Origin of the sequence: Dyella humicola (genome assembly GCF_026283945.1) — a bacterium.
GTDB classification, from domain to species: Bacteria; Pseudomonadota; Gammaproteobacteria; order Xanthomonadales; family Rhodanobacteraceae; genus Dyella; species Dyella humicola.
This window is the reverse complement of the sequence record NZ_JAPDPC010000005.1, coordinates 1-57273: the sequence shown is the minus strand read 5'-3', so window position 1 is coordinate 57273 and position 57273 is coordinate 1. Positions and strand designations below refer to the sequence as shown.

Sequence of the window (57273 nt, the reverse complement as noted above, 5' to 3'; positions counted from 1 at the left end):
TCAAGAGCAACGCCGATGCCTTGGCGGCCAGGGTCACGTCACCGGAGTGATCGATTACATCGTGAAATTGGGTTTCGGACTTGGCGGAATCACCCTCGAACATGGTCTCCCATGCATCGAGATAGCGCAGATACCATTGTTCAGTCGCCGTCAGGCTGCCTGTTTCAGCGTGGATCTGCGCCAACATCTGGACGAACTGCGGGTGATCTTTCGTGCGCAGGCTCTCGGCCCGGTGGAGAAATTCGGTTCGATCCGTCAGGGGCGTCGTGGCATGGACGGTCGGCAAAAGCGTGCAGCAAGCCATGCCCAGGAGTACTGGGCATGACCAGAACCGGCTCGGTGGCCGAGGCATGTTGATGTCGTCTGTCGCTGGGGCGACGACTAGCCGAGATCGGGAACCGGGGGTTGATGCGGCTCATCGCCGTCATCTTCATCCGGCTCGTCGTCCTCGTGACCGGGCGACTGGGAAATCTGCGGCGCATGCATGGGCTTGTGCCCAAACTCCTCGAATAGCCGAGAAGGTTCACCGGACGCCACCGACGCCGCGAGTGCCTCCGACGCCTGCGCCTGTTCGAGCATGTGGGTCAGGTCCTCGGTCGAGGCGTAACGCAGCGAGGCGTCTCGGCCGATGGCCTCCAGCAATTCAATCGTGTCTGACATGTGTTCCCCCTGTTTCCCGCGATCGTCGTGCAACCGCTTGATGGTTCTAGCACGACGGCGCCGCGCGGTCATCACCTTCATAGAGCAGGATGTCGGCCGTCATCGGCACTTACTTGATGGCGCAGGGCGTGATCGGGGCCTGTTATTCCCAACACGGGCGATGCTGAAGGATCGCGCCGCCATCGGGTTCCCCTCAAGCCAGGGCGCCCGCTTGGTATAGCTTGTCCAATGCCTCCAATCGCTCTTGCATGACGAGGTTCCGCTTCAAGGCTTCGGCTGGCGGCAACACCACGGTTTCCTCGGCCGTCATCCGGGCATGGGGCAGATCGCGCAGGGCCAGGCGCTGGATGCGCGGCTTCTCGATCGGCAGCGTTGCCCCGCGGTAGATGATCACCTCATGGTCAAGCGGGTAATCGCGGCTCAGCAGGTCCACCAGCACCTGCCGGTACGCCGGCCCGGTCTGGAAGCGCGCCAGCGATCGATCGCCGACCAGCCCGACCTGCCATAGCACCAGATATCCCGTGGGGTCGATGCGCCGCTCATAGAAAAGCAGCTGGCTGGCCTCGAAGTGCTGGCAGCCGAAGTGGCCGGGGTCGATGCCCAGGTCGGCGTAGAGACAGTCCTCGGCGGAAATGCCTGGCTCCATATGCGCAGCGAATCCCTCGGCCCGGGCGACCTCAATGACCTTGTGCGGCGACCACGCGAAGATGCCGGGGTGGCCGTAGAACACGCCGCAAACGCGTTTGCCGGCACGCACCTCGGTCATCATCAGCTCGACCCATTGCCGGTAGGTCTTCATCCGCGACTTGCCCTCGCGGTAGTAGGACTGCAGGCTGCGCACATCGGGATGCATGCGTTGCAGCCACATCTCTACGAGGCTATCGGAGAGCCCCGCGAAGACCACGTCCGCCTGCTCGATATGGCTGCGTGCCAGCGGCGTCAGATGGGAGCCAAGGGTCATGCCGATGCCGACGCAGGCCAGGCTGCCGGCGCGCGCGTTGGTCGGAGGAAGCAGGGTGGGTGTGTTCATCCCTTGATCATAGGGCAACACCCGGGGCCGGCAACGGCGATGCCGGTACGCAAGCAAGCTTCGCCACGTCGCAGGAAAGACGGTGCCTCAGGACCCGGTTCCACTCCTTAGCGCTCGCTGCTGCTTACCCGCTCCAGGATCCGACGAAGATGGGCGAGGTCGGTCTTGGAAAGTTGCTGTACGGCTGGCGGCGCGTCGTCGCGCACGGTGCGGCGCGCCGATTCGATCAGTCGCCGCCCCGCTGGCGTAAGCGACACCAGTTTCGCGCGCCGATTGTCCGGGTGGGGATGGCGCTCAACCAGGCCACGATCCTCAAGATCGTTGACGGCGACGGTGGTGGCGGGCGCATCACTGCTGCTCACCGCCAGCTGCGTCAAGGTCTTCGGCTCATCGACCAGCCGCCACAGGATGCGCACACGACTGAACGGAAGGGCGGTGGCTTCGCTGACCTTTCGGCGCCATTCGCCACGGGTCTCCCACACCAGGTCGACCAGCATCTGCCAGATGCGATCGGCCTCGCTGCCGCTGTTGGCGCGGCCAGTCATGCCGTCGCTCCAGCAGCTGATTCCTCCAGCAAGTGCGCAGCATGGCGGGTGGTGTCACGCGCCCAGCCCGTGTTGGACAACCACGCCAGCAGCAATACGACAACGCCCCCGCCGGTGATCAACCACCAGAACGGATGCGTGGCCTCGGCGAAGCCGTCATGCACATGCGCGCCCAGGATGGTGCCCGCAAGCGCCACGCCGAGCGAGGCGCCGATCTGCCGGCTGGTGGAGGCGATCGCCGCGGCGACACCCGCCTGCGCCTTGGGCATGCCGGACACGGCCGTATTGGTAATGGGCGCGTTCACCATGCCGAAACCCACGCCAAAGATCACATACGTCAGCATCAACAACGGCAGCGGAGTCGTAGCCGTCAGCTGGGTCATCATCAGCGCGCTGACCACGGTGGCTGCGCCGGAAGCCAGCAGGGACGGGCGTGTGCCGTAGATGCCGACCAGACGCCCTGAAAGCGGCGAGCAAAGCATCGTGGCCAGCGCGAGCGGCAACGTGCACAAACCCGTATGGAAGGCTGACAGACCGCGCACTTCCTGCAAGTACAGCGCATTGAGGAACAGGAAGCCGGAGAACGCCGAGAAGCTGCATACGGCAATCAAGGTCGCGCTGCTGAAAGGTGCACTGCGAAAGAACCGCACATCGATCAGCGGTTCGTGACGCCGCGGTTCGTAGATAAGCAAGGCGATCAGCGCGAGCGCGGCAGCGGCGAACAGGCCGATGATCGTCGTCGAGCTCCAACCGGCATGGGGACCTTCGATCACCGCATAAGTCACCGCGGCCAGGATCACGAATACCAACAGTTGCCCGAGCGGATCGACGCGCCGCGGATGCCGTGCCTTGGACTCTGGAATGTAACGGGCGGCCAGCAGCATGGCCGCAGCACCCACCGGCAAATTCACCCAGAAGATCGAGCGCCAGCCGATGCTTTCGGTAAGCGCGCCGCCGATCACCGGGCCCAGCGCCATCGATACCCCAGCAACCGCACCCCAGATGCCGATGGCGCGTGCGCGCGCTTTTGGTTCGTGGAAGGTATTGGCAATGATCGACATGGCGACCGGATTGAGCATGGTCGCCCCCAGCGCCTGCAGAATGCGAAATGCCACCAGGCCCTGGATGCCCGGGGCCACGCTGCACAGCAGCGAGCCCAGCATGAACAGCGCCATGCCGGACTGGAACACGCGGCGACGCCCGAAGCGGTCGGCCATCGACCCGGCCAGCATCAGCAGGCTCGCCACCACCATGGTGTAGGCATCGATCACCCACTGCAGTCCTGAGATCGACGCGCCCAGATCGTGACGAATCGAGGGCAGCGCGACGTTGACGATGGTGGCGTCCATCGCAACCATCAGCAGGCTAAGGCAGCAAATACCGAGAATAAGGTTGGGATGGGTCTCAGCCCGTCTCTTATCGATAACAGTTGTATTCATACAACTATTGTCAATTGGTAACTATCCCGCGTCAATTGACGGCTGCCAATGCATGGGGCTCGGGATCGTTGCCTAGGGGCACATAGCCCTGGCCATGGCCGTCTTATTTTGCGCAGCGCGAGGAACGCATCAGAGCGCGTCGTCGATCCATATCGTGTTCACGGCCCCGGCCGTTTCCCAAACACTCGCCAGTCATCGCGGTGTTTGGCGCATTCACCCTGCAAGTGCAACGTCGTAGGGACTCGTGCAGGGCCATTCGGTAACGAGTGCAGCGATCGCCGCACACAACATTGCAGCGAGCCCCTACAAATCCCACCTTGCGCATTTGCTACTTTCGCCCCGTCACCCACGCCGTCCTTGCTGGGCTACGTCGGTGACCATTGCAGTGATGCAGTGAAGTAGCGCGGATCGCATGGGAGGCAACCCATACGACCCGCTGACCATCACCAACTACTGAGGAGTTGATCATGGCTGCAACAGATCATACGGCACTCGCTCGCCCGCCGAATCCCCCTGGCGGCATATCCACCCGAACGCTCGGTCGTCCGCGTCGTTCTGCGGACACGGCCGGGAAATCGCGGCAACAGGTTGCGCTGAAGTTGGCGTCCATCCAGGAGGCGATGAACGAAATCACCGCCTTGGTCGTCGAGAGCGAAGTGGCTCGCAAGGCTCATGCCCGTGGAAATTCCATGCGGCCTGGCCAGTGGCCGCTTGCGCAGGGTTGCGCGGAGAACCTGATTGCTGCGATCCGGCTTCTCGGCCAATACGCCGAGCTGCTCAGGCGTGAGCCATAGGTGGAACCCCAGAGTCCGATGATCGCTCCGCGGCGTACCGCGTTATGAGCACGGCGCGCCGCACTTGGGCGAAAGTCTTCTGGGGTTCCACACATACGAATGCATTGAATGACGTTGACACCGAGTCGCTGACCTTAGGCGAAGCAGTCAGCGAGGTTTCGGCACGCGGTGCACTCCTCACCCTAGACATCCGTTTTGAACGATTGAGACCAGTGCAACCGGAGCGCAGAATCACGAAGCTGGGAATGTCCGCTTCCGAGGGCGCAAGCATCGAAGCCCACACCGATTGGCCTCGTATGCCAGCCAAGTTTGCAGCGCGTGGCCCGTGCGGGGTCATTCCTCAGATATGCCAGAAGCCGATCAAACATAAGGTCGTCCTTTGGCCTTTTGATCAATCATCCGAAATGGCCAGCTACCCATTGCCCTTGCAGCTGCGCGGCATCCGCCGATCTGCACGAGCCGTCACTGCTTCAAATGCGAGAATGCCTCGCGCATCGGCGTCACCGACACTCGGACGATGCCGGTGAGCGGAGTATTCATCTCCAGAATCACGAAGATGGCGCCCGACGCAGACAACGCGCACAACAGGAAAAAGAACATCACCGTGCTGTTGCGGGGGGCGAGCAAGCCGAAGGTGCCGAAGATCACGCACAGCCACGAAACCAGCGCTATCAGCAGGCTCAGCGGAATGGTGCCGCTGTTTTGTATAAAGGCCAGCCAGCGCTCAGCGAATACTTCGTCGGAAATTTCCAGTGCGTGCTGCTGCAGCTGCCGCTGGTTCGCGCTGGTTGGCGTCAGTTCCGCCAGCCGGCGGTGAAAATCGCTGCCTACGTTGCGCACCTGTGGACTGTCCATCGCCTCAAGCGTGATCGGATTGCCGGAGGCAACCATGTCGATCCAGACGCCGTAGTTGAGCATGAGCTCCTGGCGCAGTGGCTGCACCTCGGGCCCGTATTGCGCCAACGTGCGATCCAGGCGAATGATGTCGACCGCGTTGCGCTTTACTTCGCCACTGACCGTGTCGAAGGAGCTCTTGGCGGAGGATATCAACAGGCTCAGCACCAGCGCGACGATCGTGGCGATAAGACCGGTGACAAGTTTGATCGCGGTGGCCGACTCTTCATCGAGGTGGCGATCGGGCAGGCGGGTGCGCACATGCATGCCAATCAGCGCACAGCTGCACACGCTGATGAAGATGAACAGGAAGATCAGCAGATGCTGTGCCATGCACACCCTCCCCAGCGGACCCAGCGCGGATCCCTCGGCAGCGCAAAGCCGGGGTGCGTCCCCGGCCTTGCGCAAACATTGCCACTACGGAGCGTCCGCGTCGAGTGGCTACTCCTGGGACGTCCCGCTACTTGATGGCCGGGCGTTTCCGGCACCGTGATAAGGTCTGCTTCCGACCCATAGCTGACCTTAGATGCAGTGCTCATTGGCATGAATCCCATCCGGCGATTGCGTGCGAGGTGGGCCTTCTGTGCGCTTCGCATGGCGCAGGCACGCAATGATGCCGGTGTTAGTGGGTAGTGACCGTGGCTTTGTGTGAGCAGTTCGTTGGTATCTGGCGGCTACTGCTGCTCTCGAAATAGAACCGTAACCGGTTGCCCTGCAAGGTCGACGACGGCGCTGAATTCCGCGGGCTTCGACTTGTCCCGTTTTGGGAGAGAAAACTTCACATCGCCCGCCAGCGATTGGCTGGGGTCAATGGTATTTGCCTTGAGCGCCCTGTCCTCAAGGCTCTTGTGCGCATAGTCGATGTTCGCCTGCTGCTGTTGAGCTATGGCCTGGTTCTGGGCGTTGGCATTTTCTTTTGCCATTTCTGCCGCAGTCGCGTTGTAATTGCTGCCGTAGTAGGTGCCAGTGGAGTTGGCAGTGGCGCGGACGGTACCTGCGGGCCCATAAGCCGATGCGGTTGCGGTCCCACTGTAGGTGCCATAGCTACTCTCGTGCCCCGCATTGTTGGCATTCATGTTGTTCGCAGCCATTGCAAAGGCGGCGCCGATGCCCGACCAGCGTTCTTGCTTTTTGAGCTCTGCTATTCGATCCCTGTATGACATGACGGGGAGGGGCGCCCCATTGGAGCTTGCCGTGATGGATGTTTCAGTAAAGTTGAAAGATGCCTGGCTCAGATTCGTCACGCCGACAAATAGGAGTGCCGATTTTGAGTCGTTGGGGACGTACGCAATCTGCAGCGCCGCGCTGCTCGTCTGGGTAGCAAGGTAGGCAGCGCCATTGGCATACCTCACCTGTTGCCCCTCTGTCGGGACGGGAACAAAGATCCGCTCGGTGGCGTGTGCCGAGATGGCCACGAGACAAGAAACCAGGATGCTGTACACGCGCATTTTCATGCCCTCCACGCCTCTCTTGCAGGCGGTTTTGTATGGACATGATGCGGTCACGTCTTCCCAAATTCTGTTCCCTACCTTACAAATGCGGGCTCTGCGTCGTCGAACGTAACTACAACCACGTTCTTGGCTGATCGGTTTTCGGCTACTCGCGCGATGGCGGGTTGTTTCCAAGTCGCAATTCGCAACAGAGTGAGCCGGGTCGTTGCGGTGTCGGTTACCGCACAGTGAGGTCCGCTTCCGACCCAAGCCGGACACTGCACCTTGCCGCCGCGGCTGCCTGTCAGCGTAGGTGTGCCCCCCCGTGTTCCATGGTCTGGGGCGCCCCTTCGAATGGCAGCAGACTTTGATTCCAGGACCGCCATGCGGCCTCGCAGGCAACGTGGGAACGGGTGCTTGCAGCAGGGCGTAGGGCTGCATGCAACGCCCTTATGCAGCGGGATTAATGCGACAGCCAAGCCCTCCGTCATGCAAGAAGTTGCGCCGATGACACGGGTCATCTCGCCCGCTAGCACCCGGCGAGAGCGCCAGGAACCCGCCTCGGATTGGCGGATAGACCCGGATGAACGTGGTTGCGATGGCCTGCTTCAGGCGGGCCCAACCTTCCTGCTTGGCCATACCCCCCATCAGGGTGGGGGCGGCGAGGTCTCTAGTTGAGAAGCATCGACCTCCCGGGAAGCCGCGCTTCGACGCAAAGAGTACTGAGATGGTTATATGGCACCGATTGCGCAATTGGCTGAACAACACACCGATTACCGATCCGATCGATCAGCACTACGCGTCATTCATGCAGCTTTTGTTCGCCACTATCGGCGTCATCGCGCCAGCGCTCAAAATGGCGGTTTACGTCGCGAGGTTACTCGGTGCTCCCATGCACCGGGAACCAAGTATCGATCTGATTCTCGATCTGGGCACGGATGCGTTTACAACCGCAGCCGCATGGACTGGCCTCTTCCTGACAAGGCGTGGACATCTTCGCCAAGCTGTCCTGCTATTGCTGAGCGCCCTCCTTTTCTCATTCGCGGCCGGCGAAATGTCCCCTGGGGTCGAGCAGCCTGCGGGCGATCCAACCCCCTGGCTCGTGCTCGCATTAGCTGGGCAAATCCTTGGCCGACGAGCGTTGTGGATGACCTATCTGGCGCTGCTGGTGTGTATGACCCTGGGTGCACTTTGGACTGCCTTCGCCATTCACGCGCCGAGCCTTGTGCCCCTCGCAACGGTGCGGGTGATGAGGGCCATGATTTTTCTGCTCATCGCCGTCATCGTGGACCAGACCATGGCACCCCTCCGCGCAGCCTTGACCGAATCCCAATCGCGAGGGCGAGAACTGGAAAAGCTCAATGCCAACCTGGCGCAAGAGATCGTCATGCGCGAGAAGGCGCAGGATCATCTCATTCATGCCCAGAAGCTCGAGGCCGTGGGCCGCATCGCCACGGGCGTGGCGCACGACTTCGATAACGTACTGAACGTGGTGCTTGGCTATGCCGCGCATCGTGATCGCCTTGCCGATCGCGGCATGCCTGCATTGATCGGGGCGATGGAGGACATCGAGCTCCAGGCGCGGCGCGCGCTCTCCATCAGTCGCAAATTGCTCAACTTCGCGCGCAAGGACGTCGTCCGATCCGAAACCTTTGATGCCGCGATGGCGGTGCATGAATTGCAGCCGATGCTGCGCCAGTTCTTCGCCGCAAACACGAGCCTTCGGCTGGAAGCTCCGAGAGCCGGCCTTCATATCAGGATGGATCGAGGCCAGTTTGAATTGATGCTGCTTAACCTGGCTGCAAACGCCGCGGATGCCATGCCACAGGGAGGTGAATTCCGGATCAGGCTGGCTGAGGATGCAGGTGAGAAGATGCTGACGCTTGCAGTGCAGGATACCGGCGGCGGCATGAGCGAAGAGGTCCGCCAGCGCGCTTTCGAGCCCTTCTACACGACCAAGCCATGGGGTTATGGCACAGGTCTTGGACTTGCCGCGGTATTCGACATCGTCACCGATGCCCGTGGCAGCGTGAAGATCGACAGCAACCTCGGCGAGGGCACCATGTTCCAGCTGCGACTGCCTTTGCAGGAGTTAATCCGCACCGTTCAGGGTGCACGCGCATGAGACGTCCTACCAACGCTTCGTCGCCGCCTCATAGCCCCTCAGAGCGGGCTGCGTGGGTAAAACCTCCTATTGTCAGCCCGACGTCGGATGTCATAGGTTGCCCGACTTGGTTGGCGACCACCGTATCCGAAGAAATGAAGATGTCCGGTCCGAAGCAACATGACAAGCCTGCGGCGCCAGCCGCCCTCCGCGTTGCGATCGTGGAGGACGAAGAGCGCTTTCGCGAAGCGGTACTCGTCCCGGCGCTCTGCGATTTCGGCTTCGACGCCATGGGCGTCGGTTCCGCTGGCGCGCTCTACAAGAGCATGCTTTCGCACCAGTTCGACATCATCGTTTTGGACATCGGCCTGCCCGACGATAGCGGACTCAATATCGTCCGGCACCTTCGCCAACTCAATGCGAAGATCGGCTTGATCATGCTCACGGCCAGTGTCGCGCGCCAGGATCAGATTCAGGCGCTTTCGGAAGGCGCGGACATGTATTTGCCCAAGCCAATTGATGTCGACGTGCTTGCACTGACCCTACGCAGCCTCGCCCGTCGCCTCTCCGCCGCGAACGAGGCGGCTCCTCCTGCGTCGAGCGACTGGCGTCTGGACCCCACCGGCTGGTGTCTCCTGGCTCCGAACGGGACGATTTTTGCACTGACGTCATCAGAGCGTTCCATCGTGAACGCGTTGATTGATGCCGATGGATCACCGGTGACGCGGGAGGCGCTCATCGAGGCGTTGGGCGAAGATCCTCTCGTATTCGATCATCATCGACTCGACATGCTCGTCTATCGCCTGCGCCGCAAACTCAGTGATAGCGACTGCGGGCAAAACCCGCTGCTTACGTCACGTGGAGCGGGATACCTGTTCGTCAAGCGACCGTAGTGGTCGGGCGAGCGGCACTCGCCTCACTCTATCTGTTGCGATGGCTCCAGAACGGGTCGGGCGAAACTCTGGACAACCTGTCGGAAAGTCGAACGGCCCGCACCTCCCGTTTTGTGAAGTCGCGATGGCCATGGGCCAGCCCCATAGCTGCAGGCAGCGATCTCGACCAGCCGCTATCGGCCAGATAGCAGGCAGCGGCGAGGCTGACTGCGTGGCGCCGAGCGAGTTGCGTAGCCCACCCAAGACAACTTCCCGTGGTGACGCCGGGCGACACCCCATGCCCCGAGCCAGGGCTGTCGGCTGACACCCCATCCAGGCTATCCCTCGTCCCGCTGTCGTGCGTGAGAGACCCTGTTTCGAACGCTGATTCGGGAAGAAACGACGATCCAAGTCGCTGTGCGCGTACCTCACCATTGTTGGTTAGGTAACGCGAAGTTGTGTGGATGACAACCATCGCCCTTGAGCAGATTGTTGCATCGGGGAGGGTCGCCGCACACCGGCGGTTCACAAACGAAGTCAACAACGGCGAGCGGTTTTCGGCCGGCACTCACGAGGGCGTGGGTAAGGGGGCGCACCGGGGGGTGTCGCGTCAGCCACGATCTCGTCAGCCATCAGCGCGTCCTGTCGCTTCGCCAGATGTCGCCCTTCGCGCTTTGTGTACGCGCCTGCAGGCGCATGTCAGAAACGAGGTTTCCGCCCGTCACGCGGCGCGGAGGCCTGCCATATCTTTTCCGGGGAGTCGAAGATGTTTAGCCGTATTCAAGAGCTGAAATTCTGTAACAAGGCACTGCTGCCCATGGCCCTGGCCTTGGCGCTGAGCCCGATGAGTGGCCACGCCGCCGCAGCGTGGGCGCCTACCACGACGCATGCCGCCTTGCTGAAAGACCAGTCGACTTCGGTCACCGGCATGAGTGCCGGCGCTCCGGCCACCACCTACCGGATCAACGCGCACGGCAAACCCGCCGTGAAGGCGCAGGTCTCGGCGCTGGACAGCACCAAGGTGCTGCATGTGGCCGTGAGCCTCAACCTGCATAACGTCGACCAGCTGCAGGCCTTCAACAAGAGCGTGAACACGCCGGGCAGCGCCAACTACCATCATTTCCTCACCCCGGGCCAGTTCAAGGCGGCCTACTCGCCGACCGACGCAGAAGTGCAGTCTGTCGTGAGGCACCTGCAACAGTCGGGCTTCACCAACATCGAGGTGTCGCCGAACAACACGCTGGTATTCGCGGACGGCAATGCCGCTACCGTAAGCACGGCGTTCAATGCGTCGATGAAGTCGTACACCGAGAACGGCAAGCTGCGCTTCGCCAATGACAGCGACGCGATGGTGCCGCAGGCGTTGAGCGGCATTGTCGGTTCGGTGACCGGCCTGCAGAACGTCAGCGTGAGGCATCCGATGAACCACCTCGGCGCGCAGGTTTCTCCGGCGGCCGACACGGGCAAGCAGACGGGCTCGCAGACCAGCCCGACCAATGTGATGCACTCGCCCACGCAGTTTCCGCTGATCTATGACGGCCAGAACACGCCGACCGCATACAACACCACGGTGGGCATCATCACCTGGGGCGACCTGACGCAGACGCAGGCTGACCTGAATACGATGACGACGGTGAATGGCATGAATCCCGTCAACGTGAAGGTCGTGCCGGTGACCCTCTCGGGCGAGACGGACTTCTCCGATGACCCCGGCGGTGACGTCGAGTGGTGTCTGGATTCGCAGACCATCGTCGGCACGTCCGGCGGCGTCAAGCAGCTGGTGTTCTACACGGCGGCCAACGGCAAGTACGGGGCTCAGGACGAGGAGCTGACCGACGCCGGCATCAGCGCCGCTTTCAACAAGGCGGTCACCGATAACATCGCCAAGATCATCAACGTCTCGCTGGGCGGAGACGAGACGGCACAAAACCAAACGGGCACCCAGGCCGCGGATGACAAGATCTTTGCCCAGGCCGTGGCGCAGGGGCAGACTTTCTCGGTCTCGTCCGGTGACCAGGGCGTGTACACCGCGACCGGTGGCGATTTCGAAAGCAACGCAGGCGTGGTACTGCCGGCACCGTTTAGCCTCAGCACCTATTCGTCGAGCGAGCCGGCGACGTCGCCCAACGTGATCGCCGTGGGTGGCACGGAGCTGACCACCAATGGCGTCGCCTGGGCGGGCGAAGTTACCTGGAATGACGGCATTGCCGATGCCGGCGACGGCAACAATCGCATCTGGGCCACGGGTGGTGGCTACAGCGCGTTCGAAGCAGCACCTGCATGGCAGGTCACGACGCTGAATGCGACCGCCCGCCAGCTACCGGACATCGCATTTGACGCATCGTCGTTTACCGGCGCCATCATCTATGTCGGCGGCCAGAAGAATGGCGTTGGCGGCACCAGCCTCGCTTCGCCGATCTTCGTCGGCGTGTTTGCGCGCGCGCAGACCTACGCCAACAACTCGATCGGCTTCCCGGCCAGCAATATGTACCGGGATTTCCCGAACAACCCGCAGGTGCTGCATGACGTGACCTCGGGTAACAACGGCGTGACTCTTGCCGGCACCACCTACGGCTACAACGCCGCACCGGGCTGGGACTTGACCACGGGCTTTGGCTCGCTCGACATCAACGCCTTCAACCAGCTGGCCTATACCTGGGGCGACGGCACCCCGCCGACAGGCACTCCGCCGCCGCCGGTGGTCACAACGCTGGCCAACAACGTCGCGGTCACCACGCAGGGCAACCCCGGTCTGGCTCAGCAGTTCACGCTGAACGTGCCGGCCGGCAAAGCCACCCTGACCTTCCGCACGTCGGGAGGCACCGGTGACGTCACGCTGAATGTGACCGGCCCCACCGGCTCGTGGGTGTCCGCGCATCCGAACACCAATACCGAAGCGGTGACGATTCGCATGCCGGCAGCAGGCACTTACAACGTGACGGTCTCGGGCGGAAACCAGATCTTCAGCGGCGTCAGCGTGCTGGGCAGCTACCAGTAAGCGGTCGGGCACCTGCCTGAACTGCCAGGAGTCCGGCCACGTCCGGGCTTCTGGCAGGTGGATCTCCCTTGCGACTTGGGTGGCTTCTGGAAGCCGCCTCGGGACGTCTTGTCCCCAAGTCAGGGAGGTCGCTGACTTCTCATCTCATTTCTTTTGGACGTCAAGACGTCCGATAACCGTTGCATGACGCGTTCCGCCTCCGATTGACGGCGACCAAGGCCATGCACACGGAACCAACATTCCGGGGAATTCCATGAACAAGATTCACAGCAAGATCTGGAGCAAGTCGCTGGGCTCCACCGTGGTTGCCAGCGAGTTGGCCAAGGCCAACGGCAAGGGCGGCCGCGCGAAGTGCGTGCGATCCGGCGTGGCGGCGCTGTCGCTGGCCATCGGCATGGCGCTTTCGGGCACGTCCGCGATGGCCGCCGATACTTCGCAACAAGTGCAGCCGCTAACCTCCTCGCCTGATCCCACCACGCCCGGGGCCATTTATTTCTCGGCCGACGGCGCCGCTGACGGCAGCGACAACGCACTGTCACTCGGCACCAACAGTGTCGCCGGTGGTGCGCTGAGCACCGCGATGGGCACCGAAAGCACAGCCCTGGGCTACAACAGCTTCGCCGTGGACGACTACAGCACCGCGGTGGGCGGCAACTCGATGGCGGCGGGCGTTGGCTCAGCGGCCTTCGGCCATAGCGCCTACACCGGCGCCGACTACGCGACCGCGATCGGCTACGGTGCGGGCGCTACGAACTGGAACGCCATCGCTCTCGGCGCCAACGCACAGGCTACGGGCCGAAGCGCCGTGGCGCTGGGTGGGGTCGCGGTGGACGCGAACAATAACCCGGACGTTTACGACGCATCCGGCAACCCGCAGGCGGCGGCCGCCTCGGGTGATCTCGCCACGGCCATCGGTCCGAGTGCGGTGGCTTCGGGCCATGGCTCTATCGCCCTTGGCGTTTCCACCCAGGCGAGTGGTACGAATGCCGTGGCCATCGGCAATTCCTCCACGGCCACCGGCGATTACGGCATGGCCTTGGGGGTTGCCTCGTTGGCGCAGGGCGTCGCCAGCGTCGCCAACGGCTACGGGGCCGTTGCTACGGGCGATGTGTCCGTGGCTATCGGCTATGCCGCGTCCTCCGCCGGTACGAGTTCGGTTGCCATCGGCTATACCTCGTCCGCCGCCGGTGGGAGTTCGGTTGCTATCGGTGACACCGCGTCTGTCAGCGGTGGGCAATCGATTAGTATCGGCTACTCATCGTCTGCCGTGGGCAACCAGGCAACGGCGATCGGTACCTATGCCTTCACTCCCAATGCGGGCGCCACCGCGGTCGGTTACAACGCCGTAGCCGCTGCAAACATGGCGGTCGCCGTTGGTTTCCAGGCAGTGAGCACTGGTAGATATGGTCTCGCGGTAGGCACGGCGTCCAGCGTATCCGGCAATTACTCCATGGCCGTCGGTTACGACGCACTAGCCACTGGCCAACAAGTAGTCGCTGTAGGTGGCTGGTCGCAGAACGGCGTGTACGTGGATTCAGCGGGGAACGACCACGGCTACAACTACGGTACGGCGATTGGTTACGGTGCTGCTGTAACGAATAACGCTACGGCGCTGGGCTACAGCGCTGTAGCAGGCAACAATGACGTGGCGCTTGGCTATAACGCCAGCGTCTACAATTACGGTGCCTATGGCAGCAATCCAACCTCCCCGGCCAGCTTAATGCCGAGCAATTCTGTGGCGATTGGCTACTCGGCGAGCGTGGCGACTCCGAGCTCGTCGACCACCCAGGTCACCTCCGCGGTTGCCGTGGGCAACTCCTCGAAAACCTCGGCCAATTATTCGGTCGCGTTGGGCGGCACCGCGCAAGCGCAGACCTTGTCAGGAGCGACATCGCCGAACAGCTACGAGACCGCCTTGGGCTACGGCGCGATCGACTCGGCCAACAATTCGGTCGCGTTGGGTGCCACCGCCAAAGTGACGACGCCGACCGGGGCGACAACGCCCAACACCAACGAGACCGCCTTGGGCTATGGCGCGATCGCCTCGGCCAGCAACGCGGTCGCGCTGGGCGCCAATGCGCGCGCGTCTACCAGCAACACCGTGTCGGTGGGTAATGACGGCACCACGGGTGGCACTGCGTTCACGAGTCGCATCACCAACGTGACCGCCGGCCAGCTCACCGCGACCAGCACCGATGCGGTGAACGGTTCGCAGCTGTATGCGACCAACCAGACCCTCGGCAACGCGGTCATGTACACCGACGGCACGCATACCGGCGTGACCCTGGGCAACGGCACGACGCCCGTGAAGTTGTCCAACGTCGCAGCCGGCACCCAGGCCACTGACGCGGTGAATCTCAGCCAGCTCACCTCGGTGGTCTCCACGGGTATGGCGCAGGTCAGCGCCATGGCAGTGAACTACGACACGGCAGGCATGGACAGCGTCACGATGGGAGGAGCCAACGGCACGATGATCCACAACGTTGCCGCCGGCGTCGCCAACACCGACGCGGTGAACATGAGCCAGCTCAGTGCGTTGAGCACGCTGGAGAATCAGGACGCGCAGGCGATCACCACGCTCAACGGCGAGATGAGCACCGTGCAGGGCACCATCACGAATCTGCAGCAGACCGTTGCCGGCACAGCGATGCCGACGACCATCGCTGTCGACGGCAATGGCGACGCGTCGGTGCAGGCCAACTCGGGTGATGTGGCGATCGGCAACAGTGCCAAGACCGGCGGTGCGATGGGCACCGCTATCGGTGGCAGCAGCTATGCCGCCGGTCCCAATGACACCGCGTTAGGCGGCAACGCCAAGGTGAATGCGGATGGCAGCACGGCCGTCGGTGCCAACACGGTCATCGCCGCGACGGCGACCAATGCCGTGGCCGTCGGTGAAAGCGCATCCGTCACCGCACCCTCGGGTACGGCCATCGGTCAGGGCTCGTCGGTGACGGCCGCCAATGCCGTGGCCCTGGGCCAGGGCTCGGTCGCCAACGTCGCCAACACGGTGTCCGTCGGCTCGGCCACCAACCAGCGCCAGATCACCAATGTCGCCGCTGGCGTGAACGCGACCGATGCGGCCAACGTGGGCCAGGTCAGCAGCCAGGTCAACGCGGCACTGACCACGGCCAAGAACTACACCGACACCAACGCCCAGCAGACGCTGTCGACGGCCAAGGCCTATACCGATAGCGCGCTGGTCAACGCGCAAAGCCAGTTGAACGACAAGTTCCAGCAGGTCGACAAGCGCATCAATGAGGACGGTGCCATGAGTGCCGCGTCGACGCAGATGGCGATCAATGCGGCGGGCGCCACCGGCAACGGCCGCCTTGCGGCCGGTGTGGGCGAACAATCGGGGCGCTCGGCCATCTCGGTGGGCTATGCCGCACCGCTGGGTAGCCGCATGCACGTCAGCGTCGGTGCCACGGCCAGTGGCTCGCAGACGTCCGTGGGTGCCGGCTTCGGCGTGGATCTGTAACTACCTGAATGAGGCGTGTGGCCGGCATGGCGTCTGCTGTGTCGGCCCATTCCGCAAGCAACTCGAAAGAAGGCCGCCAAGCGGCGGGCTTCTTTCTTGCTTCGATAGGTATCGCCCTGGCCAAGCATCTAGTCCGCTGCTTCCTTTTCCTTTGCTCGAAGGCGAAAGCTCAACAGCCGACGAGGTATGACTGGACCGACAGCCTCTGTTGGCAATTCCGCCAATTCCTTGCATCCACCGGCTGAATCCGCAACCCGAAGCGGACGCTTCAAATATTCGACGTTGTTCTTGATGTAATGGGGAAACCCCTGAGGTGTACCAATGATTGCTGCGTATCTTCTTTTGGGGGGATTGGTCTCGACCTTTGCCTGTGTGTTCACGTTCTTGATCGTCTTTGTTGTGCGTGGCGCAAAGTACAGAGAGCAGTCCGAGCCCGATTACGCGCGCCTTACCTTAGGCAATCCCTTGAATGCGCTCTTTATCGAGCGCCTCCTGACCCATGAAGGGCTCAGGTTCCGGAGCTTCTTTTGCTGGTCGCTCGTGGCCATATGGGCCTTTGTCCTTTCCGCCGGCATCGTGACCAGCTTCCCGGGCTAACACCCGCTTTCGACCCAGAGCCGACTCTGCAAAGAGCTGAGGCACGTAGCTGCCAGCGCGAAACGGGTTATGCCGTCGGAACCACAAGGGCCGATCAACGAGCTTTGATGCACATTCAACGTTGCACCATGACGGCGCATTGTCCATGATGGTGCAATGAATGGTGCGACATCGCGTGGTTGGGCCGAGCCGCTGGCGACGGGGGTCGCGCTGGCGGATGCGCAACTGCGCCTGTTGTGGGTGAATCCGGCGCTGGCCGAGTTGCTGGCGATTGGCCCGCGCAGCGCGGTGGGACAGTCCCTGGCGGTGCTGCTGCATCGGCCGGAATGGATGGCGCTGGCGGAGCGCGCCTTGCTTGAACCATCGCCGCTGCAATTGCGTGGCATCGAGGTGCCTTCCGTTCGAGGTGACGCGGGGCGCATGGACGTCTCGATGCAGCCGCTGTCGAGCGGCGAACTGTTGCTCGAAGTGCATGCGCTGGCGCCACCGGCATCATCGGATACGCCGCTGTCGGCCACCCTGCGCGGCTTTGCGCACGAGGTGAAGAACCCCTTGGCGGGCTTGCGCGGCGCCGCGCAACTGTTGCATCGGCGGGTGGATGACGAAGATCTGCGTTCGCTCGCGGGGCTGGTCATCGCCGAGGCCGATCGGCTGGCCGCGTTGGCCAACCGGTTGTTGCGGCACGGTGGTGCCGTGCAATTGGGGCCCGTGAATATCCACGAGCGACTGGAGCGACTGGGCGATCTGTTGCTGGCCGAGCCGTCCGCACCCGCGCTGCGGCACGATTACGATCCTAGCCTGCCGGACGTTTATGGCGACGCCGATCGTCTGCTGCAGCTGCTGCTCAATCTCGCGCGCAACGCTATCGAGGCGGGCGCACAGACGATCGTCTTCCGCACGCGCGCGGAACCCGCCGTGCGCCTGGGTGAGCGCATGGCGCGCATGTCACTGCGAGTGGACGTGATCGACGATGGTCCGGGCGTGCCCACGAGCTTGCGCGACACCTTGTTCGAACCCCTGGTATCCGGCCGCGCAGACGGCAGCGGCCTGGGTCTGGCGCTGGCGCGCGAGATTGCGCGTGAGCACGGTGGCGAACTGCGTCATGTCAGCCGTCCCGGTGAGACGGTGTTTTCCCTGTATTTGCCGATGGGCCATGCACATGAATGAGTCCCGCCCTGACATCTGGATTGCCGATGACGATCGCGGCGTGCGTTTTGTGCTGGCGGAGGCGCTGCGCGATGCGGGCCTGGTCGTGCGCGAATTCAGCACGGGCGAAGAGGTGCGGGCCGCCTTGCGCGAAGCGCGTCCGGCCCTGCTGTTGACCGACGTGCGCATGCCCGGTGAAGGTGGACTTGCCTTGCTCTCCGCACTGAAGGCGCAGGGCGTGGGGCCGGTGATCGTGATGAGTGCTTACACCGACGTCGCCACCACGGCTGCTGCGTATCGTGCCGGCGCGGTGGACTATCTGGCTAAACCTTTCGATCTCGATCAGGCGGTCGCCGCCGTGCAGCGCGCACTGGCGGATGTCCCGGTGACCGCATCGGCGCCGGTGGTCGAAGCGGTTCCAGCGCATGCGCTACTCGGTGAGAGTGCGGCGATGCGCGAGGTGTTTCGCCTGATCGGTCGGGTCGCGGCCAGTGATCTCAACGTGCTGATCACCGGCGAGACAGGCACCGGCAAGGAGCTGGTGGCGCGCGCGCTGCACGAAGAAAGTGCGCGCCGCGGCAAGCCATTCGTGGCGCTCAACACTGCCGCCATCCCCAGCGAATTGTTGGAAAGCGAGTTGTTTGGCCACGAAGCGGGCGCCTTCACCGGTGCCACACGTCGCCACGCGGGCCGTTTTGAGCAGGCCGAGGGCGGCACGCTGTTTCTCGATGAAATCGGCGACATGCCGCTGGCCTTGCAGACGCGGCTGCTGCGCGTGCTGGCGGGCGGGGAGTTCTATCGCGTCGGTGGGCGCGAATTGATGCGTGGCAATGTGCGCATCATTGCCGCGACACACCAGGACCTGGATGTACGCGTCGCCGCCGGCCAGTTTCGTCCCGACCTCAAGCATCGTCTCGACGTGGTACGCATCGAACTGCCTCCGTTGCGTGAACGTCGCACCGATATTTCCCTGCTTGCGCAGCATTTCCTCGCCGCGGCGGCGCAGGAACTGAGGCTGCCGCCCAAGCGCTTTTCCAAGGCTGCGCTCAAGGCGATTGCCCAACGGGACTTCCCCGGCAATGTGCGTGAGCTGGAAAACTTGTGCCGCCGCCTGGCGGTGATCGCCGCGGGGGCGGAAATTCTGCCAGCCGATCTCGGCTCATCCGTCGCCGTGCCGGCGGCCGGTGGGTGGACCGATGCACTGCGCGAATGGGCGGCCCAGGCGATCGCGGACGGCGAACTGGACATCCACACGCGTGCCCGCGAGGCGCTCGACCAGACCCTGCTGCAGGCCGCGCTGGCGGCGCACGATGGACATCGTCAACACGCGGCTGCTGCGCTCGGCGTAGGCCGCAATACCCTGACCCGCAAACTGGGAGCCTCGCGCAAGCGACGCTCCACCCCATCTTGAGTGATCCGCATGACCGTCACGATTCGGCCCGCCGAACGATCCGACATTCCCCATCTGGTGCAGTGGAACGCCGCCATGGCGTGGGAAACCGAGCAAAAGGCACTTGATCTCGTGGTACTCGAACGCGGCGTGACAGCCGTGTTCGATGAACCGAGGCGAGGTTTCTATCTGCTCGCGGAACACAACGGTACTCCCGCAGGCTGCCTGCTCGTCACGTACGAATGGAGCGATTGGCGCGCGGGCGATTTCTGGTGGATACAGAGCGTGTACGTGGTGGCGGAAGCCCGTCGCGCGGGCGTGTTCCGCAGTCTCTACGCGAACACCGAGCAACGGGCGCGCGAGGCCCGTGCCGTGGGCTTGCGCCTTTACGTGGAAACCGAAAACGAACGCGCGCAGCATACGTACGCAGGCTTAGGCATGGATCGTTGCCATTACTTCATGTACGAAACGGAATTCGCTGCGTCATCGTGACGACGTCAGGCGGGCAGCAGATCCCGTCCGAAATCCTCGGCTGCTTGCGCCGATCCGAACAGAAAACCCTGTAGCAGCGAGCAGCCGGCACGGCGAAGGTGATCGGCTTGCTCGCGGGTCTCAACGCCTTCGGCTACCACGGTCATACCCAGTCCACGTGCCATGGCGATGATCGCGTCGGTGATGGCGGCGTTGTCGGCGTCCGTCGCGATATCGCGCACAAAAGTGCGATCGATCTTCAGTGCGTCGATGGGGAAGTACTTCAAGTACGACAGACTGCAATAGCCGGTGCCGAAGTCATCAAGCGCGAGGCTCACGCCGAGCTCCTTGATCCGTTGCATCAGCGCGCGACTCTGGTCGCCCGCCGACATCACCATGCGTTCGGTCAGCTCCAGCTCGATCAGCGAAGGCGGCAGCTTGGCTTCCGTCAGCGACGCCTGCAGCGCGGCGTGAAAGCCCGGATGCTGGAATTGCGGAGCGGACACGTTCATCGCCACGACGATGGGTCGACCTTGGCTGTGCCATTCGCCGGCCTGGCGGCAGGCCTCGCGCATCACCCATTCGCCGAGGGGTACGATCAAGCCGGTTTCCTCGGCCACCGGAATGAACTCGTCGGGCGCGTAGACGTCGTGCCCATCGACCTGCCAGCGAAGCAAGGCCTCTGCGCCGACGATGGCGCCGCTGTGCGCATCCACTTTCGGTTGGTAGTGCAAGCGAAAATCGCCGTGGCGCAGCGCCTTGCGCAGTTCCTGTTCGATGCGCAGGCGAGCCGCGGAGCGTTCGCTCATGGACGGCGTGAAGAAGCGGTAGCCGTTACTGCCCTGCATCTTTACTTCGTACATGGCCACGTCGGCGTTGCGCAGCATGGACTCGGCATCTGGCGCATCATCCGGAAAAACACTGATGCCGACGCTGAAATTGATCGTCAGCTCGGCCAGCTTGCCAGCGTTGGATGCCTGCCACTCGCGCATCAGCTTCTCGCACAGCCGGCTCGCGCCGATGCGCCCGTCCACGTGCGACAGCAGCACGACGAATTCATCGCCGCCCACCCGGCTGACGGTGTCCTCGTTACGCAGGCTGTTACGCAGGTGGGCGGCGAACGCACGTAGCAAGGTATCGCCCGCGGTATGGCCAAGCGTGTCGTTGACCTGCTTGAAGTGGTCGATGTCGATATGCAGCAACGCGGCCTGGTCGTTGCGGCGCTTCGCGGCCGCCAGCACCTGTTCCAACCGCGATTGCAACAAGCTGCGGTTGGGCAACCCGGTGAGCGTGTCGTGCTGGGCAAGGTGCGCCATCTTCAACGCCAGCGCGCGCGTTTCGCTCACGTCGTGGAAGACCAGGACGCCGCCAATCACGCTGCCGGCATGGTCATGGATCGAAGCGGCCGAGTCTTCGATGGGAGTCTCGAAGCCATTGCGATGCAGCAGCACCGCGCCGTCCTTCAGCTCGACGATGGCATCGCGCGCAATGGCATCCAGCAACGGGTTATGCAGCGGTTCGCGCGTGCGGCTGTCGATCAGCTTGAACACCTCGCTCATGGGTCGCCCGATGGCTTCGGCATGGGTCCAACCGGTCATCGCCTCGGCGATCGGATTGAGCGATGTCACCCGATGTTGCAGATCGGTGGTGATGACGGCGTCGCCGATCGAGCGCAGGGTGACTTCGGCCAGCTCGCGTTCGCGGAACAGCGCTTCTTCGTAAGCCTTGCGCTGGCTGATGTCCTGGATCTGCGCCACGACGTGATACGGCGAGCCATCCCAAGTGCGCACGAGCGAGACACTCAGCTGCACGTGCACGGTGTGGCCGTCGCGATGGAAATAGCGCTTTTCGAGCTGGTAGTTCTCGCGCTTGCCCTCCAACAGTTCGCTGGCCAGCAGGCGACTCGCCGCCAGGTCGTCGGTGTGGGTGATATCGATGATCGTCTTTGAAAGCAGCTCTTCTTCGCTGTAACCGAGCATCTGGCACAGCGCGTCGTTCACGCGCAGCAGGTGACCACCGGGTGCGACCAGCGCCATGCCGATCGAGGCGTGTTGAAAGGCACCATAGAAGCGCTGCTCGCTCTCGCGCAGCTGGGTTTCCAGCGCGTGGCGCTCGGTGATGTCGATGAACACCGTGAACACGCCTCGCACCTGACCGTCGTCGTCCAGGTCGGGCTGGAAATTGCCGTGCACATAGCAGCGCGCAGAACCGCTGAACAACTCACCTTCGTAAACCGCCGCCTCACCCGCGAGGGCCTGGGTCAGGCACGAACCGGCGCGCTGCATGCTCCAGGGATCGAGCACCTCGTCCACCGTGCGCCCGATCATCTGCGCGGGATCGACGTTCAGCCATTGCCGGTGCGTGGCATTCACGAAACGGAAGCGCCGCTGGCTATCGATATAGGTAATGAGCGCTGGCGCACCTTGCACCACGTGCGCGGCCCATTGGGCTGCGCCACCGGCTGGTACGAATTCGCGATCAGTCTGCCGCATGCCTGTGGTCGCCGCGGGCGCTACCCCTGCGCCTTCAGGGGGCATCATGCGACAACTGTGGCCGCCTGTGCAGATGTCACGTGAGACAAGCCCGACGTGTTTGTGACCGGGCTCGCGTTCGCCTGCAGAGCAAGCTCAATGCAAGCTTTCCGCCGGTGCGCCCAGCTGGCCTTCCGTATCAAGCAGGATGCGACCAAGAGCATGCAGATCGGAGGCGATGCCGTAGCGGTCCGACAGGTCCGCCACCATCGGACCGAGGGCGCGAGGATGCAACGGATAACCATGGGCCAGCACGCGCGCGCGGCCACCATCGCCACGTTGCGCCAGGGTCACCGCGACCACGCCCAGTCCCGGCGCTTCGTGCGCGTAGAGTGCTGGCGCATCGTAAACGGCGTCGGCCGCGGCAAAGGTTTCAAGCAAATAACCCGCGGTCGGCTCGACCGCGTCGGTGCCTGGCAGCACCAGCGGCAGGCGATGGGCGTCCAGCAGGGCGGCGTATTGGCGCAGCTCGAACACGATGCCGGCTAGGTCATGCCCGCGCTGGCTGATGTCGGAGTCCTGCCTGCGCAACCAGTCCGCCGGGGACTGCACTTCTACGCGGCCTTCGACGTAGCGCATCCTCAGGCCACGGGCGCTCAGGGTGGACTCTTCTCGATACGGCGTCAGTAGACCGGCCTCCAGCAAAGTCCACAGCGGCGCGAGATTGACGTGCTCGTATTGCACGCAAGTCAGCGCCAGCAGGTCATTGCGGCTCAGATAGCGGGCGTGCTCCAGCTGCACGCCGAGCGTACGCATGAGCCAGTCGGCCGTTCGCTGCCCGGCCTCGCCACGGCCTACCAGCTCGACTTCAAGCTTCTCGGACAAGTCTTCGGCCAGCGACTCAGGGGCCAACAGGGTGATCGGCAGCAGCCGCATGGGGCCATCGGCGAAGGCCGCCTCAGGTTCCAGTGGCTGTGCCGGCATGTGGCCTTCATGCGTGCCGAAGGCCACCACATTTTCCAGATGTCCGCGCGGTACGCGGCGGGCCAGCTCGTCCAGCGTGGCCCAGACCGGGAAACCCGGCCGCAGCAGCTCCACGGCGTCGAACAGCGCCCCAGCCACCGCGAGACGAGCCTCGCCGACCCGGGGCACCAGCGCATGCAGGTCTTCGGCCATCAGCGCGGCCAGTTCGGCCGCTTCATCGCGGCTCAAGGTCCGGGGGGGCGGCGTATCGCCGGGGGGCAGCTCCAGCGCCAGCACGATGGGCAGGGCGACGAGTGTTTGTGCTTCCACGACTGGCGAACCCGAACGGCAAAGAACCAAATTCTAGCATTCACCGGTTTTTGGGCTTCCGTGCGGTGGCGGCGCGGGTTAGCCTTGATGACTCGGCTTTTTCGGACAAGTTCTGGTCATGGAAAACACGCTCAAGCGCGTCGGTGTGATCGGCGGCGTACGCATTCCGTTCTGCCGCAACAACACCGCCTACGCCGATGTCGGCAATTTCGGCATGTCGGTCAAGGTGCTTGGGTCGCTGGTGGAACGCTATGGCCTGCACGGCGTAGAGCTGGGCGAAGTGGCCATGGGCGCGGTGATCAAGCACTCGTCCGAGTGGAATCTGGCCCGCGAAGCGGTGCTTTCCTCCGGGCTGGCCCCGACCACGCCGGGCATCACCACGGCGCGCGCCTGCGGCACCTCGCTGGACAACGCCATCATCATCGCCAATAAGATCGCCACCGGGCAGATCGAGGCGGGTATTGCCGGTGGTTCGGACACGACCAGCGATGTGCCGATCGTGCTCGGTGAACGCCTGCGCAAGCGTCTGCTCGCGGTCAACCGGGGCAAGTCGTGGCAGGACAAGCTGCGCGCCGCCACCCAGGGTTTCTCGTTCAGGGAATTCAAGCCGGCATTCCCCGGCGTGGCCGAGCCGCGCACCGGCATGTCGATGGGTGATCACTGCGAGAAGATGGCCAAGGAATGGCATATCGCCCGCCAGCCGCAGGACCAGCTGGCCTTGGAAAGCCACCAGAAACTGGCGGCAGCCTACGAGGCCGGTTTCTTCGACGACCTGGTGGTGCCGTTCCGCGGGCTCAAGCGCGACGGCTTCCTGCGTCCGGATTCCACCCTGGAAAAACTGGGCTCGCTGAAACCGGCGTTCGACAAGACCTCTGGCCACGGCACGCTCACGGCGGGCAACTCCACGGGCCTGTCCGATGGTGCGGCGGTGGTGTTGCTGGCCAGCGACGACTGGGCGGCCCAGCGCGGCCTCAGGATCCAGGCTTATTTCCGCGACGCCGAAGTGGCAGCGGTGGATTTTGTCCACGGCGAGGGCCTGTTGATGGCGCCCACCGTGGCCGTGCCGCGCATGCTCGCCCGTCATGGATTGAGCCTGCAGGACTTCGATTACTACGAGATCCACGAAGCGTTCGCGGCCCAGGTGTTGTGCACGCTGCGCGCGTGGGAAAGCGCCGATTACTGCAAGCAGCGCCTCGGTCTCGAGCAGCCGCTGGGTTCGATCGATCCGGCGAAGCTCAATGTGCATGGTTCCAGCCTCGCCGCGGGCCATCCCTTTGCCGCCACCGGCGCGCGCGTGGTCGCCACGTTGGCCAAGCTGCTGGAACAGAAGGGTTCGGGCCGTGGCCTGATCTCCATCTGTACCGCCGGCGGCATGGGCGTTACCGCCATCCTGGAACGCTGAGCGGCCCGGTCCGGCCGCCTGTCCGTGTTGAAACTGCGCACTACCGCCAGCCTGAGTCTCCTGGTGCTGGTCGTGGGCGTGGTCGGCACGGCATGGCTGAGCAGCCTGACCGACCGCTGGCCCGGCCCCAACGTCCGGCGGCCCTCGCATGTCGCCCGCGCGCGGCTGCCGGTGCCGCGGCATATGCGCCCCGCGCATGAGGCCCGGCATGCCGTAGCGGCGGCCAAGCCGCATAAGGCGGCACCGAAACCAGTGCATCCCACGCCGTTGCCTGCGTTGACGCCCATCGATATGCCGGCGGGTCCGGGGGCATGGTTGAGCACCTCGGAGCCGGCCAGTGGCCGCGTCGTGTTGCATCTCGCAGTCGACGGCACAGGTCGCGTCAAACACGCGTCGATCGCCGAATCCAGCGGTCATGCCGTACTGGATGAGCGCGCCATGCGTACGGTGCTGGGGTGGCGCTTCGCGGTGCCGGTGGGCCATCCCGATGGGCTCAACGGTTCCCTGGTCATGCACTTCGCCGATGAAGCCCGCCCTGTTGCACGGCTCCCCTGAGCCGCGCCAGCAGCAACCACCTGGCTACAACACGCCCATCGCGCTCGATCCAAACGCGGTGATCAAGCGCGTATAGATGAGCTTGGGCGAGGTCGCCACATCGGGGAAGTCGCCTACGGGCGTGTAGCAGCTGAAGAAGGCGGGGTCGCTCGGGCGCATCGGCGTGCAGCCGGCCTTGAGCTCGTAGCTGGTGGCGTAGCGGTAGGGCCACAGATCGAAGATGGGCAGGCTGGCGGATATATCGCCGATCGCCAGGCTGAGGCTGCTTTGCTGGCGTCGTGCGACGACCCACGCGTTTTCGGGCTGGGTGTCGCGCAGGATGCTGTCGCGCAACTCGTTGGCAAAGCGTGCGTCATAGACGATCACGCCGGCCTCGGTGTTGTAGTGGTCCGAGCGCGGGTCGAAGTTATGCGAGCCGACCATGGCGAAGTCGTCGTCCACGACGATGGATTTGGCATGCAGGCCGAAGCGTCGCCCTTCGCCGGTCAATGGCGCCGGTCGATTTCGCCGGGCCTGGCTATGACTGCCAAGCAGGCCGCGTTCCGTACCAATGCGACGTCGGGCCGCCTTACCCTGCGCGCCTTGTTCGGTCGATGGCGGAGCATCGTCCTCACTGGCCTCGGCATTGTCTTCGGTCGGACCGGCCGCGCGCGGTTTCATTTCGTAGATCTCGAAACCGTAGTCCTTGAGATAGCGTTTTCGGTGCTTATAGGAAATGGCATACACGGCGAACGCATCCGTCGAGGCCAGCGAATTGGTCGACACGACGATGCGCGGCGGGATCTCGCGCTGGTGTAGTTTCGCGAAAATGTCCTGCGCGCGTTGGCTCAGCACCAGATAGGGCGTCTGCATCACCACTTCATGCTGGGCGCCGCCGACCAGCCGCATCACATGCGCCGTGAACTCGCGTGCATCGTGTTGCTGCGGCTGTTCGGTCTTGGCGGGAAGGTCGCTGAAGTAATCGACGCGGCCGGTGCGCAGGGTCTCGCTGACCAGGGCGTCGTCCAGCCATTCGCCGTCTTCGGCCTCTTCCAGCACGCGGGCCACGCGCTGCGGATGCGCATAATGCGGTGCTGGCCAGGGCTGCGGTCCGTCGCCATCGAGAATGCGCCGGTTGACGTCGCGCAAGTGGGTCAGTGGCGTCGAGCGCTTGTGGTTCCAGAACGTTTCGAAGCTCGCTGCCATCGCATGTGCGGCCGGACCACCGACCATCACGTCGCGATCAACGTAATCGAAATCGGCATCCCAGTCGAAATAGCGATCCTGGTAGTTGCGTCCGCCGGTGATACCGATGGCGTTGTCGACCAGCAGCAGTTTGTTGTGCATGCGCTGGTTGAACTTCCTGAAACAACAGACGATGCCGGCGGTGAACTCCGCCACGGAGGTCTGTGCCTCATGGAAGGTCGGGTTGTACAGGCGGACCTCGAGGTTTTCATGCGCGCTGGCGAGGCGATCGAGCAGGGCCGGGTCGCCGAACGAAAACAGCTGGTCGGCAAGGATCCGAACCTTTACGCCACGCCGTGCGGCCTTCAGCAATTCATAGAGCACCAGCTGGCCTGCATCGTCCTGATCCCAGATGTAGGTCTGTACATCGATCGACTGCTTCGCCGCACGGATCAGGTTGAGCCGCGCCACCATCGCCGCCTCGCTGTCATTGAGCAGGGTGACCGCATGGACAGGTTCCGCTTCGGTGGAACTGGCCAGCGCATCGTGCGCGGCGTCGAGCAGCGGGGAATCGATGGCGCAGTGATCGGCGCGGTCGCAGTCCCGTTGGTGCTGCATGTCGGCGGCGACGATGGCATCGGCGCGGTGGATGCGTGTGGGCGACACGCTGCATCCCGAGAGGACCAGGATCGCGATGAGCAAAATGGAAAGGGCGATCCCGCGCTGAATCATGCAGCGATGATACGGGCTGCTCTTATCTCTTGGCGTAATCCAGGCTGATCAGCATGCCCAGGTCCACACGGTCCGACACCGCCGTGCGATGTCCATTCATGCCGAAGTCGCTGCGCTGGATCGTCCCACGCACGGAGATGACGCATTCTTGCGGTGCACTCAGCGGGCAGGTCGATGGCAGCAGTTCGAAATGCGCCGGACGAGTGACGCCGCGCAACGTCAAGGTACCACCCAGCTCGCCGCCTTTTTCCAGTTTGGCCAGCGAGATGGGATCGGAGACGAAGTGGATCGCAGGATAGTGCGTCACATCGAAGAATTCCGGCGCCAACACCCAGCGACGGAATCGATCCGAGCTCATATGGATGCTGTCGACGGAGATTTCCGCATCGACCACGGCGGTGTCATGCAAGCTACTCAAGGTCACATCGCCGTTGATCTGCTCGAAACGGCCGGTGACCTGGGTCAGCCAAAGCAGCCGCACGCCGAAGGCGGCGTGCGAACGGGCAGGATCAATACGGTAATCAGCGGCATGTACTGGCAGGGCGGCCAGCAGAAGTACGGCAAGCAAGACTGGAAAGCGCGAAATCACGGCGACCAGAAGGCATCCAGTCGTGCGTTACCTGGTTCCAGCGCGCCGCTGAGGTGCAGCACGGCGAGGCCGGCGGGTGGCATGCCACGGAATTCATCCGACCGACCCTCGACCAGCAGCGCGACCAAGCGTTCGATACCGGGGTTGTGGCCGATCAGCATCAAGGTGCTGGCATCGCCGTGTTGATCGAGCAGGGCGAGCAACTCGCCGGGCGTGGCGTCGTAGATGTCGTCCGTGAATTGGGGTTCCGGCGCATGCTTCATCGCGGCCAGGGCCAGCGAGGCGGTGTCGCGGGTGCGCTCGGTCGGTGAGCAAAGTACGCGGTCCGGCTTCATGCCATGGGAGGCCAGCCACTTGCCGGCGGCCCGTGCTTCCTGCTCGCCGCGCCCGCTGAGGCGCCGGCTTTGATCGTCCCCGCCGTTCTGGGCGGGCTGGGCTTCGGCGTGGCGTAACAGGATGAGTTCGTGCATGGCTTTGACTCCAAGATCGTGCCGCATTCGCGCGGCACTGCTGTCAGTGCTGGCGCTTGATCCAGCGCAGGAGGTGCTTCCAATCCTCCTGATGACTCCGAACGTTTTCCGAAGCGTAATCAAAGATGCCCTTACCGAGCGCCGTGAGCAACACATACGCCTGGCTGTCGCGCAGCTGCGCCACGATCGGGAACGGCGAACGCTCGGCCAGTTGCTCCATGGCGTCCTGGCTGGCGTGCGTCCACGGCTTAAGGCGATTGCCGACCAGGCCGACCGGTAGCTTGCCACGCTTGATGCGATTGATCTCCCGCAAATGCTCCAGGAAATCGAACGTGGCATTGAGGTCAAACGTTGACGGCAGCACCGGCACCAGCAGCACGTCGGCTTTCTCGAGATAGGGCTCGAGGTCCCGTTCCTGTGATCCGGCAGGCGTGTCGATGAGCACGCGCTGGGTATCGGTGGGGAGTTTCTCGAGGGATCTGCGGCCGCCTTCCAGTGCCAGCACCCCGGGAACGTTATCCGGGCGCTGCGCGGCCCAGCGGTAGCCGGACTTCTGTCTGTCGGCGTCGACGATGGCCGTGTGCTTGCCATCCTGCGCCCAATGGGAAGCAAGCTGGGTCACCAGCGTGCTCTTGCCGCAACCGCCTTTGCTGCTTGCTACCAGTACCGTCAGCATGATGCTGCCTCTGTGTCCAAGCTGGGGTCCAGCCTACACGAAGGGTGGGGCGGCGAGGCAAGCCTGTTTCTCAGAGTCTGTTCAAAGGCTCCGCTCCGCCACGAGCCCCCTCCCGACCTCCCTGGGGTCGCAGGGAGGTCGGGAGGGGGCTCGTCGCCAAAGAGAGACCTTGAACCGGCCCTCAGCTCGACTTGTTCGGTTCCCAGTCGGCAGGTGCATCCACGTTGATATTGAAGTCGTGCAACGCGGTCAGCAGCAGGCTCATCTCGGTGCCGCCGGAGCGCGCCAGCGCCAGCAAATGTTGGGCCAGCCCCAAATCGCCCTGGGCGCGCGCGGAGAGTTGGCCGAAATTCTGCACCTGCCAGACCAGGTTGCGGCGGGCGCGGCGGGCGTCTTCCTGCTGCGCCGGATCGTCCGACAGGACCTCGCGCAAATGCAGGCCGAGCGAACGGGCCAACGGACTGGAACTCCATTCCAGCGTCTTGGCCAGCTTGAGGCAGTCGTCCTTGATCGACTTGTCGTCCCCGGCGGCCTCGCACAGCCGTGCGGTGGCCTGCAGGCCGGGCTGCGGCTGCGTGCTGGCCAGGCCGAACACCATCATGACCTGCACGCCGGAGGCGCCGGTGGCGGATAGCGGGTTGATCACGGCGGGCGGCGGCGGCAGCAGCGTGACCGTGGTAGCCAACGCCTTGAGGCTGGCTCCGGTGTAGTCGTCGTACAGCTTGGCCGCGGCAGCCTTGGCCAGGTCCTCGCGAGCGGCCGCGCCCTTGTCGTCGTGGCTATCGAGCCCAAGCTTCAGCAGCCACACTGCGGCGTTGTCCGGCGCCTGGGCGACGAGCTTGGCCAGGGCGTCGGGATTCGGGCAGGCATCGGCCTTGGTGTCGCAATCGGTCAGCCGGGTCCAGTTGATCTCGGGGCCGGCATTGGGCGCCTGAGCAGCGCGCTCGATCAGGCTGTGGAAGCTGTTGAAGTCGGGCTGGTCGCTCAAAGGCCGCGCCAGCAGGGCGCCACCGAGCAGCGGTAGGGGCTCGGCCTGGGGCGCGATGACGCTGACCAGGTCACGCTGGAAGGCGATCAGTGCCTTGCGGCGTGCGGCCTGCTGGGCGTCGGTGGAAGCGGCCGAATGGCCCGTGGCGGCTGATTGCGCCGCAAAAACCGGGTTCGCAACGGCGGCAAAAGCCAGGCCGAGCGTTAAAAGGCGCTGTCCGAGCATCGGGTAATCCTTCGCAAAACGAAGCCGTCAGCATACTGTTCCCGCATTAAGCTCGCCTGATTCAGGGGTACGGCCGGGGCGCGAGAATGCCTCTGGGCTTGCTAGCATGGCCGCTTCGCAGCGTTCGGGGTGTCTCTATCATCCTGCGCAAAACAGGAGACAGGTAGTGAATGATCTTTCCATATTGGCCGATGGGCGTGCGGCGCCCTGGTTTGTCGGCTGGGGCACGCTGGCGCTGATCAATGCGGGTCTTGCCCAGGGCAAGAATCGCAGTGGCCTGCTGTGGTTTCTGCTGTCGCTGGTGATCGGGCCGCTCGCAACGCTGCTCCTGGTGGTGCTGCCCAAGGTTCGCTCGACGCTATTTTGATCTTGTGTAGGAGCGCACCCAGTGCGCGACACGGCGCCATGGCCTTGTCGCTTTGTCGGCGTTTCGCCCAGTGGGTGGGCTCCTACATAAAGGGGCTTACTCGCCCAGCGCTTCGCGCATGAATTCTGGCTGGGCCAGCGCGCCCTTATGGATCTCGGCGTTGTAGTAGCGGGTGGGGAAGTTCTTGCTGAGGGCGCCGCGCTCGCGGAATCCAGCCAGGTCGCCGCCCTTGCGCACCATGGTGCAGCTCCACCAGCCGGTGGGGTAGCAGGGCTGCGGGAACGGCAACGTCTTCACGGCGCTGAAGCCGGCCGTACGCATGGCGGAGCGCATCGACTTGATCAGCTCCAGGTGGACCAGCGGCGATTCGCTCTGCTGCACCAGGATGCCGCCGTGGCGCAGGGCCTTGTAACAGCTGGCATAGAACGCGGCATTGAACAGACCCTCGGCCGGACCCACCGGATCGGTCGAGTCGACGATGATCAGGTCCAGCGACTCCGGCTCGGCCTCAGCCATGTACTTGATGCCGTCGATGAACAGCAGCTCGGCGCGCGGGTCATGGTTGGACTCGCACAGTTCCGGAAAATACTGCTCGGCCAGGCGAGTGACGCGCTCGTCGATCTCGACCTGCACGGCCGACTCCACTTCCTCGTGCTTGAGCACTTCGCGCAGCGTGCCGCAGTCGCCGCCGCCAATGATCACCACGCGCTTGGCGCGCGCATGGGTGAACAGCGCCGGGTGGGTCATCATCTCGTGATAGAGGAAGTTGTCGCGGCTGGTCAGCATCACGCAGCCGTCGATGACCATCAGGTTGCCCCAGTCGGTGGTCTGGTAGATCTCGATGGTCTGGAACGGGGTCTTCTCGGCATGAAGCAGCTTCTCCACGCGATATCCGATGGAAGAGCCGGAGGCCTGGTGGGCTTCGGTGAACCAGGTGAGCTGCTGCGACATGGCGAATCCTGAGAAATCTTGAGGGTTTAAAGGCCGCAGATTGTAGCCGCAATGGCATCCACTGGGCGCCAACGCGGGAAACCGCCGCAGGCACATTGTCACAGCAGGCCGTTACAATACCCGTCCGGCCCGTCACGCGATTCCGCCAGCGGCCCGCCAAGTCAATCCGGCCCCGCGGCGTGCGAGGCTTCCGGCCGGCTGACTTCGTGCTCTCACCGAGCAAGAGCGTCAAGGCTCGCCGCTGCGACGACATGTTTAGGGTGTCACACGCCCGTTGTACAAGGAGCCCTCCATGTCGAAGCACTGGAACATTGATGCTGCCCGCCACACCTACGCCGTCCCGCATTGGGGCGACGGCTATGTGGACGTGGATGCAGCAGGTCATATCGTCATGCGCCCCCACGGCGCCCACGGCCCGGCGCTGTCGCTGCCGGCCATCGTCGACCGCGCCCGCGCTGAAGGCTTGCGCCTGCCGTTGCTTGTGCGCTTCCCCGACATCCTGGCTGATCGTCTGAAGCGCCTGCAGGACGCGTTCGCCAAGGCCATCGGCGAATGGAGCTATGCGGGCGGCTACACGGCCGTCTATCCGATCAAGGTGAACCAGCAGCGTGGCGTGGCCGGCGAGCTGGTGGCGGCGGGCGAACATGGCTTTGGCCTCGAAGCCGGCTCCAAGCCCGAGCTGATGGCCGTGCTGGCCATGGCTCGTCCCGGCAGCATCGTCATCTGCAATGGTTACAAGGACCGCGAGTACGTGCGCCTGGCGCTGATTGGCCTCAAGCTCGGCCTGCGCGTGCACATCGTGATCGAGAAACTGTCCGAGCTGGACCATGTGTTCAGCGAAGCGAAGGCGCTCAACGTCGAGCCGCTGCTCGGTGTACGAGTGCGGCTCGCCTCGATCGGCGCCGGCAAATGGCAGAACACCGGCGGCGACAAGGGCAAGTTCGGCCTCTCGCCCAGCCAGGTGCTGACCCTGGTGGAGCGCCTGGACCAGGCCGGCCTCAAGCACACGCTGAAGCTGCAGCACTTCCACATGGGCTCGCAGATTTCCAACGTGCGCGACATCGCCTCGGGCATGCGTGAGGCGACACGTTACTTCGTGGAGCTCAAGCGCATGGGCGTGCCGCTGGAGATCGTCGACGTCGGCGGTGGCCTGGGCGTGGACTACGAAGGCTCGCGCTCGCGCAGCCACAACTCCATCAATTATTCGATCGAACAATACGCGGCGACCATCGTGCAGTCGCTGGCCGAGGCGGTGGTCGAAGAAAACCTGCCGGCGCCGCACATCATCACCGAGGCCGGCCGCGCGATGACCGCGCATCACGCCGTGATGGTGGTGAACGTGACCGAGGTGGAGCCGGTGCCCGCCGGCAACATTCCTGCGGCACACGAGGCTGAACCCGCCGTGTTGCGTCGCCTGCGCGAGACCTGGGCAGAACTCGATGCGCGTCCCGCGCTTGAGCTGTTCCACGAAGCGCAGCATCACCTCGTCGAAGGCCAGACCTTGTACGCGCTAGGCCAGCTCACCTTGGACGACCGCGCGCGGCTGGACGACATGTACTACGCCATCGCCAATGCGGTGCGCCTGCGCCTGCTGCCGGCCGAGCGTTCGCATCGCCAGGCGCTGGACGAGCTGGATGAGAAACTGGTCGACAAATACTTCGTCAATTTCTCGGTGTTCGAATCGGTGCCGGATATCTGGGCGATCGAGCAGATCTTCCCGATCGCACCAATTGCACGACTGGACGAAGAGCCCACCCGCCGCGGCGTCATCGTCGATCTTACCTGCGATTCGGATGGTCGTATCGATCATTACGTCGACGCCGAAGGCGTGGACGTAAGTCTGCCGCTGCATGCGCTGAAGGACAACGAAAGCTATCGCCTCGGCATCTTCATGGTGGGTGCCTACCAGGAGACGCTGGGCGACATCCACAACCTGTTCGGGGACACCGATGCGGTGAACGTGCGCGTGGAAGGCGACTCGTATGTCTTTGCGCACAAGCGTCGCGGCGACACCACCGATCTGATGCTCGATTACGTCGGCTACGACCTCGAAGTCCTGCGTCGCAGCTATCGTGAGCGCATCGCCGCGGCGGGCGTGCAGGGCGACGCGGCCGACCAGCTCTTCGTCACGCTCAACGAAGGTTTGACCGGCTATACCTACCTGTCCGAGGGCGTGCGCTAAACCTTCAAGCCGCCGCCCTGTGACGCGTGCCAGCCTGAGTCGCTCGACAAGGGCTGGTCGCACAACGGCAACTGTTCAAGCTTCCCCGTTCCCCATCAGCACAGGAGTGGTTATGGCAAGTCTCGACGGCAAGGTGGCACTCATCACTGGCGCGGCCAGTGGCCTCGGCAAGGCGATCGCCGAGTTGTATGCGAAGAACGGTGCGGCGGTCGCCATCGCCGACATCAACCAGCAGGCGGCAGACGCCACGGCGAACGAGATCAAGGCAGCCGGCGGCAAGGCGATCGGCATTGCCATGGACGTAACCGATGAGGCCGCCGTCAATGCAGGCACCGACAAGGTCGTCGCCGCGTTTGGCCATCTGGATATTCTTATTTCCAACGCTGGCGTGCAGATCATCAATCCGATCGAGCAGTTCGCCTTCGCCGACTGGAAGAAAATGCTGGCCATCCATCTCGATGGCGGCTTCCTCACCACCAAGGCCGCGCTGCAGCATATGTACAAGGACGACCGCGGCGGCATCGTGATCTATATGGGTTCGGTGCATTCGCACGAAGCGTCCAAACTGAAATCGGCCTACGTCACCGCCAAGCACGGCTTGCTCGGCCTCGCGCGCACGCTGGCGAAAGAAGGCGCGGCGCACAACGTTCGCTCGCATGTGATCTGCCCCGGCTTCGTGCGCACGCCGCTGGTGGAGAAGCAGATTCCGGAACAGGCCAAGGAGCTGGGTATCAGCGAGGCCGACGTGATCAAGAACGTGATGCTCAAGGACACCGTGGATGGCGTGTTCACCACCGTCGAGGACATTGCGCAGACCGCGCTGTATCTCGCTACCTTCCCCTCGGCCGCGCTGACCGGGCAATCCATCGTGGTCAGCCACGGCTGGTATATGCAGTAGCGGATGGCGCGTCGCATGCGGCCCGCATGGAGAGGCCGAAGATGCGTAGCGAGGGCGCCCGGCAGCGCGTGCCGGCGAACCTGTCGGCACGGCTGCTGCGACCGCTCCTTCGTTGCGCGTCCCTCGCCCGCGGACCGATAAGGCATGCATGCGGCTCGGCCTCCCCGACCCTCGCTTCCCCCACAAGGATCGCCAGTGAAGATTGCCGACGTTTTAGCGAACGCTTTTGCCATGCCACTGACCAGCCCGGCCTTTCCGCCGGGACCGTATCGATTCGTCAACCGCGAGTTCCTCGTCGTCACCTATCGCACCGATCTGGATGCGTTGCGCGCGGTGGTACCCGAACCACTGGAGATCGAGCAGCCGCTGGTGAAGTACGAATTCATCCGCATGCCCGATTCCACCGGCTTCGGCGACTACACCGAGTCGGGCCAGGTGATTCCCGTGAGCTTCCGCGGCGAGCGGGGAAGCTATGTGCATTCGATGTACCTCAACGACCACCCGCCGATCGCGGGTGGTCGCGAGTTGTGGGGCTTCCCGAAGAAGCTCGCCAGCCCGGTGCTGGATACCGAGATCGACACCATCGTCGGCACGCTCGACTACGGCAAGGTGCGCGTGGCCAAGGCCACCATGGGTTTCAAGCACCGCGAGGCCGATCGCGACGCGATCCTGGCCGGATTGGCGGCGCCCAACTACCTGTTGAAGATAATCCCGCACGTGGACGGTACGCCGCGCATTTGCGAGCTGGTTCGCTACTACACCACCAACGTCACGCTCAAGGGTGCCTGGACCGGCCCGGCCTCGCTCGAACTGCATCCTCATGCACTGGCGCCCGTGGCCGACCTGCCAGTGCTGAACGTGGAGTCGGCCCTACACTTCATCACCGACCTGACGCTCGACCTGGGCACGGTCGTGTACGACTATCTGGCCGATTGAACAGGGTTAATCCGTATGGACGTCCGTAAGAACCCATCAGCACTGAAAATGACCGACCAGGAGCTTGCGCGAGAGCACCATAGGCAATATCAGGTCACCGCCCTGGTATTGCAGGGCGGAGGCGCGCTGGGCGCGTATCAGGCGGGGGTATACCAGTCGTTGGACGAGGCTGGCATCCATCCCAACTGGGTCGCCGGCATCTCCATCGGCGCGCTCAACGCGGCGATCATCGCCGGCAACGCGCCGGAGCGCCGGGTCGAACGTTTGCGCGAGTTCTGGCAGGCCATATGTCGTCCACCGCTGTTGCCGGTGTGGCCCACGCCGCCGCTGGAGCCGGGAGCGTGGCAGCTGACCTGGCAAAACGTCCAGAGTGGCTGGGCGGCGTTTCGCGCGCTTACCGAGGGGCAGCCTGGCTTCTTTTATCCGCGGCCCTTCCCGTTGATGCCATGGAACGCCTCTCCGGCCACGGCGAGCTGGTACGACACGGCGCCCTTGAAGCTCACGCTGGAGCGACTGGTCGATTTCGACCGCATCAACCACAAGACCTCGATGCGCGTGTCGGTGGGCGCCGTCAATGTGCGCACGGGCAACTTCGCCTACTTCGACAACACCGAAGGCCCGCTGCGCGTCGAGCATTTCATGGCATCGGGCGCCTTGCCGCCCGGCTTTCCCGCGATCGAGATCAATGGCGAGTTTTACTGGGACGGCGGTATGGTCTCCAATACGCCGCTCTACAAGGTATTGTCGGATGCAGCGCGGTGCGATTCGCTGATATTCCAGGTGGATCTGTGGAGTTCGCGTGGCGAGTTGCCGAGCGATCTGGCGGAAGTGACTTCGCGCACCAAGGACATCCAGTACTCCAGCCGCACACGCCTGATCACCGAATACATGAGCTTGCGCCAGCGACAAGAGCGCGTGCTGCACGATGTGATGGCCCTGGTGCCGGAAGACCAGCGCAACCATCCTGCCTATCGTCACGCCGAGATCTACGCCAGCAGCGCCCTGGTCAACCTGTTCCATCTCATCTATCGCAACAAGCCCTACGAAGGACATTACAAAGACTACGAGTTCAGCCTCGACAGCATGCGCCAGCACTGGAATGCCGGTATGGACGACATGCAATGCACCCTGGCCGAGCCGACCTGGTTCGAACGGCCGAGTGCCGAACATCCTTTTATTACCCACGACGTCCACTGCGAAGATTGATCAATCAGGAAACACCATGAGTCTCAAGGCAGCATTTATCGGGCTCGGCGCCATGGGCACGCCGATGGCAGGGCATCTGAAGGCACACGGCTTGCTTCATGCCGTGTCGAGTCGCACGAAGGCCAATGCCGATGCCGTGGCGAAGGAACTCGGCGTAGCCGCGCCGCCGCTGGCCGAGCTGGCGGCGCAATGCGACGTGATCGCCCTGTGCGTCACCGCGGATGCCGACGTGCTGGGCACGGTCGACGCACTCGCGCCGCACCTCAGGAAGGGCGCGATCGTGGTGGACCACTCCACGGTCGCACCGGATACCGCCAAGCAGGCGGCCGCGCGCCTGTCCGCGGTCAGTGCGTACTTCCTCGATGCACCGGTATCCGGTGGTGTCGAAGGCGCGAAGAGCGGCAAGCTATCGGTGATGGTAGGCGGCGATGCCGACGTGCTCGAACGTGCACGCCCCGTACTGGAAGCGTATGCGCTGCGCATTACACATCTAGGTGCCGTCGGTGCCGGCCAGGCCACCAAGGCTGTGAACCAGGTGCTGGTGGCGGGTATTGCGCAAGGCGTGTGCGAAGGTCTCGCACTCGGTGAAGCGCTGGGCCTCGATCCCGAGCGCTTGCTGCCCACGCTGGGTGCTGGCGCGGCCGGCAACTGGTTCCTCGAAAAGCGTGGCGCCACCATGCTGCGCGACGAATTCAGCGTGGGCTTCAAATTGGGCCTGCTGCACAAGGATCTGGGCATCGTGCGCCAGATTGCCGAAAGTGCCGGCACCAGCCGCAACGTGATCGAGCGCTCACTCGCCGACTATGCCGAGCTGATGAGCCAGGGCTACGGTGACGAAGACATCTCGGCGTTGATTCGGCTCAAGCGCAAGCGCTGATTCCTGCCCAGCGAGAAGTAAAAAAAGGCCGTGTCTCGCGACACGGCCTTTTCGGCTTCACTGAGCGCGGAAAGCGTCTTACCTGCCTTCCTTCAACGCAATCGCATTAATGCCGGCCGACGCGAGACGCTGTTTGGCGGTCTCCAGTTCGGTGGCCGAATGGAACGGGCCCAGGCGCACGCGGTTGTAGGTCTGGCCGTTGACGCTGACGGAAGCGACATTGGCGACGAAACCTTGCATGGCGAGCTTGGCCTTGAGCGTCTCGGCGTCAGCCGGGCTCGGGAAGGCGCCGACCTGCAGCAGGTAACCTCCCGCACCCGGTGCCGGGGGCGGCGCTTTCACGGCAGCCTCGGGGGCGGCGGTAACGGCCTCGGCGACCGCGACCGGTGCATTCGCCGGTTTCTGCACGGTGGCCTGCTGCTGGGCAGCGCTCTGGGCCGCCTGCTGGGCCTGTTGCTTCTGCTGCTGCTCGGCCTTGGCCTGGGCGCTGATCACGGCGTCGGGAATACGAACTTCCTTTTCCGACAGCACGGAGTAGAAGTCGTACTGAGGCTTCTTCGGCGCCGGGGAGTTGTCGGTGGCCGAGGTGGATTCCGAGGCCGCGGCACCGGCGTCGCTACCGCGCTGGGCGGTGGCCTGGGGATTGGGTTGCGGGCCATCGTTGGGGCGCGGCGCCATCGGCAGATGGCCACTCGCCACGAACATCAGCACGGCACCGATCAGGATGCCGATGACGGCCCAACCCCAGCCCGGCATGCCACCGCTGTTATTGCGGACGGCCTGGCGACCTTTGCCCTTGCGTGCTGCCATTTACATCTTCTCCGGGGCGCTGAGGCCCAGCAAATCAAGACCGTTTCGTATGACCTGGCGCGTGGTGACGGCGAGCGTGATACGCGCGTTGCGCAGTTCCGCATCATCCACGATCCATTTGTGCTCGTGATAATAACTATGCAGGGCGCCAGCGAGCTCGCGCAGATATTGCGCGATCAGGTGAGGTTCCAGATTGCCGGCGGCGGCGTCGACCACTTCCGGGTAGCGTGACAGCTCGGTCAACAGCGCCTGCTCGTGCTCGCTGTCCAGTCGTGCGAGCTGCTTGATGCCGGCAAGCGTGTCGACCGCCGGCAGGCCGCGCTCGGCCAGTTCCTCCAGCACGCGGCATACGCGGGCATGGGCGTACTGGATGTAGTAGACCGGATTGTCGTTGCTTTGCGAGCGCGCCAGGTCGATGTCGAATACCAGCTGCGAGTCGGCCTTGCGCGAGATGAGGAAGTAGCGCGTCGCATCGCGGCCGGCTTCTTCGATCAGGTCGCGCAGGGTGAGGTAGCTGCCGGCGCGCTTGGACAGCTTCACTTCCTCGCCGCCACGCATCACCGTCACCATCTGGTACAGCACGTAATGCGGCCAGCCCTTCGGGATCCCGACATCCAGCGCCTGCAGGCCCGCCTTTACGCGGGCCAGCGAGCCATGGTGATCCGAGCCCAGCACGGTGACGGCGTTCTCGTAGCCACGCTGCCACTTGGACAGGTGATAGGCCACGTCCGGCACGAAGTAGGTATAGGTGCCGTCGGACTTGCGCATGACGCGGTCTTTGTCGTCATTGAAGTCGGTCGAGCGCAGCCACAGCGCACCGCCTTCCTCGTAGGTGTGACCGTGGGCGACCAGCTCGCGCACGGTCTCTTCCACCTTGCCGTCGGTGTAGAGCGAGGATTCCAGGAAGTACACGTCGAAGCCGACGCCGAAGGCCTTGAGGTCGAGGTCCTGCTCATGGCGCAGCGCGGCCACGGCGAACTGGCGGATCGCTTCGAGATTCTCAGGATCCTTGGCGCCAGTCACGGCATGGCCATCAGCCACCACCGATTCGCCGGCGAGATAAGCCTTGGCCACGTCAGCGATGTAGTCGCCGCGGTAACCGTCCTCGGGCCAGCCCGCATCGTCCGGCGCGAGGCCGCGCGCGCGCGCCTGCGTCGAGACGGCCAGGTTCTGGATCTGCACGCCGGCGTCGTTGTAATAGAACTCGCGCTTCACCTTCCAGCCGGTGGCTTCGAGCAGGCGGCTCAGGCAGTCGCCCAGCACCGCGTTGCGGCCGTGGCCGACATGCAGCGGGCCGGTGGGGTTGGCCGAGACGAACTCGACGCCCACCGTCTTGCCGTCGCCGCTGGTGCTGCGGCCGTAGGCGTCGCCCTCGGCCATGATGCGGCGAACTTCCTCGTGATAGGCGGCAGGCGCCAGGAAGAAGTTGATGAAGCCCGGGCCGGCGATCTCTACCTTTTCCACCAGCGTATTGGCGGGCAGGGCGGCTACCAGCTTCTCGGCCAGCTCGCGCGGTTTGGCGCGCGCCGGCTTGGCCAGCAACATGGCGGCATTGGCAGCGAAATCGCCGTGCTCGCGGCTGCGGGCGCGTTCGATCACGAAGTTGGGCACGTCGAGATCCGCGGGCAGGGTGGCATCGTTCTGCAGGGTATGGATAGCCTGCAGCAGCAGTTCGCGCAGCTGTTCTTTCACGGCATTAGTCGGGCGACGGTGGAACCGTCAATCCTATCAGACCCGCGCCCCCGGGACCGGTCTGCAAGGGCTTTCCGCCATGCTGCGCTGCGAGCGGGCAACCTGTGGATAAGTCTGTGAGGAAGATTCCAGCACGCTTCGGCGATGCCGCCTATTTTCCGGCTGAAATTGCAGTGTAATGAAAAATAGTCAACGATTTCCGTAAATTGCGAGATACATTTGAGGGGTGTGGCATGAGTGGACCGGAAAGGGCCGTCCGCGGCCAAATGTGCATAAGTTGCGGAGCGCACCCTGTAGGCAGGTAGCCAGCACCGCGTCATGGGCCTGTCATGCGGCACTGCCACACTGATCCTGTTCCCGCTGACACCTCCCCGTTGGTGTGAACAGGGAGATCGCCGTTCCTCTCCTTTCTCCCCACAAGACGGTTACACGGCGCGGCCTCCCCCGCGCCGTTGTTCTTTTTGGCGCCGTCAAAGCAGGCCGAGTGCCGCCATGGATGCCGGTTCACCGCTGCCAATCACCAGATGATCAAGTACGCGCACATCGACCAATTGCAGCGCATCGCGCAGCTCGCGGGTGATCGCGCGATCGGCGGCGCTGGGTTCGGCCACGCCCGAGGGATGGTTGTGCGCGAAGATCACGGCGGACGCGTTATGGCGCAGGCAGGCGCGGACGACCTCGCGCGGATGCACGCTGGCACCATCAATCGTGCCGCGAAACAGTTCCTCGAACGCCAGCACGCGGTGCCGGTTGTCGAGATAGAGGCAGCCAAACACTTCATAGGGCAGGTGGCGTAGGCGGGCACGCAGGTAGTTGCCGCTGTCGCGAGGGTTGCCCAGGCTGGGACGCTCGGCCAGTTGTTCGGCCAGCGAACGGCGCGCCAGTTCGAGCGCGGCGATAAGGCGCGCCCGCTTGGCCGGGCCGATGCCGCGCAGTTTCATCGCGCCGCCGGGGTCGCCGAGCAGCGCGCTGAGGCCCCCACTGTTACCCAGCAGCTCTCGCCCCAGTGCAATGGCGTCCTTGCCGGGGATGCCGTTGCCCAGCAGCACGGCGATCAATTCGGCATCGGACAACGCATCGCAGCCGCGCGCCAACAGCTTCTCGCGGGGACGTTCCTGTGCCGGCCATTCACGAATGCTCATACACGCAGCCTGACGGCAGGGTTCATCAGAGCCCATCGGGGTCGCGCCGCGCCGCGTGTCGGAAGCACCGCCGGGGTCGAGTGGGCACTGGCTGGCGGTGAACAGGCTCTTAAACGTTGGCGATCGGCGGCAGGCGTGCCACAAACTCGGCTGCGAGCCAGTCGACGAACACCCGCACCCGTGGCGATAGCTGGCGATTCTGGGGATAGAGCACATAGACCGGCGACGATGAGGGCGGAAAGTCCGGCAGTACATCAATGAGGGTGCCGCTGGCGAAATCCTCCTGGAGGCGGTAGCGCGGCACCTGGATCAGGCCCAGGCCCAGCCGCGCCATGGCGACATAGGTCTCCGCACCCACGACGCTGGTCGTGACCGGCAGGGTGAGCTGTCGTAGCGCCCCGTTTACCAGGAACTCCAGCGGCATCACGCTGCCGGTAGCGGATGAGACGAAGCCGATCATGCGGTGGCCCGCGAGATCGTCGGGCGACTGCGGTAGGCCGTGGCGTTCGAGATACCCAGGACTGGCGCAGGTGGCCTCTTCCAGCAAGGCGACTTGGCGGCCGACCATGCTGCTGTCGGAAGGCTTGCCGACACGCAAGACGCAGTCGACGCCTTCGCGCACGAGATCGACATAGCGGTCGCCTTCGCCGATGCGCAGCTGGATCTCGGGGTAGCGATCCAGGAAGCCGGGCAGGCCGGGGAGCATGAAGTGGCGGGCCAGCGTGCCCTGTACGTGTACGCGCAGCAGACCGCTCGGCTTCGCGCCGGTGAAGGCGGCTTCGGCTTCTTCGATCTCGGCAAGAATGGCCAGACAACGCTGGTAATAAGCCTCACCATCCAGCGTGGGGCGAACCTGGCGCGTGGTGCGTTCCAGCAGCCGCGCCCCCAGGCGCGCCTCCAGCCGCTTTACGACCTCGGTCACGGTGGAGCGCGGCAGCTCCAGATCGTGCGCCGCCAGCGTAAAGCTGCGACGTTCCACGATCCGCGCAAACAAACGCATGGCATCGACTTTGTCCATAGTTTGTTCCCGTTATCCGAATGATGAAGGCGGATTTCGGCAGATTATCCGTCAAACAGAAAAGTCCATCCTCTCACCACCGGCAAATCGTCGGTCCCTTCAGAGGATGCTTCCCATGTCTGCCAACACTCCCAAAGTCGCCCTGGTCACCGGTGGTTCCCGCGGTATCGGTGCCGCTATCGCTGAACGCCTGGCTCGCGATGGCTTCATCGTGGTGATCAACTACGCCGGCGACGTAGCCGCCGCCGAGACGCTGGCCCGCAAGATCGAGGCCACTGGTGGCCGTGCGCTCACTGCGCAGGCGGATATCGCTGACCCAGCGGCCGTAGGTCGTTTGTTCGACGCGGCTGAGGCAGCTTTTGGCCAGGTCGACGTGCTGGTCAACAACGCCGGCATGATGCAGCTGGCTGCCGTGGCCGACACCGACGACGACGTGTTCGATCGCACCATCGCGGTCAACCTGAAGGGCACCTTCAACACTCTGCGCGAAGCCGGCAAACGCCTTGCCCAGGACGGCCGCATCATCAATTTCTCCACCAGCATCGTAGGCACCTACCTGCCCACTTATGGCGTCTACGCGGCGACCAAGGCGGCGGTGGAAGCGCTGACCCATGTGATGTCGAAGGAGCTGCGTGGCCGCAACATCACCGTAAATGCGGTGGCGCCGGGCCCCACCGCCACCGATCTGTTCCTCAAGGGCAAGTCGCCCGAACTGGTCGCGCAGATGGCGAAGGCGGCTCCCCTCGAACGCCTGGGCCAACCCGACGACATCGCCAACGTGGTGGCCTTCCTCGCGGGTCCCGATGGCAGCTGGGTGAACGGCCAGGTGCTGCGTGCCAATGGCGGCCTCATCTGAATCTTCCTTTCTGGCATCGCCCAAGGGGCGAGTCACTTTCCAAGGACACATCATCATGAAAAACATCATCGTCATCACGGGCGCGTCGAGTGGCTTCGGCCTGATGAGCGCACGCGCGCTGGCGCATGCAGGCCACACGGTCTATGCGGGCATGCGCGAAACCCGGGGACGCAACGCGGCGCGCGTGGCCGAGATGCAGCAATACACCCATGAACACGGCATCGATCTGCGCGCCATCGAGATGGATGTGGCTGCGCAGGCATCGGTCGATGCCGCCATTGGCCAGATCGTTGCCGAGCACGGCCGCCTCGACGTGGTCGTGCACAACGCCGGCCACATGTCGTACGGGCCGGCCGAGGCGTTCACGCCGGAGCAGTTTGCCGAACTGTATGACGTCAACGTGCTGAGCACGCAGCGAGTCAATCGCGCGGCCTTGCCGCAGCTGCGCAAGCAAGGCCGGGGCCTGGTTGTATGGGTGTCGTCCAGCAGCGTTCGCGGCGGTACGCCGCCCTATCTGGCGCCGTACTTCGCCGCCAAGGCGGGTATGGATTCGCTGGCGGTGAGCTATGCGGGCGAGCTGGCGCGCTGGGGCGTCGAAACGTCCATCGTCGTGCCCGGCGCCTTCACCCAGGGCACCAATCACTTCGCCCATGCCGGCTCACCGGCCGATACCGAGGTGGCGCAGGCCTATGCCAGCGGACCGACGGCTGATTTCGGCGAGGTGGCCTTCAAGGGGTTGGCGGCGCTGGAGCCGGCCGATGCGGACCCACAGGCGGTAGCGGACGCGATTGTCGCCGTGGTTGATGCACCGTTCGGCAAGCGGCCTTTCCGTGTGCACATCGATCCGTCACAGGACGGGGCAGAGATCGTCAACGGCGTGGCTGATCGGGTAAGGGCGGAACTGCTTCGCCGCATCGGGCTGGAGGACATCCTCAGGCCACGCGAGTTGGGGTGATTCGAGGTCGGTGATCATCCAGCGTTCAGCGATTCTTTCAAGCTGCTTTGGCTGATCGATGACTGGGTGTGACATCGCCAAGGAAAGCTGACGATTCCGGTAAGCTACCCACCTAACCGGTTGTCAGGCGCTAACACCATGAGTCTTGCCCAACGCCGCGTCCTGCTGGGCGTATCCGGCGGAATCGCTGCTTACAAGTCCTGCGAGCTGGTCCGCCGTATGCGCGACCTCGGCGCCGAGGTTCGCGTGGTGATGACCGAGGGTGCTACGCATTTTGTCAGCGCCACGACGTTCCAGGCGCTGTCTGGCCAACCGGTACGGATGAGCCTGTGGGACGCCGAGGCCGAAGCGGCCATGGGCCATATCGAGCTGGCGCGCTGGGCCGAGCGCATCCTGATCGCCCCAGCCAGCGCCGACCTGATCGCCCGGCTTGCGCACGGGATGGCCGACGATCTACTCACCACGGTGTGCCTGGCCAGCGCAGCGCCCGTCTACGTGGCGCCGGCGATGAACCAGCAGATGTGGGCGCACCCGGCGGTGCAGGCCAATATCGATACCTTGCGCCAGCGCGGCGTGCGCATGCTGGGTCCCGCCTCGGGCGACCAGGCCTGTGGCGATATCGGTTCGGGTCGCATGCTGGAACCGCTGGGATTGCGCGCCGCGATCGTGGCGTCGTTTGGCCACGCCGCGCTGCGCGGATTGAATGTCGTGGTGAGCGCCGGCCCGACCTACGAAGACATCGATCCGGTCCGTTTCATTGGTAACCGCAGTTCCGGTCAGATGGGTTTTGCGATCGCCGAGTCTGCCGTACAGGCGGGTGCCAACGTGACCCTTGTGGCTGGCCCGGTGAGTTTGCCCACACCGCAAGGCGTGGCACGCCGCGTCGACGTACGAAGCGCCGCGCAGATGCGCGATGCGGTGGTGGCTGCGTCCGCGCAAGCGGACATCTATATCGGAGCCGCCGCGGTGGGCGATTACCGCCCTGCGAGCGTGGCCAGCCAAAAGATCAAGAAGCATGACGGTGCGGCGCTGGTACTCCATCTCGCCGAGAATCCGGACATTCTCGCCACCCTCGCCGCACAAACCGTGCGCCCCTTCTTGGTTGGATTCGCCGCTGAGACGCATGATGTGGAGCAATACGCGCGCGACAAACTGCAGCGCAAAGGACTGGACATGATTGCCGCCAACCAGGTCGGTGGCGGCCTCGGCTTCGAGGCTGCCGACAATGCATTGACCCTTTACTGGCCCGAAGGTGTCGCCGAACTGGGGCGAACCTCCAAGACGGAGCTAGCGCATCAGCTGGTGGCCAAGGTGGCCGAACGCTACCGGGCGGTGCGCGCATGAGGGGCGGGCAGGGGATTGAAGTCGAGCTGAAAATTCTCGATGCGCGCCTTGGCGATGTCATTCCGTTACCGGAGCCGGCGACCGCCGGAAGCGCGGGGATGGATTTACGTGCCGCCATCGAGGCGCCACTGACCCTGCAGCCGGGCGAGAGCGCCCTGTTACCGAGTGGCATGGCAATTCATATCGGCGATCCGGGCTGGTGCGCCTTGATCGTGCCGCGGTCGGGTCTGGGCCATAAACATGGGCTGGTGATGGGCAACCTGGTCGGCGTGATCGATGCCGACTACCAGGGCCCGCTAATGATTTCGTGCTGGAACCGCGGCACCCAGCCGTACACCATCGCCGTGGGTGATCGCATTGCGCAGTTGTTGCTGGTGCCGGTGGGGCAGGCAAGGTTGAACGTGGTGCAGGAGTTTGCGCCGTCGCAGCGGGGCGAGGGCGGTTTCGGTTCGACCGGAGTTAACTAGGCCCGCCATCCGGGTGCCGAGGGCGCCCGTGATGTCGAGTGGCCAGACAACCTGCTTGGGGACAGGGCATGGCAACAATCAGCACGCGCGGGCGATCATTCGCCGGAACCATCGAGTGGCGGCGCTTGCTGCCGCTGGGGCTGGGCACCTTACTGCTGCTGATCGGACTGTTCTGCCTCTGGCAGACCTGGCTGATCGCTGGCGAAAGCAGCGCCATCGAGCGGGTTCACGCTGCCCAGAAGCAGGTAGCTCAATCGCTGGCCGCAGAGATCGCCAGCGAGCGCGGTCGTGTCCAGGCGGTGATCGACGCCGCCGACACAGCTGGCCTGATTGCCGACCCTGCCGAAGCGGGCGCCACCCTACGTCAGCAAATCCCGCAGGCGCTCGCGCTGAATGTCTATAGCGGCGGTCTCGACGAAGTCATTCACGCCAACTACCGCGTCTTCGGCTATGGCAAAGCCGCCCAGCTGATGGCAGCGCAAACCGCTGACGGTGCCACGCTGGCGCAAACCGTTGCCGGTGGCCCGAACGAACGCCGCCTGACCTTGGTGCTGCCGGTCGGCCAAGCTCGGCACCCGCGGGCCTGGGTATGGGTGGAACTGCCGTTCGGGTCCCTGCAACAGCGTTTCGATTCCATTCCGCCAGCAGGCGGCAGACTGGAACTCCGGCAGGGTGACGATCGCGGCGACATGCGGTTGTTGGCGTCCGGCGACCCTTCGGCGGAGCGCGAGCCCAACCGCAGTGAACCGGTGGCCGGCAGCACCTTGAGCGTGGTCGCTGCGTTGCCGGGCGCGTACATCGTGATGCCGAAAGTGTGGCCGCTGACGGCGTTACTGGGCCTGCTCGCTCTCGGCGGCGGGCTATATCTGTTCTGGCTGCGCAGTCACCCGCGTCGCCAGCGTGCCATGCAAGTTGAGGAACCTGTTTTGTCCGACATGATTGAAAGCACCCCGGAGCCGGCGAAGCTCGATGCTCCCCGCGCCACCAAGTCCGAGCCTGCAGCGCCAGTCACGGTGACGGTCGATCCCACCATCTTCCGCGCGTATGACGTGCGCGGTGTCGTGGGTACCTCGTTGACCAAGGACGTGGCTCGCCTGCTCGGTCAGGCAATCGGCACGGTCATGCGCGAAAAGGGGCTGCCGGAGATCGTGGTGGGTCGTGACGGTCGCCTTTCCGGCCCGGAACTGGCCGGCGCCTTGTCGGACGGACTGCGCATGGCCGGCATCGATGTGATCGATATCGGAGCCGTGCCGACGCCGGTGGTCTATTACGCCGCGTACCGTTTCAACACGGGCTCCGGCGTGGCGGTTACCGGCAGCCACAACCCGCCCGATTACAACGGCTTCAAGATCGTCGTGGGGGGAGAGACGTTATCCGAAGGCGCCATCCAGGATCTTTACCGCCGGATCGCCGCGAACGCGCTCGAACGCGACGGCAAGGGCAATCTGCGACATGTCGATGTGCTGCCTGACTACATCGAGCGGATTACGTCCGATGTGCAGGCCGAGCGTCGCCTGAAGATCGTGGTCGATAGCGGCAATGGCATCGCGGGCGCCGTCGCACCCCAGGTGCTCGAAGGCATCGGTTGCGATGTGATTCCGCTTTACTGCGATGTCGATGGCACCTTCCCGAACCATCATCCCGATCCGTCCGATCCACACAATCTGGAAGACCTGATCTTCGCGGTGAAGGAGACAGGTGCCGACCTGGGCGTGGCCTTCGACGGCGATGGCGATCGCTTGGGCGTGGTCACCAAGGAAGGCGAAATCATCTTCCCCGATCGCACGCTGATGCTGTTTGCGCGTGATGTGTTGTCGCGCCAACCCGGCGCTACCGTCATCTACGACGTCAAGTGCACCGGCCACCTGAAGGGCGAAATCCTCGACGCCGGCGGCAGCCCGCTGATGTGGCGCACCGGCCACTCGCTGATCAAGGCCAAGATGCGCGAGACCGGCGCTGAACTGGCCGGCGAAATGAGTGGCCACTTCTTCTTCAAGGAGCGCTGGTACGGCTTCGACGACGGCATCTACGCGGGCGCGCGTCTGCTGGAAATTATTTCGGGTGATCCGGAAGAGCGCACGCCCGAAGAAATCTTCGCCACCTGTCCGAAGGGAGTCTCCACCCCGGAACTCAAGGTAGAAATGATCGAGGGCGAGCACTACCGCTTTATCGAGAAGTTTCGCCAGCGTGCGACGTTTGGCGATGCCACCCTCACCACCATCGACGGTGTGCGAGCCGACTGGCAGGATGGCTGGGGCCTGGTTCGTGCGTCCAACACCACGCCGATCCTGGTGCTGCGTTTCGACGCGGATAACGCGGCTGCGCTGGCGCGCATCCAGAACGTGTTCCGTCAGCAGTTGCTGGCCACAGACCCATCGCTGAAGCTGCCGTTCTAACGCGCAGATTGGGGGCGGGTAACGGACACGCCCCCAAGCCATTCCGGCTTCTACCCCTGCGACTTGTCGTGCGCCGCCTTCACATCACGGTAGTGCTGAAGGTCCTGCGCATTCTTCTGCTCCGCAGCGTCACGGGCATTCTGCTGGCGCTCGAGGGTATTGCGCTGGCCAGCCACGATATTGCGCTGCTTGCTGATGCCATCGTTGAGGGACTTCGGCACCGGCTGCTTGGCGCGTTCCAGATCGCCGGCGCGCGTCAGCAGATCCGCAAGCGCCTTCTCCTGGCTACGCAGATTGACGCGCGTGGTGTTGATCTGCTGGTCGATGTTGCCCAGGCTCTGCTGTTGCGAATCCTTGTACGCAGCTTCGGTCGGATAGGCTGCGAGCATCTGCGAGTCCCCGCGGGTGCGCTCCTCCGCCGCGTGCTGCTGGGCTGCCTGCTGCTCGGCCTGCTTCTGGGCCGCGGCGCGCTCTTCCGGACTGAGCTGGCGATCAACGTGCTGGATGACCAAGCCGCGATCATTCACCAGCTCGTAGCCGTATTTCAGCGCATCGGATGAAAGGCTGTCACTGTAATGCGGCAAGCCGCTGGCATCACGCCAGCGATAGCGGATGCCGCCATGACTGCTGTTTTGTGCCTGCGCGTGCAGGCCGGCTGCCAGCGCGAGCATCGCGATGGCAAAAACTGTTTTACGCATGAAGTTCCCCCTTGTCGGCGGAAGTATAGCCGGCGTACGGCGTCGGCCATGACCTTGCCACGCCACCTCGATCGCTGGTGTGACTAACGTCGCCAACGTGTTGCACCATGGTCAGCCGTTGACGCCGTAGCGCTCGCGATACGACACCAGCCGCGCGTGCTCCGTGGCCAGTTCAGGGCGCTCGCCCGCATAAGCCAACACATCGCCGAGGCTGGTGATGGCGATGACCGGGATGCCGAATTCGGCGGTGACTTCCTGGGCTGCAGACAGCTCACCCTGGCCGCGCTCCTGGCGATCCAGTGCGATCAGCACGCCGGCCGGCGTGGCGCCGTGGGCGCGGATCAGCGCCAGCGATTCGCGCACGGCCGTACCGGCTGTCATCACGTCGTCAACGATCAGCACGCGGCCCTTGAGCGGTGCACCGACCAGCACACCGCCCTCGCCGTGGTCCTTGGCTTCCTTGCGGTTATACGCCCAGGGCAGATCGCGGCGGTGTTGGTCAGCCAGGGCGATGGCCGTAGCAGCGGCCAGCGCGATGCCCTTGTAGGCCGGGCCAAACAGCATGTCGACTTCGATGCCTGAGTTCACGATTGCCGCCGCATACGCGCGACCGAGCTGCGCCAGCGCGGCACCGGAATCGATCCGGCCCATATTGAAGAAGTAAGGACTCTGGCGCCCGGATTTGAGCGTGAATTCGCCGAAGCGCAGCACGTCGCGCTGCAGGGTGAGGTCGATGAAGTCGCGCTGGTAATCGTGCACGGCAAGGCTCTCTCAATGGTTTGTCAGACGGGCAGGGCGCGCACCAGCAGGTGTTGCGGCCCGGAACGCCCGCCATGGTACAGCTCGCCAGTGTCCACGAAGCCGGCGCGCCGATAAAGCGCCAGGCCGACGGCATTGCGGCTATTCACGGTCAGCGCCAGGTCCCGCGCCGTGGGATGCCGTACGGCGAGGTCGCCGAATATCGCCGCAAGCGCAAGCGCGCCGAATCCGCGACCCTGCCACCGGTGGTCGATGAAGAACGCGCGCAAGCCCAGCGTGGGGCGAACGAAATCACGTCCGACCAGACAGCGCGCCTGGGTCTCGATGCGGTAGTAGCCGATTGGCGTGTCGCCGCACAGGATAGCCATGGGCTCGCTGCCGTCGCAGCTTTCAGCGTCGGCCAGCAGGTCCGCGATAGGCCCCACGAAATCTCGCTGGGCTTCATGAATTCGCAGGCCAAGTACCGCCTGGCGAAGCGCCGCCTCGACTGGCGCGACGCGGATATCGGGCTCGTTATGCATGGTTGGTATGATGGCGCATCACCCAGGAGCCCGCATGCGCATCATCAGCCTCAACGCCAATGGCATTCGTTCGGCCGCCAACAAAGGCGTGTTCGAGTGGTTGCGCAAGCAGAACGCGGACGTGGTCTGCCTGCAGGAGACCAAGGCGCAGGAAGAGCAGCTCAGCGATCCGATGTTCCGCCCCGATGGCCACCATTGCTTCTATCGGGATGCCACCAGCAAAAAGGGCTACAGCGGCGTGGCGATCTACGCGAAGCGTGAGCCCGATAAGGTGCTTACCGAGCTTGGATGGGACGAGTTCGACAACGAGGGCCGTTACATCGAGGCGCGTTTCGGCAACCTCTCCGTGGTGTCGCTGTATTTTCCGTCGGGTTCCTCCGGTGATGAACGCCAGCAGTTCAAGTTCAAGGCCATGGAGTGGATCACGCCGATCTTCGACAAGTGGCTCAAGAGTGGTCGCGACTACATCATTGGCGGCGACTGGAACATCGTCCACACCAAGAACGACATCAAGAACTGGTCTTCCAACCAGAAGAACTCGGGTTGTCTGCCCGAGGAGCGCGCCTGGCTCGACCTGCTGTTCCAGCAGCGCGGCTGGGTGGACAGTTTTCGCGCCATCAAGCCGGACGCGGTGGAATACACCTGGTGGTCCAATCGTGGCCAGGCCCGCGCGAACAATGTGGGGTGGCGCATCGACTACCAGGTGGTGTCCCCATCCTTGCGCGCACGACTGAATGACTGCTCGATCTATCGCGACGAGCGCTTCTCCGACCACGCACCTTATACGGTCGACTATGCCGACTGAGGCGCCTGCGGCGCCGCCTGTCGCCAAGCCAGCCAGGATTTCAGCGTGGGCCGCTTTCACGCAGCCCTCGGCCTGGACGATGTTCCTGCTCGGGTTTTCCTCGGGGCTGCCGTTTCTGTTGGTGGCCGGCACCTTGGCCTATTGGCTCAAGGAACAGGGCATCGAACTGAAAGACATCACGATGATCGCCAGCGCGGGCATGACCTACGCGTTCAAGTTCCTGTGGGCGCCGTTGCTCGATCACTGGCGCCTGCCGGGTTTCGGTCGCCTGGGCCAGCGCCGTGGGTGGCTGCTGTTTGCCCAGCTCGGCGTGGCTGTAGGTCTGGTTGCCATGGCATTGCTGACCCCGAACCAATTGGTGCCGTTCGTGGCGGCGACCCTGGTGGTGGCGTTCTTCGGTGCGACCCAGGACATTGCCGTCGATGCGTATCGTATCGAGATAGCCCCGACATCTGCGCAGGGTGCGCTGGTTGCCACCTATTCGCTCGGTTATCGCATCGCGCTGATTCTGGCCGGCGCGGTGGCGCTGATTCTGGCTGATCACGTGTCGTGGACCGTCGTCTATCTGATCCTCGCCGCAGCCATGGCCTTGCCCGTGGCCACGACCCTGATGGCTGCAGAGCCTGACGTGTTGCGTCTAAGGCCGCCGAGCTGGCGCGCGGCCATGCGCGAAAGCGTGGTCGATCCCTTCGCCGATTTCTTCCGTCGTTACGGGTGGCATCTGGCCGGGGTGACCCTGCTGTTCATTCTGCTGTTCAAGATTCCCGAGCAGGCAACCGTTGGCGGCGTCATGAGCCCGTTTTATCGCGACATGGGCTTCACCAAAACGCAGATCGGTGCAATCACCAAAATCTACGGCATCTGGATCGGTATCGCCGGCGTTTTTGTCGGCGGTGCGGCGGTGGCGCGCTGGGGCGCATGGCGCACGCTGGGGGCGTCCATTGTGCTGGCGGGGATAAGCAACTTGCTGTACCTCTGGCTGCTCGTCCATCCCGGCAATCTGCTGGTGCTCACCCTGGTGATCTCGGGAGAGAACTTCACCCTGGGAGTGCTCGGCCCGCCGACCGTGGCGTTCCTGTCGTCCCTGGTCAGTCGCCAGCACACGGCGACCCAATACGCTCTGCTCAGCTCCATGGTGAATCTGCCCGGCAAGCTCTTGGGCTTTTTTGCCGGCGGTATCGCGACAGCCACGGGCTACGGCGGCTATTTCATCCTTACCGTGGTATCGATCGTTCCGGCCAGCCTGCTGTTTCTGTACCTGTGGCCGCGCTTCGGTCGTACGGAATCACCCGACGCCACCGAGCTGGTCCACTGAAGTCGACCTGTAAATCAGCCAAGCGATCGATATTCCCGGAGATTCTTCTGTGCCAAGATAATCATCACAGGGGGCTTGTGACCGGGAGTGAAGTCCGTGCCGGACCTCGTCATACGCCATATCGACAATTCCATGGCCGAGCGCATCAAGGCGCTGGCCAAGGAACGACAGTGGTCGATCAATGACGTCGTGCTCTATGCACTGCGGCATGGCCTCGGCTTGGCCTCGTCCAACCTGTTCGCCGAAACCATGCTCGACCCGGGCGACCTCACCACGCTGAGTGGCCAATGGGACGCCAAGGAGCGCGCCGCGTTCATGGAAGCGATGCAAGCACTTTCGCGCACGCCGGCTACCCAGCTCGCACCAGGTAACCGCACGCTGGGCGATAGTGACTAGGGCGGAGCGGGGTAGATTGCGCCGAGCACGCGGGGACCGCGCGCGCCGGTGACGGCAGGCAGGTTACCGGGCAGGCCAAGCAATCGCTGGCGCGCCAACCAGGCAAATGCCGTCGCTTCCAGATAGTCCGGGTCGATCCCATGCTCGGCTGTACTAGCGAGCGCACAGGGAGCCAGCAGCTCGCGCAGTCGACGCATCAGTACCCCGTTGTGCACGCCGCCACCGCAGGCGATCACTTCGATCGCATCCGCGGCGTGGCGCGAAATAGCATCCGCGACGCTGCGTGCGGACAGCTCAAGCAGCGTCGCCTGCACGTCGGCAGGCGGCAGCGCGACCAGGCGCGAGTGTGTGTCGAGCCAGGCCAGGTGGAAATGCTCGCGCCCGGTACTCTTCGGCGGTGGCAGTGCAAAGTACGGATCGGTCAGCAAACTGGCCAGCAGCGTCTCGTCCACCAGGCCGGAGGCGGCAAAACTGCCGTTCGCGTCGAAGGGCACACCGAGGTGACGCAGACACCAGGCATCCATCAAGCCATTCGCCGGGCCGGTGTCGAAGCCAACGACGCTGCCGTCCGCACCGAGTACGGTGATATTGGCGATGCCGCCAAGGTTGAGGACGACTCGCGTGTGATGGGTGTGCGCCAGCAACATGGCGTGCACCGCGGGAAGCAGTGGTGCACCCTGGCCACCAGCGGCAACGTCGGCACGGCGGAAATCGGCCACCACATCGATGCCACAGCGCTCGGCAATCACCGAGGGATCGCCGACCTGCAAGGTGAACGGGTGTTCGCCGGAAGGTCGGTGGCGCAGGGTCTGGCCGTGCGAGCCAATCGCGCGTACGGCTGATCGAATGCCCTCATTGCGCGCCAATAGCTGTGCGGCTGCATCCGCAAAGCACCGGCCAATGGCCACGTCGAGACGACCGTAGGCATCGAGGTCGAGGCGCGCTTCGTCCTGCGCAATGGCGAGAATGTGCGAGCGCAACGCCTCCGGCCACGGATGCGTCAGCGCATCCACCAATTGTGGTGTGTCGTTTTCGAAGCGGACCAGCGCGGCGTCAATGCCGTCGGCGCTGGTGCCCGAGATCAGGCCGAGGTAAAGCGCCGAAGCATCGCTCACGGCTCAGTCGTCGTTGCGCTTGTTGCCGCTGGCGCGGGCGAGCTTGATATTGGCGTCCAGGGTCTTCAGGCGGGCCAGCTGCGGCTGCACCACCTGGGCCCTGAACTTCGCCAGTTGTACGCCCGGCAACGGTTCGGGCTTGGGCAGCGTCACCTTCTGCGGATCGCGCTGCACATTGTTGACACGGAATTCATAGTGCAAATGCGGACCGGTGGCGAGACCGGTCATGCCGACATAGCCGATCACCGAACCCTGGCTCACGCGTTGGCCGACCTTTTCGTCGGCGAACTTGGACATGTGGCCATAGGCGGTGCTGATGCTGCCGTCGTGCTGGATGATCACAAAGTTGCCGTAACCGTTCATCCAGCCCTTGAACTTGACGACACCATCGCCCGCGGCATGGATCGGCGTACCGGTCGGTGCGGCGTAATCCACGCCCTGGTGCGCGCGCATCAGGCCGAGAATCGGATGCATGCGGGCTGCGCTGAACTGCGAGGAGATGCGGGTGAAGTCCACCGGAATGCGCAGGAACGACTTCTGGATCGGGCGACCGTCCTCGCTGAACCAGCCGTAGCTGCCGTCGTCCTTTTTGAAGCGATAAGCGGTGTACCGGTCACCCTGGTTCACGAACTCCGCGGCGACGATCTCGCCTTCATGCAGATAGGCGCCATCGCGATAGACGTCGTCGTAGATCACGGTGAAGCTGTCGCCTTCGCGCAGATCCTGCACAAAATCGATGTCGTATTTGAACAGCTCGGCGAGCTTGAGCACCATCTGGGTGCTCATGCCGGCCTTGGAGCCGGCGGCGAACAGGGAGCTGTCGATGGTGCCGTGCGCCACGTGCTCGCGACGCTCCACCTCACGCGTCTGCGCCGTCACCGTCGCCTTGTCGCCTTCGAAGCGCATGACCGCGCGGCTGGCTTCATCCTTGTCGAAGCGAATGCCTTTCAAGCTGCCATCGCTGCCGAGCAGGAAGTCGAATTCCTCACCAGGGCGGATGTTATGCAGCGCCTTGGTATCGCCGGCTTGATCCACGACATGCTGCAGGTCGGTAAGGCTCAGGCCCTGGCCCTGGAAGATATCGGACAGCGTCTGGCCCGGCTGCACCTGCACGATGTGCCAATCCTCGACGGTAGGCACGTGCGTGGTTTCGGGCGCGGCGCGGGGTAGCGCGAGCGGAAGCATGGCATGCGCCGTGGACACGGTGTCCGGGCGCATCGCACTGGCCCACGCGGGAATAATGAAGCCGGACAGGGCGGTGATCAGCAGCGCCGTGCCAGCAAGCATCCAGCGCTCGCGATGCCAGTGAATCGGTTCCGCATCGCCATGACAACCGAACGACCAGTGCGCACAGCGTTCATAAAAGTGAGAGTGACGACGCTGCGCCTTGCGGCGCATAGCCTGTTTGCGCGCAGTGCGCGCGATCTCTTTACTCTCACCCATGCCCGGTGTTCCCCGAGGTACAAATTTCTAGTTGGGCCGTACCATAGCGGCCCTGTGTAAATGGCGTCAACGCCTTTTCCATCAATGGTTTGCGCGATGCTTGGGGTTAACGCACAATTAACGGTACAGAGGGGTCAGCTATGCTCTCGCAGCTGTCCAGACAACGAGTGGATCGAGGAATACATGAACGAGCTTGAGCAGGCGCTAGCCACCATCGCGCGCGGCGCCGACGAAATCATCAAGCAGGAAGAGCTGGTCGAGCGCTTGAAGCTCGGGCGCCCGCTGCGTATCAAGGCAGGTTTCGATCCGACCGCACCGGATCTGCATCTGGGTCATACCGTGCTGCTCAACAAAATGCGCCAGTTCCAGGATCTGGGGCATGAGGTGATTTTCCTGATCGGCGATTTCACCGGCATGATCGGTGATCCCACCGGCAAGAACATCACGCGCAAGCCGCTGACACGCGACGACGTGCTCGCCAATGCCCAGACCTATGCCGAGCAGGTCTTCAAGGTGCTCGACAAGGAGCGCACCGAGCTTCGCTTCAATTCCGAATGGTTCGGCCAGATGACGGCCGCCGACATGATCAAGCTCGCCGCACAGCACACGGTGGCGCGCATGCTCGAACGCGATGACTTTGCCAAGCGCTACGCCGGACAGCAGCCGATCGCCATTCACGAATTCCTTTACCCCCTGGTGCAGGGCTACGACTCCGTCGCGCTCCGCTGCGACATCGAGCTGGGTGGCACCGACCAGAAGTTCAACCTGTTGATGGGCCGCGCCCTGCAGGAACACCACGGCCAGCCCGCCCAGATCGTCTTGACCATGCCGCTGCTGGAAGGCCTGGATGGCATCAACAAGATGTCCAAGTCCCTGGGCAACTACATAGGTATCAACGAGCCCGCCATCGACATGGTCACCAAGACCATGAAGATCGGTGACGAACTGATGTGGCGCTGGTTCGAGTTGCTCAGCTTCGAGACCTCGCTGGACGACCTCGCGCAGATGAAGCGCGATATAGAAAGCGGTGCGCTCAATCCGCGCGACGCCAAGCTGCGCCTGGCGCGCGAACTGACCACGCGTTTCCATAATGCGGCTGCCGCAGAGCAGGCGATTGCCGGCTGGCATGCGGTCGTCACTGGCGAAGGCGATACCAGCCTGCTGCCGCTCACGGAAATCGCGGTGCCTGCGGAAGGCCTGCGTTTGCCCGCACTACTTACCGCAGCAGGTCTCACCGCGAGCAACTCCGAAGCGAACCGCAAACTTAAAGAACGAGCCGTGCGCATCGACGCAGAAGTTGTTGAAGATACTCAACGCGTGTTTTCGCCGGGCTTTGAGGCGGTTTTGCAGGTTGGCAAACGAAACTTCGCGCGCGTGTTGTTGACGTCTGCATGAGTCGATCGCGACGACGCAACGTCGTCGCGATGCATTCGCGCACAGAGTTTCGCGTGAGAACAACGTCTTACGCGAAACACGAAAAATAATTTCAAAAATTGCTTGTCAAAGGCGGGGGGTCTACCTATTATTCGCCTCCCGCCGCTGGCAACGTCTTCCACGGCAACAACGACAGCAAAAAGTTTCTCGCTGAAGGTGTTGACGGACAGGAAAAACGATGTAAGATGAGCGGCTCACTCGGAACGAAATGTTCCAACGCGATATCGGCAACGAGTCGCAAGTGATTAAGATCTTTGACAGTGTGCGCAGGTGA

51 protein-coding genes (1 of these 51 only partly in view) are annotated in these 57273 nt (G+C 63.7%); 26 read left to right on the top strand and 25 right to left on the bottom strand.

What is annotated here, in order from left to right; genetic code table 11:
- From OUZ30_RS19725 to OUZ30_RS19705, 5 genes are all read right to left on the bottom strand, one after another.
- Positions 1-187, bottom strand: the 5' end (the start) of a protein-coding gene (locus OUZ30_RS19725) for a sensor domain-containing diguanylate cyclase (RefSeq protein ID WP_266184173.1). 1439 nt of this gene lie to the left of the window's left edge; 187 of the gene's 1626 nt are visible here — the first part of the coding sequence; the start codon lies at positions 185-187; its stop codon lies off the left edge, out of view.
- A gap of 194 nt (positions 188-381) precedes the next feature.
- Positions 382-660 (bottom strand): hypothetical protein, encoded by a 279-nt coding sequence (locus tag OUZ30_RS19720; RefSeq protein ID WP_266184172.1) that lies wholly within the window; start codon positions 658-660, stop codon positions 382-384.
- A gap of 193 nt (positions 661-853) precedes the next feature.
- Entirely contained in the window at positions 854-1690 is an 837-nt protein-coding gene (locus OUZ30_RS19715) for an SAM-dependent methyltransferase (protein ID WP_266184171.1), read from the bottom strand.
- A gap of 107 nt (positions 1691-1797) precedes the next feature.
- The gene (locus OUZ30_RS19710) at positions 1798-2235 is read right to left on the bottom strand and encodes a MarR family winged helix-turn-helix transcriptional regulator (protein WP_266184170.1); all 438 of its coding nucleotides are present in this window, start codon (positions 2233-2235) and stop codon (positions 1798-1800) included.
- The gene (locus OUZ30_RS19705) at positions 2232-3674 is read right to left on the bottom strand and encodes an MFS transporter (RefSeq protein ID WP_266184168.1); all 1443 of its coding nucleotides are present in this window, start codon (positions 3672-3674) and stop codon (positions 2232-2234) included. Before OUZ30_RS19705 ends, OUZ30_RS19710 begins: the two co-directional genes overlap by 4 nt.
- A 467-nt stretch (positions 3675-4141) precedes the next feature.
- On the opposite strand from OUZ30_RS19705, the gene OUZ30_RS19700 reads away from it, so the two are divergent.
- Positions 4142-4468, top strand: a complete 327-nt coding sequence (locus tag OUZ30_RS19700; RefSeq protein ID WP_266184167.1) for a hypothetical protein — start codon at positions 4142-4144, stop codon at positions 4466-4468.
- 462 nt (positions 4469-4930) lie between these two features.
- Here the strand turns inward: OUZ30_RS19700 and OUZ30_RS19695 are convergent, their stop codons facing one another.
- Entirely contained in the window at positions 4931-5695 is a 765-nt protein-coding gene (locus tag OUZ30_RS19695; protein WP_266184166.1) for a bestrophin-like domain, read from the bottom strand.
- 341 nt (positions 5696-6036) lie between these two features.
- Positions 6037-6816, bottom strand: coding sequence for a hypothetical protein (locus tag OUZ30_RS19690; protein ID WP_266184165.1), 780 nt, complete (start codon positions 6814-6816; stop codon positions 6037-6039).
- 703 nt (positions 6817-7519) lie between these two features.
- Here OUZ30_RS19690 and OUZ30_RS19685 point away from each other — a divergent pair.
- The 8 genes from OUZ30_RS19685 to OUZ30_RS19650 all read left to right on the top strand — a co-directional run bounded on the left by OUZ30_RS19685 (position 7520) and on the right by OUZ30_RS19650 (position 19872).
- A complete protein-coding gene (locus OUZ30_RS19685) occupies positions 7520-8917 on the top strand; it encodes a sensor histidine kinase (protein ID WP_266184164.1) in 1398 nt (465 codons plus the stop codon).
- Between the two features lie 140 nt (positions 8918-9057).
- Complete coding sequence (locus OUZ30_RS19680; protein ID WP_266184163.1) at positions 9058-9789, top strand: response regulator transcription factor; 732 nt, start codon at positions 9058-9060, stop codon at positions 9787-9789.
- A 745-nt stretch (positions 9790-10534) separates the two neighbouring features.
- Positions 10535-12766, top strand: coding sequence for a protease pro-enzyme activation domain-containing protein (locus tag OUZ30_RS19675; RefSeq protein ID WP_266184162.1), 2232 nt, complete (start codon positions 10535-10537; stop codon positions 12764-12766).
- A 253-nt stretch (positions 12767-13019) separates the two neighbouring features.
- Positions 13020-16247, top strand: coding sequence for an ESPR-type extended signal peptide-containing protein (locus OUZ30_RS19670; protein ID WP_266184161.1), 3228 nt, complete (start codon positions 13020-13022; stop codon positions 16245-16247).
- A gap of 321 nt (positions 16248-16568) precedes the next feature.
- The gene (locus tag OUZ30_RS19665; protein ID WP_266184159.1) at positions 16569-16844 is read left to right on the top strand and encodes a hypothetical protein; all 276 of its coding nucleotides are present in this window, start codon (positions 16569-16571) and stop codon (positions 16842-16844) included.
- A 156-nt stretch (positions 16845-17000) separates the two neighbouring features.
- On the top strand, positions 17001-18011 hold the full coding sequence (locus OUZ30_RS19660) for a two-component system sensor histidine kinase NtrB (protein WP_266184158.1): 1011 nt from the start codon (positions 17001-17003) through the stop codon (positions 18009-18011).
- Positions 17998-19401: a nitrogen regulation protein NR(I) gene (ntrC, locus tag OUZ30_RS19655; protein ID WP_283256162.1), complete on the top strand. Its 1404-nt coding sequence runs from the start codon at positions 17998-18000 to the stop codon at positions 19399-19401. The genes OUZ30_RS19660 and ntrC overlap by 14 nt, the downstream gene beginning before the upstream one ends.
- A 9-nt stretch (positions 19402-19410) precedes the next feature.
- Positions 19411-19872 carry a GNAT family N-acetyltransferase gene (locus OUZ30_RS19650; RefSeq protein WP_266184156.1) on the top strand — a complete coding sequence of 154 codons (462 nt, stop codon included), beginning with the start codon at positions 19411-19413 and terminating at the stop codon, positions 19870-19872.
- A 5-nt stretch (positions 19873-19877) separates the two neighbouring features.
- Here OUZ30_RS19650 and OUZ30_RS19645 read toward each other — a convergent pair whose 3' ends face one another.
- Both OUZ30_RS19645 and OUZ30_RS19640 read right to left on the bottom strand, forming a co-directional pair.
- Complete coding sequence (locus tag OUZ30_RS19645) at positions 19878-22343, bottom strand: sensor domain-containing protein (protein WP_266184155.1); 2466 nt, start codon at positions 22341-22343, stop codon at positions 19878-19880.
- A 135-nt stretch (positions 22344-22478) separates the two neighbouring features.
- A complete protein-coding gene (locus OUZ30_RS19640) occupies positions 22479-23615 on the bottom strand; it encodes a hypothetical protein (RefSeq protein ID WP_266184154.1) in 1137 nt (378 codons plus the stop codon).
- A gap of 118 nt (positions 23616-23733) precedes the next feature.
- On the opposite strand from OUZ30_RS19640, the gene OUZ30_RS19635 reads away from it, so the two are divergent.
- Together OUZ30_RS19635 and OUZ30_RS19630 are read left to right on the top strand one after the other, a co-directional pair.
- Positions 23734-25017 (top strand): acetyl-CoA C-acetyltransferase, encoded by a 1284-nt coding sequence (locus OUZ30_RS19635; protein ID WP_266184153.1) that lies wholly within the window; start codon positions 23734-23736, stop codon positions 25015-25017.
- Positions 25018-25041: 24 nt separating this feature from the next.
- The gene (locus OUZ30_RS19630) at positions 25042-25572 is read left to right on the top strand and encodes an energy transducer TonB (protein WP_266184152.1); all 531 of its coding nucleotides are present in this window, start codon (positions 25042-25044) and stop codon (positions 25570-25572) included.
- A gap of 24 nt (positions 25573-25596) precedes the next feature.
- Here OUZ30_RS19630 and OUZ30_RS19625 read toward each other — a convergent pair whose 3' ends face one another.
- From OUZ30_RS19625 to OUZ30_RS19605, 5 genes are all read right to left on the bottom strand, one after another.
- Complete coding sequence (locus OUZ30_RS19625) at positions 25597-27468, bottom strand: phospholipase D-like domain-containing protein (protein WP_266184151.1); 1872 nt, start codon at positions 27466-27468, stop codon at positions 25597-25599.
- 22 nt (positions 27469-27490) lie between these two features.
- Entirely contained in the window at positions 27491-28036 is a 546-nt protein-coding gene (locus tag OUZ30_RS19620; RefSeq protein ID WP_266184150.1) for a YceI family protein, read from the bottom strand.
- A gap of 17 nt (positions 28037-28053) precedes the next feature.
- Positions 28054-28527 (bottom strand): SixA phosphatase family protein, encoded by a 474-nt coding sequence (locus tag OUZ30_RS19615; protein WP_266184149.1) that lies wholly within the window; start codon positions 28525-28527, stop codon positions 28054-28056.
- 43 nt (positions 28528-28570) lie between these two features.
- Positions 28571-29203 (bottom strand): ParA family protein, encoded by a 633-nt coding sequence (locus tag OUZ30_RS19610; RefSeq protein WP_266184148.1) that lies wholly within the window; start codon positions 29201-29203, stop codon positions 28571-28573.
- Between the two features lie 181 nt (positions 29204-29384).
- Complete coding sequence (locus OUZ30_RS19605) at positions 29385-30416, bottom strand: hypothetical protein (RefSeq protein ID WP_266184146.1); 1032 nt, start codon at positions 30414-30416, stop codon at positions 29385-29387.
- A gap of 166 nt (positions 30417-30582) precedes the next feature.
- Here OUZ30_RS19605 and OUZ30_RS19600 point away from each other — a divergent pair, with 166 nt between their 5' ends.
- The gene (locus OUZ30_RS19600) at positions 30583-30783 is read left to right on the top strand and encodes an antitermination protein NusB (RefSeq protein WP_266184145.1); all 201 of its coding nucleotides are present in this window, start codon (positions 30583-30585) and stop codon (positions 30781-30783) included.
- A gap of 96 nt (positions 30784-30879) precedes the next feature.
- On the opposite strand, the gene speE is transcribed toward OUZ30_RS19600, so the two are convergent.
- Positions 30880-31734 carry a polyamine aminopropyltransferase gene (gene speE, locus OUZ30_RS19595; RefSeq protein WP_266184144.1) on the bottom strand — a complete coding sequence of 285 codons (855 nt, stop codon included), beginning with the start codon at positions 31732-31734 and terminating at the stop codon, positions 30880-30882.
- Positions 31735-32026: 292 nt separating this feature from the next.
- Here speE and speA point away from each other — a divergent pair, with 292 nt between their 5' ends.
- The 5 genes from speA to OUZ30_RS19570 all read left to right on the top strand — a co-directional run bounded on the left by speA (position 32027) and on the right by OUZ30_RS19570 (position 37833).
- A complete protein-coding gene (gene speA, locus OUZ30_RS19590; RefSeq protein WP_266184143.1) occupies positions 32027-33916 on the top strand; it encodes a biosynthetic arginine decarboxylase in 1890 nt (629 codons plus the stop codon).
- Between the two features lie 112 nt (positions 33917-34028).
- Positions 34029-34814 (top strand): 3-hydroxybutyrate dehydrogenase, encoded by a 786-nt coding sequence (locus tag OUZ30_RS19585; protein ID WP_266152096.1) that lies wholly within the window; start codon positions 34029-34031, stop codon positions 34812-34814.
- Between the two features lie 144 nt (positions 34815-34958).
- Positions 34959-35750, top strand: a complete 792-nt coding sequence (locus OUZ30_RS19580; RefSeq protein WP_266184142.1) for an acetoacetate decarboxylase — start codon at positions 34959-34961, stop codon at positions 35748-35750.
- 15 nt (positions 35751-35765) lie between these two features.
- Positions 35766-36956 carry a patatin-like phospholipase family protein gene (locus OUZ30_RS19575; protein WP_266184141.1) on the top strand — a complete coding sequence of 397 codons (1191 nt, stop codon included), beginning with the start codon at positions 35766-35768 and terminating at the stop codon, positions 36954-36956.
- Between the two features lie 16 nt (positions 36957-36972).
- Positions 36973-37833, top strand: coding sequence for an NAD(P)-dependent oxidoreductase (locus tag OUZ30_RS19570; RefSeq protein WP_266184140.1), 861 nt, complete (start codon positions 36973-36975; stop codon positions 37831-37833).
- A gap of 78 nt (positions 37834-37911) precedes the next feature.
- Here the strand turns inward: OUZ30_RS19570 and OUZ30_RS19565 are convergent, their stop codons facing one another.
- The 4 genes from OUZ30_RS19565 to OUZ30_RS19550 all read right to left on the bottom strand — a co-directional run bounded on the left by OUZ30_RS19565 (position 37912) and on the right by OUZ30_RS19550 (position 42495).
- Positions 37912-38643, bottom strand: coding sequence for an SPOR domain-containing protein (locus OUZ30_RS19565; protein WP_266184139.1), 732 nt, complete (start codon positions 38641-38643; stop codon positions 37912-37914).
- Positions 38644-40335 carry an arginine--tRNA ligase gene (gene argS / locus OUZ30_RS19560; RefSeq protein ID WP_266184137.1) on the bottom strand — a complete coding sequence of 564 codons (1692 nt, stop codon included), beginning with the start codon at positions 40333-40335 and terminating at the stop codon, positions 38644-38646.
- A 470-nt stretch (positions 40336-40805) separates the two neighbouring features.
- The gene (gene radC, locus OUZ30_RS19555; protein WP_425601543.1) at positions 40806-41477 is read right to left on the bottom strand and encodes a RadC family protein; all 672 of its coding nucleotides are present in this window, start codon (positions 41475-41477) and stop codon (positions 40806-40808) included.
- A gap of 109 nt (positions 41478-41586) precedes the next feature.
- Positions 41587-42495, bottom strand: a complete 909-nt coding sequence (locus tag OUZ30_RS19550; protein ID WP_266184135.1) for a LysR family transcriptional regulator — start codon at positions 42493-42495, stop codon at positions 41587-41589.
- A gap of 115 nt (positions 42496-42610) precedes the next feature.
- Here OUZ30_RS19550 and OUZ30_RS19545 point away from each other — a divergent pair, with 115 nt between their 5' ends.
- From OUZ30_RS19545 to OUZ30_RS19525, 5 genes are all read left to right on the top strand, one after another.
- Entirely contained in the window at positions 42611-43351 is a 741-nt protein-coding gene (locus tag OUZ30_RS19545) for an SDR family oxidoreductase (protein WP_266184134.1), read from the top strand.
- Positions 43352-43406: 55 nt separating this feature from the next.
- Positions 43407-44306, top strand: a complete 900-nt coding sequence (locus OUZ30_RS19540; RefSeq protein ID WP_266184133.1) for an SDR family NAD(P)-dependent oxidoreductase — start codon at positions 43407-43409, stop codon at positions 44304-44306.
- A 138-nt stretch (positions 44307-44444) separates the two neighbouring features.
- Positions 44445-45650, top strand: a complete 1206-nt coding sequence (gene coaBC / locus OUZ30_RS19535; protein ID WP_266184132.1) for a bifunctional phosphopantothenoylcysteine decarboxylase/phosphopantothenate--cysteine ligase CoaBC — start codon at positions 44445-44447, stop codon at positions 45648-45650.
- Positions 45647-46117 carry a dUTP diphosphatase gene (gene dut, locus OUZ30_RS19530; protein ID WP_266184131.1) on the top strand — a complete coding sequence of 157 codons (471 nt, stop codon included), beginning with the start codon at positions 45647-45649 and terminating at the stop codon, positions 46115-46117. The genes coaBC and dut overlap by 4 nt, the downstream gene beginning before the upstream one ends.
- A 68-nt stretch (positions 46118-46185) precedes the next feature.
- Positions 46186-48513, top strand: coding sequence for a phosphomannomutase/phosphoglucomutase (locus tag OUZ30_RS19525; RefSeq protein ID WP_266184130.1), 2328 nt, complete (start codon positions 46186-46188; stop codon positions 48511-48513).
- A 50-nt stretch (positions 48514-48563) separates the two neighbouring features.
- On the opposite strand, the gene OUZ30_RS19520 is transcribed toward OUZ30_RS19525, so the two are convergent.
- The 3 genes from OUZ30_RS19520 to OUZ30_RS19510 form a co-directional block, all read right to left on the bottom strand.
- On the bottom strand, positions 48564-49211 hold the full coding sequence (locus OUZ30_RS19520; protein WP_266184129.1) for a DUF4124 domain-containing protein: 648 nt from the start codon (positions 49209-49211) through the stop codon (positions 48564-48566).
- A 111-nt stretch (positions 49212-49322) separates the two neighbouring features.
- Positions 49323-49970, bottom strand: a complete 648-nt coding sequence (gene pyrE, locus OUZ30_RS19515) for an orotate phosphoribosyltransferase (protein WP_266184128.1) — start codon at positions 49968-49970, stop codon at positions 49323-49325.
- Between the two features lie 23 nt (positions 49971-49993).
- Complete coding sequence (locus OUZ30_RS19510; protein ID WP_266184127.1) at positions 49994-50491, bottom strand: GNAT family N-acetyltransferase; 498 nt, start codon at positions 50489-50491, stop codon at positions 49994-49996.
- A 34-nt stretch (positions 50492-50525) separates the two neighbouring features.
- On the opposite strand from OUZ30_RS19510, the gene OUZ30_RS19505 reads away from it, so the two are divergent.
- From OUZ30_RS19505 to OUZ30_RS19495, 3 genes are all read left to right on the top strand, one after another.
- On the top strand, positions 50526-51296 hold the full coding sequence (locus tag OUZ30_RS19505) for an exodeoxyribonuclease III (RefSeq protein ID WP_266184126.1): 771 nt from the start codon (positions 50526-50528) through the stop codon (positions 51294-51296).
- Positions 51226-52611, top strand: a complete 1386-nt coding sequence (locus tag OUZ30_RS19500; RefSeq protein ID WP_425601542.1) for an AmpG family muropeptide MFS transporter — start codon at positions 51226-51228, stop codon at positions 52609-52611. The genes OUZ30_RS19505 and OUZ30_RS19500 overlap by 71 nt, the downstream gene beginning before the upstream one ends.
- A 96-nt stretch (positions 52612-52707) precedes the next feature.
- Positions 52708-53007 carry a hypothetical protein gene (locus tag OUZ30_RS19495; RefSeq protein WP_266184124.1) on the top strand — a complete coding sequence of 100 codons (300 nt, stop codon included), beginning with the start codon at positions 52708-52710 and terminating at the stop codon, positions 53005-53007.
- On the opposite strand, the gene OUZ30_RS19490 is transcribed toward OUZ30_RS19495, so the two are convergent.
- Together OUZ30_RS19490 and OUZ30_RS19485 are read right to left on the bottom strand one after the other, a co-directional pair.
- Positions 53004-54122 carry an anhydro-N-acetylmuramic acid kinase gene (locus OUZ30_RS19490; RefSeq protein ID WP_266184123.1) on the bottom strand — a complete coding sequence of 373 codons (1119 nt, stop codon included), beginning with the start codon at positions 54120-54122 and terminating at the stop codon, positions 53004-53006. The two genes, OUZ30_RS19495 and OUZ30_RS19490, sit on opposite strands and share 4 nt — an antisense overlap.
- A gap of 3 nt (positions 54123-54125) precedes the next feature.
- A complete protein-coding gene (locus OUZ30_RS19485; RefSeq protein ID WP_266184122.1) occupies positions 54126-55565 on the bottom strand; it encodes an OapA family protein in 1440 nt (479 codons plus the stop codon).
- A gap of 183 nt (positions 55566-55748) precedes the next feature.
- Between OUZ30_RS19485 and tyrS the strand changes: the two genes are divergently transcribed.
- A complete protein-coding gene (tyrS, locus tag OUZ30_RS19480; RefSeq protein ID WP_266184121.1) occupies positions 55749-56960 on the top strand; it encodes a tyrosine--tRNA ligase in 1212 nt (403 codons plus the stop codon).
- A 127-nt stretch (positions 56961-57087) separates the two neighbouring features.
- Here the strand turns inward: tyrS and OUZ30_RS19475 are convergent.
- The coding region (locus tag OUZ30_RS19475) for a hypothetical protein (protein WP_266184119.1) at positions 57088-57273 on the bottom strand (186 nt) is incomplete at its 5' end.

What these genes read in the sequence shown, in the direction of transcription:
- OUZ30_RS19720 (WP_266184172.1), bottom strand. Translation starts at nt 660, where the DNA reads ATGTCAGACACGATTGAATTGCTGGAGGCCATCGGCCGAGACGCCTCG.
- OUZ30_RS19715 (WP_266184171.1), bottom strand. Translation starts at nt 1,690, where the DNA reads ATGAACACACCCACCCTGCTTCCTCCGACCAACGCGCGCGCCGGCAGC.
- OUZ30_RS19710 (WP_266184170.1), bottom strand. Translation starts at nt 2,235, where the DNA reads ATGACTGGCCGCGCCAACAGCGGCAGCGAGGCCGATCGCATCTGGCAG.
- OUZ30_RS19705 (WP_266184168.1), bottom strand. Translation starts at nt 3,674, where the DNA reads ATGAATACAACTGTTATCGATAAGAGACGGGCTGAGACCCATCCCAAC.
- OUZ30_RS19700 (WP_266184167.1), top strand. Translation starts at nt 4,142, where the DNA reads ATGGCTGCAACAGATCATACGGCACTCGCTCGCCCGCCGAATCCCCCT.
- OUZ30_RS19695 (WP_266184166.1), bottom strand. Translation starts at nt 5,695, where the DNA reads ATGGCACAGCATCTGCTGATCTTCCTGTTCATCTTCATCAGCGTGTGC.
- OUZ30_RS19690 (WP_266184165.1), bottom strand. Translation starts at nt 6,816, where the DNA reads ATGAAAATGCGCGTGTACAGCATCCTGGTTTCTTGTCTCGTGGCCATC.
- OUZ30_RS19685 (WP_266184164.1), top strand. Translation starts at nt 7,520, where the DNA reads ATGGTTATATGGCACCGATTGCGCAATTGGCTGAACAACACACCGATT.
- OUZ30_RS19680 (WP_266184163.1), top strand. Translation starts at nt 9,058, where the DNA reads ATGTCCGGTCCGAAGCAACATGACAAGCCTGCGGCGCCAGCCGCCCTC.
- OUZ30_RS19675 (WP_266184162.1), top strand. Translation starts at nt 10,535, where the DNA reads ATGTTTAGCCGTATTCAAGAGCTGAAATTCTGTAACAAGGCACTGCTG.
- OUZ30_RS19670 (WP_266184161.1), top strand. Translation starts at nt 13,020, where the DNA reads ATGAACAAGATTCACAGCAAGATCTGGAGCAAGTCGCTGGGCTCCACC.
- OUZ30_RS19665 (WP_266184159.1), top strand. Translation starts at nt 16,569, where the DNA reads ATGATTGCTGCGTATCTTCTTTTGGGGGGATTGGTCTCGACCTTTGCC.
- OUZ30_RS19660 (WP_266184158.1), top strand. Translation starts at nt 17,001, where the DNA reads ATGAATGGTGCGACATCGCGTGGTTGGGCCGAGCCGCTGGCGACGGGG.
- ntrC (WP_283256162.1), top strand. Translation starts at nt 17,998, where the DNA reads ATGCACATGAATGAGTCCCGCCCTGACATCTGGATTGCCGATGACGAT.
- OUZ30_RS19650 (WP_266184156.1), top strand. Translation starts at nt 19,411, where the DNA reads ATGACCGTCACGATTCGGCCCGCCGAACGATCCGACATTCCCCATCTG.
- OUZ30_RS19645 (WP_266184155.1), bottom strand. Translation starts at nt 22,343, where the DNA reads ATGCGGCAGACTGATCGCGAATTCGTACCAGCCGGTGGCGCAGCCCAA.
- OUZ30_RS19635 (WP_266184153.1), top strand. Translation starts at nt 23,734, where the DNA reads ATGGAAAACACGCTCAAGCGCGTCGGTGTGATCGGCGGCGTACGCATT.
- OUZ30_RS19625 (WP_266184151.1), bottom strand. Translation starts at nt 27,468, where the DNA reads ATGATTCAGCGCGGGATCGCCCTTTCCATTTTGCTCATCGCGATCCTG.
- OUZ30_RS19615 (WP_266184149.1), bottom strand. Translation starts at nt 28,527, where the DNA reads ATGCACGAACTCATCCTGTTACGCCACGCCGAAGCCCAGCCCGCCCAG.
- OUZ30_RS19610 (WP_266184148.1), bottom strand. Translation starts at nt 29,203, where the DNA reads ATGCTGACGGTACTGGTAGCAAGCAGCAAAGGCGGTTGCGGCAAGAGC.
- OUZ30_RS19605 (WP_266184146.1), bottom strand. Translation starts at nt 30,416, where the DNA reads ATGCTCGGACAGCGCCTTTTAACGCTCGGCCTGGCTTTTGCCGCCGTT.
- speE (WP_266184144.1), bottom strand. Translation starts at nt 31,734, where the DNA reads ATGTCGCAGCAGCTCACCTGGTTCACCGAAGCCCACCAGGCCTCCGGC.
- speA (WP_266184143.1), top strand. Translation starts at nt 32,027, where the DNA reads ATGTCGAAGCACTGGAACATTGATGCTGCCCGCCACACCTACGCCGTC.
- OUZ30_RS19585 (WP_266152096.1), top strand. Translation starts at nt 34,029, where the DNA reads ATGGCAAGTCTCGACGGCAAGGTGGCACTCATCACTGGCGCGGCCAGT.
- OUZ30_RS19580 (WP_266184142.1), top strand. Translation starts at nt 34,959, where the DNA reads ATGCATGCGGCTCGGCCTCCCCGACCCTCGCTTCCCCCACAAGGATCG.
- OUZ30_RS19575 (WP_266184141.1), top strand. Translation starts at nt 35,766, where the DNA reads ATGGACGTCCGTAAGAACCCATCAGCACTGAAAATGACCGACCAGGAG.
- OUZ30_RS19570 (WP_266184140.1), top strand. Translation starts at nt 36,973, where the DNA reads ATGAGTCTCAAGGCAGCATTTATCGGGCTCGGCGCCATGGGCACGCCG.
- OUZ30_RS19565 (WP_266184139.1), bottom strand. Translation starts at nt 38,643, where the DNA reads ATGGCAGCACGCAAGGGCAAAGGTCGCCAGGCCGTCCGCAATAACAGC.
- radC (WP_425601543.1), bottom strand. Translation starts at nt 41,477, where the DNA reads ATGAGCATTCGTGAATGGCCGGCACAGGAACGTCCCCGCGAGAAGCTG.
- OUZ30_RS19550 (WP_266184135.1), bottom strand. Translation starts at nt 42,495, where the DNA reads ATGGACAAAGTCGATGCCATGCGTTTGTTTGCGCGGATCGTGGAACGT.
- OUZ30_RS19545 (WP_266184134.1), top strand. Translation starts at nt 42,611, where the DNA reads ATGTCTGCCAACACTCCCAAAGTCGCCCTGGTCACCGGTGGTTCCCGC.
- OUZ30_RS19540 (WP_266184133.1), top strand. Translation starts at nt 43,407, where the DNA reads ATGAAAAACATCATCGTCATCACGGGCGCGTCGAGTGGCTTCGGCCTG.
- coaBC (WP_266184132.1), top strand. Translation starts at nt 44,445, where the DNA reads ATGAGTCTTGCCCAACGCCGCGTCCTGCTGGGCGTATCCGGCGGAATC.
- dut (WP_266184131.1), top strand. Translation starts at nt 45,647, where the DNA reads ATGAGGGGCGGGCAGGGGATTGAAGTCGAGCTGAAAATTCTCGATGCG.
- OUZ30_RS19525 (WP_266184130.1), top strand. Translation starts at nt 46,186, where the DNA reads ATGGCAACAATCAGCACGCGCGGGCGATCATTCGCCGGAACCATCGAG.
- OUZ30_RS19520 (WP_266184129.1), bottom strand. Translation starts at nt 49,211, where the DNA reads ATGCGTAAAACAGTTTTTGCCATCGCGATGCTCGCGCTGGCAGCCGGC.
- OUZ30_RS19510 (WP_266184127.1), bottom strand. Translation starts at nt 50,491, where the DNA reads ATGCATAACGAGCCCGATATCCGCGTCGCGCCAGTCGAGGCGGCGCTT.
- OUZ30_RS19505 (WP_266184126.1), top strand. Translation starts at nt 50,526, where the DNA reads ATGCGCATCATCAGCCTCAACGCCAATGGCATTCGTTCGGCCGCCAAC.
- OUZ30_RS19500 (WP_425601542.1), top strand. Translation starts at nt 51,226, where the DNA reads ATGACTGCTCGATCTATCGCGACGAGCGCTTCTCCGACCACGCACCTT.
- OUZ30_RS19485 (WP_266184122.1), bottom strand. Translation starts at nt 55,565, where the DNA reads ATGGGTGAGAGTAAAGAGATCGCGCGCACTGCGCGCAAACAGGCTATG.
- tyrS (WP_266184121.1), top strand. Translation starts at nt 55,749, where the DNA reads ATGAACGAGCTTGAGCAGGCGCTAGCCACCATCGCGCGCGGCGCCGAC.